The sequence below is a fragment of the Okeania sp. SIO2B3 genome (assembly GCF_010672525.1).
Classification (GTDB): Bacteria; Cyanobacteriota; Cyanobacteriia; order Cyanobacteriales; family Microcoleaceae; genus Okeania.
In genome coordinates this window covers 115,343-155,920 of record NZ_JAAHGH010000003.1, presented here as the reverse complement: position 1 = coordinate 155,920, position 40,578 = coordinate 115,343, and the positions used below count along the sequence as shown (strand labels likewise).

The window sequence follows — 40,578 nt, the reverse complement described above, 5'->3', positions numbered from 1 at the left end:
ACCCACCCCTAACCCCTCCCAGGAGGGGAGGGGAAGTAGGGGTGGGTTAACTTCTGAATTCTGAATTCTGACTTCTGACTTCGTTAACAGTACCTCTGCAATATGGAGGCAAGAAAATACGGAATTCTCTTTTTTTCTCCCCTGAAAATGGGAGGCTTTAGATCACGATTTTTCGGTGAAAGTTTTAGAGTTTTTATATATCCTGAGATTTTTTACAAATAATGTTGGATTGGTATATTATCAAAAATTAATTGCCCAAACAATTTTAAGAAATTATTGGCTATGAATATCTCCTAATCTTCTGCTTCGATAGTAGTTGACAGATTTTCAAACCATCTTCTTCGCCAAAAGAAGTAAATCAAACTAATAGCAGTAAAAAACATGGTTACTAAGCAAAGAGGATAACCATAATACCACTCTAATTCTGGCATATTCCAAGGAGATTCTGCTGGGTCAAAATTCATCCCATAAACTCCAGCGATAAAAGTTAATGGAATAAAAATTGATGAAATAACAGTTAGTAGCTTCATTACTTCATTCATTTTATTATTGACAGAAGACAAATAAATATCCATTAAATCAGAAGCTAAATCTCTGTAAGTTTCTACTATATCTCTGAGTTGAATTGTATGTTCATAACAGTCTCTAAAATAAACCAATACATCAGGATTTATTAAATTACTACCATCTCGAATCAGAATATTAAGTGCTTCTCTTGATGACCAAATAGCTCGACGTAGTGTTAATAATTCTCGCCTCAGTTTATAGATTTTTTGCATGGTATGACGGTCTGGTTTAAATACTACTTCATCTTCTAATATCTCTATCCATTCTCCATATTCTTCTAATACAGGAAAAAATCCATCAATAATTGTATCTACTAGAGAGTAAGCTAAATAATCTACTTTTTGTTTCCGAATAATTCCTCGATTATTTTTGATTCTTTCTCGTACAGGTTTGAGACAATCATATTCAGGATTTTCTTGGACTGTAATTAAATGTTTTTCTCCTAATATAATACTGACTTGCTCTTTGTCAAATGGTTCTGAATCTGATTTTATTCTTACCATCCAGGCAATAATTATGAGTTGATTTTTGTCATGTATAACTTTAGGTCTTTGTGGTACATTAACAATATCTCCAACACTCAGAGGATGTATTTGAAATACTTTTGCCATCTGTTGCCAAGATGTTTTATTGCCTAAACCAAGTAGATTAATCCAAGAAATTGAATCTGATTTGAGGTAGGAAATACAAACTTCTGGGTTTACTATTTTTATTCTGGTAGCTATATTTTCTGTATAATCTATTAGAGCAATTTCTGGTGGTGGAGCATCAGGTTCTAAATCAAGAGTTCCAGGTAAATATTCTGGATCGTCATAATAATAGTCAACATAAGATTCTTCTTCCTCTGAAGGTAATTCATGAGGATTAGGTTGTACATTGATTGAATGTGCCATAATTTAAAAATTATTTGAAAATTATAAGTACTAATTCTAACAATTTTAAATTTGATAAATAAAGTGATATAAGGTGATTTTCTTTGAACTTTACTTTTTTGATAAAAGCGGTTGAAATATATTTTTAAATTGACCTTATCTCTGGGCTAGTTTGTGCAGTATAACACATGGAAAGTCAGAAATAGGAAGTCACAATTCAGAAGTTTTTTCCCGCAATAATTTTAGGTTAATACTCTCTATTTCTAGACTGAAAAATAGGATGACGTAACCCCTGCTATAAATCTCATTTTAGCGGTTGGAAATTAGTGTGGAGTAACAACCTCCCACTAATTTTAACTTCTGACTTTCGGTCCGAATGCTCCACAAAAAAACTTGTGATTTCTGACTTCTTGAATCCTTCTTGTGTTTAATTTTGACAATGGGAAAACTTAAAAAATTTATATAGCGTTTCTCAAATTAGTGAGATACAGTTATCTTTTTGTCTTTTTATTTCCTGTTCCCTATTCCCTCTTCCCTGTTCCCTATTCCCTATTCCCTCAAACCTAAAATTTTGTACCTCACGCTTTTTGGGAATTGCTATATTTATCTCAATAATAATTATGAAAACAAAAAATATACTGTTTTTAAGTAATGGTCATGGAGAAGATACACATAATTGTCAAATTATTAAAGCTTTTACAAAAATTTCTTCAGATACAACTATATCAGCTATGCCTATTGTTGGTGCTGGTAATAACTATAAAAATTTAGGAATACCAATTATTAGCCCCACAGCAAATATGCCATCAGGGGGTTTTTTTTATTTGAACCCTTTATTATTATTTAAAGACTTGGGACAGGGATTAATTAGTTTAACTTGGCGACAGTTACAAATAGTTCGGCAATTTGCGAAAAACTGCGATTTAGTTATGGCTACTGGAGATATTGTAGTTGCAGCGATCGCTTATTGGACAAAGTTGCCTTATGTGGTGTTTCTTTCAGCTGATTCTAGTTATTATGAAGGTCGAATTAATTTGGGTTTAATATTGCCAAAGTTACTGAATAATTCTAGATGTTTAAAAGTTTTTGTTAGAGATACTTTGACTGCAACAGATTTAAACCGACAAGGAATAAAAAAGGCAGAATTTGTTGGTACGCCTGTGATGGATAATTTAATTTCTACAGGAAAAGATTTACAGCTTAAACCTGAATTATTTACTATTGGTATTTTACCTGGTTCTCGTTTACCCGAAGCTGGCAGAAATTTATCTTTGCTACTTAAATTAGTCAGAGAAATTTTTAAAGTTATGGGAGAAAATATTTGTCAGTTTCGAGTAGCTGCTGTTCCTATTTTAATATCTGAATTAGAAGCCTTGGCACAAAATTCCCCAGGAACAGCTACTTCAGAAAATTGGCAATATCAAGGAGGTAAATTAACATTTTTAACTAAGGAATGTGGGATAGAAGTAATTTGTTATGAGGATGCTTTTGCCGATATTTTACAACAATCAAATTTGGTAATTGGGATGGCAGGAACTGCAATTGAACAAGCGGTAGGATTAGGAAAACCTGTCATTACTATTCCTGGTGAAGGTCCTTCATTTACTTATCGGTTTGCGGAAGCTCAAACCAGACTTTTAGGTTGTTCAGTACAGGTTATTGGTAAACAGCAGGCTAATAATTTTATTCTGCAAGAAGCAGCTCAAAAAGTAAAAGAAACTTTGGCAGATAAGGAGTATTTAGAAGCTTGTATTCATAATGGTATTGAAAGGATGGGCAGACCTGGTGGCAGTGAGAAAATAGCTGATTATTTAATGCAATATTTAACTAGGGAATAGGAAACAAAAAATCCCCTTGAAGAAGGAAGAAGGAAGAAGGAAGAAGGAAGAAGAAAAAAGGAAGAAGAAAAAAGGAAGAAGGAAAAAATGGATGGGGACTCAAACTCTAAGCAATTGTAAACACTGTGTAGACAGCGAGGTATTATACCAATTTGAAAAAAGAATATTACGAATAATAAGTGCGATAGAACTCCCTTCCGCTGACGCGGCCGAAAGATTTTGCAAGAAATGTCCCTTTGACAAAAAAGAGAATTTATGACCTAAAAAATCGTATTGAAGCCATTCATTCTGACTCGCTGACTCCCGACTCCTAAGAAATACCCTAACTATTTGTAGCAAACATTTATCACGCTTGGTATTAAACCCAAAATAAAAAGATAATTAAAATTAGGATATTTCGGGAAAATTTTATAGTAAAATAGAATTATTTTATTTTACTCTGAATTACTTTGACTGAATTTTTACTACTTAGGGTTTGCGTATGGAAAGTCTTTTTGTTGGGGTAGGAAACAGGAGAGAGGAGTTAGGGGAATGAAGGAGCAGGTAGGAGTAAGAATTGTCTCTCAATTTTTCTGCCATAATCATCCCAAAATACTAGCATGCATGAGCTTTTTCCACCCAAAAGCTGGTATTTTTTTCAACTCTAAAAAGCTAAAACCAATATCAGTCAATACTTTTAGAATTAATCAGCAAGCCCTACTTAGTAAAAAGGATACAAATAGTCACACAATAGACATCTCTAATAATAAAATATCAAATCAATTATTGCACAGAAATTATCAATCCTTTCCTCCTACTCCTTACTCCCTACTCCCTCTTTTCTGGAGATGTCTAATAATAACAGATTAAAGTTGAATTTCCATTTCAATTGAGACTACCGACTATTTTGTTCGAGCAGGCAATTTTTCAATTCAGTTAATCCTCTAATTCATCATCATCATCTATGAATTTTATACCATCATTTCTCTTCATATAGATTGGTTATATAACTTCCATTCATAGAAAAACTGAATCGTCAAACGTATAATTTTTTCTAGCTTTGTACCCTGAGCAGGTATAATCTCATCTAAAAGACCATAACCCTCATCACTATCAAAAATTGTAGGAATTAAAATTTCCTGAGATTCATACATATTTATGTCTTGTTTTGAGATAGCTTCTACCGTTGTTTCACCATCACCACTACTAATAATATTGGCAATAATTTCTTCTGTATTACGCTCCCAAACAATCCCCCAAAAACCATCATTACAATCAGCGTCACCTTCATTAAAAACCATTCTTAGGGGCAACAATAATCCATCCATTCCTACAATATCAAAATCAAACCAGTAGTATCTTCCTGTATCATAGTCTGGATTGTCTTCTTCTATTTCGGCATCAGAAAAATGGTGTTCGGGGATATTAGGACAGTCAAAGTACATCGCTGTACTGCAACGACCTAAAATATTAACTATACGAATAGGCATAAACATTTCGTCTTCATTAAATATCCCTTTTTTGTTGAAGGTTGCTTTCAACAACTTTTGCATTTCTTCGCTAAAATTTCCCTTGATAGGAGATAGCTTGTTTATACATTTAGGCCAAATAATTATTCCTGGTATTTAAGAGTAATCTTTACCTATTATATATCTTGTTTGAAATTTTAGTCAACTTTGTAAATTAAGTTCGGTTTATGCTTTAAATTAGTAGTTAAAAGACAAATTAGACTCTATTTTTAAGCTATTCAATACAAGCGGTCGCTCGAAAATCAGCTAATAATATTACTCTACAAGAAGCAGCTCAAAAAATAAAACAAACTTTGGCAGAGGCGGAGTATTTAGAAGCTTGTATTCGCAATGGTATTCAAAGGATGGGTAGACCGGGTGGTAGTGAGAAAATAGCTGATTATTTAATTCAATATTTGAGCAAGGGGTAGCAGGACTACCCATATACAGGACTACCCTTTTTGATTTTAACCTGCGGAATATAGCTTACAGCGGTTTTCATTTGGGTAGACCACAGTAGGGGGGAATGGCCATTTGCTAACGCAAAGCTGCGCTTTATATGTTGCGGAGCAAAACGCCCCTACAGGGTTTTGGTTGTGGCGATGTGGTTTATCAATCTGAAAAGCGCTGTAAAATAGCCTGTGATTTATTCTTCAGACGTAAAAGGCATCTTGATACAGAATCAATCTCTAGAAAACTCCCAATTCCCTTCCCCTCTATCGCGTGGACAGCAAGCCTTATGGTTCATCTACCAGAAGGATCTAGAAAGCGTAGCTTACAACATATTTATAACCACTCGTCTGGCTGGAGAATTAAATCTAGAGGCTTGGCGAAAGGCTTGGCAGAAGCTGGTTGAACGACATTCGATCCTGCGAACTACCTATAGGACTCTAGACGGCAAACCCGTTGCAGTAGTTAGTCCAGACTGCAACGTCAAGATTGAGGTAACAGATGCTTCTAGGTGGGGGTCCGACGAATTAAAAGCCAAAATTATGGCAGCAGTAGAACGTCCCTTCAATTTAGAAACGGGTCCGATAATGCGCTTGGATCTGTTTGCCCGATCGCCCCAAGACTTTGTCCAATTGATAACCATGCACCACATTGCAGGAGATGGGTGGTCATTTGACTTGCTGCTCAAAGAACTCCGGGTATTATACGCGGCTTCCGTCCAGAACCTTCCAGAAGCAAAAATAGCTAACTTGCTAGCAGATTCTCCCTGGCAATACGCCGACTATGTGTCCTGGCAGTCGGAGATGCTCTTGTCTGCACGAGGAGAACAACTCTTTCGCTACTGGCAGAAAAAACTAGCCGACTGCTTGCCGATTTTGAATATACCAACAGACAAAGCGCGACCAAGGGATTTGAGCGGTCGGAATGAATTTCATATTGTCGAACTCAACCAACGACTCCGAGAGAAACTGCTACAACTCGCTGCCGATCTCGGAGTCAGTCTTTACCGGACTATGCTGGCTGCCTTCTTTGTCCTGCTACATCGCTTATCGGGTCAAGAAGACATCCTGCTAGGAAGCGCAATGGCGGCAAGGTGGAGCGTTGAGGAGCTTAAAAGCATTGTCGGTTACTTTAACAAAGAGGTCGTGTTGCGGGCAACTCTTGCGGATAACCCCACCTTTGCAGAATTTCTCGCCCGCATCGATCGCACGGTAACGGAGGCACAGACTCATCAAGATTATCCCTTCGACTTATTAGTAAAACGACTCAACCCTCGTCGAGATGCTAACCGACACCCTTTAATTCAAGTCGATTTCACTTGGCGCAAGCATCGCTGGTACAAACCTGAGAGACCCGAACTCACAGCAGGTGAGAAAGCACTGTCTATCGAGCCATACTTAGCCGTACACCAACAGGGTTCGGTATTTGATGTAAGTTTGGCAATTGAGGAACTTGACCAATCTCTCCATTTCATCTGGGAATATAGTGCCGACCTGTTTGATGCCAACACTATTCGCCGCTGGGCGAGACATTTAGAATGCTTGCTAGAGTCGATTGTCGCCAATCCAGAACAGAGGGTTGCGTTGTTACCCATGCTGACGGCAGAAGAACAACATCAATTGTTGGTGTCCTGGAACAATACTCAAACAGATTATCCCCAAGATAAGTGCATTCATCAGTTGTTTGCAGAGCAGGTAAAACGGAGATCAGACAATATCGCGGTAGTCTTTGGGAATGAACAAATTACTTATCGGGAGCTGAACGCTAAGGCAAATCAATTGGCCTATTATTTGCAATCTCTAGGAGTAAGTCCAGATGTAATAGTGGGGATTTGCATAGAGCGCTCGGTCGAAATGCTGGTGGGATTGTTGGGCATTCTCAAAGCAGGTGGGGCGTATTTACCCTTAGATCCGAACTATCCACGCGATCGCCTGGCTTATTTGCTAGAAGATTCGGGAGTAAGTTTGCTGTTGGCTTCCGAAAAGTCAGTGGCTCGACTCCCAGAAAGCAAGGGACGAGTTGTTTTCTTGGATAAAGATTGGCCAGTCATTTCTCAGAATAGCGCGGAAAATATTGCCCTTCGTACAAAACCAGCTTCTTTGGCTTACGTCATCTACACTTCAGGTTCTACCGGAAAGCCAAAAGGGGTGGAAATCGAGCATAAAAGTTTGGTAAATGCCTATCGTTCCTGGGAGCAAGCTTACCAGCTACGTCCCCAGAGCAGCCATCTGCAAATGGCGAGTTTCTCCTTTGATGTCTTTACGGGAGATTGGGTTCGCGCCCTTTGCTCGGGAGCCAAATTAGTTCTATGTCCGAGGGACTTTTTGTTAGAGCCAGAAAAGCTGTATCAATTGATGCTCCAAGAGCAAGTCAATTACGCAGAATTTGTGCCAGCGGTAATGAGAAACTTAATCGAGTATTTGGAGAACACCGAGCAAAACCTAGATTTCATGAAGGTATTGGCGATCGGTTCGGATAGCTGGTCCGTGCAAGAATACCAAAGATTTCGCCAATTCTGCGGTTCGGGAACTCGGTTAGTGAATTCTTATGGAGTCAGCGAAGCAACCATTGACAGTTGCTATTTTGAAAATGCTAATATCCAGCGACCTCTTGAATCTCTAGTTCCTATCGGTAAACCCTTTGCCAACGCTCTTCTCTATATTCTCGACGCTCATCTCCAACCGGTTCCCATCGGCGTACCAGGAGAACTGCATATCGGTGGCATCGGTTTAGCCCGAGGCTATCTCAACCGTCCGGAGTTAAGTGCAAAAAAGTTTATTGCTAATCCTTTTAGCCAAGAAGAGGGAGCGCGTCTGTACAAAACCGGAGATCAGGCACGCTATCTCCCGGACGGCAACATCGAACTTCTCAGTCGCATCGACAACCAGGTAAAAATTCGCGGCTTTCGGATCGAACCAGGAGAAATCGAGGCGCTACTGGCGAAACGCCAAGAAGTGCAGCAAGCTGTAGTTATAGTTCTCGGAGACCAACCGAGTAACAAGCGCCTGGTGGCTTATGTAGTTCCCAATCAATCTTTTTCTCCATCTTCCCAGAAAAATTGTAGCGACTTTGTCAATAACCCCTTGTATGGGAAGCAAATGCAGAAACTAACACCAAAACTGCGTGCTTTTCTCAAGGAAAAACTGCCGGACTATATGATGCCTTCGGCTTTTGTGATGCTAGACTCCCTACCCCTAACTCCCAACGGCAAAATTGACCGGCGGGCGCTCCCCGCACCGGACGGAACTAGCACCGGTAGCGATGCCACTTTTATTGCACCCCGGGATACTCTAGAATTGCAACTGACACAAATCTGGTCTGATGTTTTGGAAGTTTCTCCCGTAGGAATCCGAGATAATTTCTTTGACATCGGCGGTCATTCTTTGTTAGCGATCGCCTTAATTGCTCGAGTGCAACAGCAGTTGGACAAAAATCTCTCTTTGGCAGCACTTTTGCAAAGTCCGACTATTGAGCAGCTCGCCTTTTCTCTGCGCTCCGGCGAAGATTCTGGGTCAACCTCACCCCTAGTTGCGATTCAGCCCAATGGAGATTTACCGCCTCTATTCTTAATCCCTCCCAGCAGCGGCACTGTCTTATTTTATCTAGATTTAGCCCGCAATTTGGGGAGCGAACAACCGATTTATGGTTTGCAAGCGCCTGGTCTCAATGGAGAGCGATCGCCTTTTACTACTCTCAAGGAACTCGCCACTCACCACCTAAAAGCAATTAAAACGATTCAACCTCGCGGTCCTTATTACTTGGTTGGTTTTTGCGTGGGTGGTCACTTAGCCTTAGAAATGGCGCAACAGTTACACCAACAAGGGGATACCCTGGCATTGCTAGCACTAATAGAATCTTCTGCTCCAGAACACCACAGACTTTTGATTGATAGCACGCCAGGAAGGATGCTAGGTCCTGATATTTTTTATTCCAGATTATTTGCTGAAGAAATGAGCGCTCCTCGCGGGAAAGAAGTACCCGTATCCTGCGAGCAAATACAACAACTGATGCCAGAGGAGCGATTGGGGTATGTCCTCGAACAAGCTAAGATATTCGATCTCTTGCCGGAGGAAGTCAGAGTTGAGGATTTGGAAAATTTGTTTGAAGTTTTTCAAGCCACGGCTATTGCGTCTTATAACTATGAAGCGCGACCTTATCCAGGTAATATTGTGCTGTTTAATGCTAGCCAGCAGCTAATAGATGTAGGGGGCGATCCCACTTTAGGTTGGCGGGATTTTGTTGCGGGAGAAATTGAAATCCACGAGATTCCCGGAGAACATTTCTCAATTATCCGGGAACCTCAAGTGCGGGTTTTAGCGGAAAGGTTGATGCTTTGTCGCGATCGCGCTCTGGCGAATTAATATTGGACCGATGGGCGATAGTCGAGTTGCGTTGTAATAATAAACGCTTTTATTATTGAGGTCATAAGTTATATCATGTCCGGTAGCATCGGTATTGTATAGCTAAGGTAAGGAAGAAGGAAGAGGGAAGAAGGAAGAGGGAAGAGGGAAGAAGTAGGAATGCTTAAGAGCAAGAAAAAAACTTAAATTTCCAGATATTCACCCTTGGGTTTACATAAACGCGCCCCAACGGACATGATATTATTTTTAATTTTGATAAAAGCAAAAACCTTGCAAGTCAAGGATTTTAGCGATACCTTTAAAAGGAGATAGCTTATTTATACAGGTTGGCCACATAATTATATCATGTCCGGTAGCATCGGTCTTGTATAGTAAATAGGCAACAGCTCCGGAAGGGAACAGGCAACAGGCAAGAAAAAAACTTAAATTTCTTGTAGATATCCACGCTAACTTTTACACAAACGCGCCCCAACGGACATGATATTATTCCTCATATCTAAGGGTAATCTTTACCAATCAGGCATATTGATTTTTTTAGTCAATTTATCAAGATTAAGTTAGGTTTATACTTTAAATTGGCAGTTAAAAGCCAAACTATACTCTATTTTTAAGCTCTTAAATACAGGCGTTATATCGAGAATCAGCTAATAATTTTACTCTGCAAGGAGCAGCTCAAAAAATCAAAAAAAACTTCAAACGTAAGATTTTTCCCTCTTCCTTCTTCCCTCTTCCTTCTTCCCTCTTCCTTCTTCCCTCTTCCTTCTTTTAGAAGCGACAAATTGATTCAGGTTGGAGCGGGCAAATTCTAGCAACTGGGTTATTTCGCAAATTCAGTACATCTAATTTAATTAAAGTAGAGAGAGAATTAATATCCGTAATTCTGTTACGACTTAAATCTAGTAAACTAAGATTTGTCAAAGTTGATAAAGAATCTATTTTTTGAATTTGATTGAAAACCAGGATCAGAATTTTCAGATTCCTTAAACTAGAAAGATTGGAAACTTCAGCAATGTAATTATCGCTAAGATTCAGATAAGTTAGATTAGTGAGGTTAGAAAGAGAAGAAATGTCACTAATTTGATTGCGATATAAATACAAATTCGTCAAGTTAGTTAAGTTAGATAAGGGCGCAATTTTTCTAAGCTGATTATCGTTAAGATATAAATGAGTTAAATTGGTTAAATTTGCTAGAGGTTTGAGATTTATAACGCGATTAACTCCGAGATTTAGGTGAGTTAATGTTGTTAAATTGGATAGAGAAGATACATTTTCAATTTTATTAAAAATCAGGCTAAGATTAGTTAATTTAGTTAAATTAGATAGAGGAGATATATTTTTTATTCTATTATCATTGAGTTCTAGTTTGGTTAAATTAGTTAATTTAGATAATTCAGAAATATCTTCAATTTTATTACTATCGAGAAATAAATGAGTTAGTTTAGGAAGATTAGATAGAGGGGATAATTCTTGAATTTGATTAGCATTTAGGGATAGTTTGGTGAGATTTTTGAGGCTGGATACAGGAGCAAGACTTACAATATAATTATTATTGAGGGAGAGAGCAGAAAGACTAGAAAGTTTTTTGTCTGCTTCAATACAGTCATTCGTTCTAGCTTTTTGCAAGAGAATTTTAACTGTATATTGAGAAGTGGGAGAAATATTTGTTTGATTTAAACACCATTCTCTAAAGGTAGAAAAATTTTCTGGCGAGGTAGAATTGGCATTTAGGTAAGGTTGCATCAGCAGTATCCCTACCCAAATGTAAATTCCTAAAAAGATTACTTTGAGTCTTTTCATTACGACTTCTACTCCAAAATTTTATTGATATTAAAGTAATTATAATCAATGTTATGTTTTGAAAAAACTGTATTAATTCACAGATGAATAAGTTTTACTGTCTTATATCATGTCAGCTTAATTAGTGATAAAAAACTTTCTTCTTTTTTCCTCCTGACTCCTTCGTTGTTATTTATAAGTATTCAACCGGACATAATATTATTTTTCTTTAGTAAAATCAGATAAATTTTTCACAGATAGCGATCGCTGCGGTACACTAATAGACATAGGCGTGATCATCAAAAATCAAATCAATTATCACACATAAATTATCAATCCTTTCCCCTCCACGGTCGGGGGAGGGGCGAGGGGTGGGTTCCCTACTGCCTACTGCCTACTCCCTCTTTTACGGAGAGGTCTATTAGATTAATTATTTAGGGCTTGCTGATTAAATCTAAAAGTCTTTACAGATAAAGGTTGAGCGCATTTTTAAGTATCAAAAAGTGCGAGGTTTTAGGTGGTAATGGTTCAAAAATTCAGGATTTTGGTCAAGAGTTGGGCAGAACAATCTTGGGACAAAACGCCCGCTCCTACCTCCTCGCTCCCGAGCCATTCCTCCCCTCCACCGGAGCAGGGCTGTTTCAAAGTATTGTAGATTAAAGATGAGCGGGAGAACGATAGATTAAGGAATAGTGGAACGGTGAAATTTGCCAAAATTTGCCTATTTTTCACTCAATAAGCGTCTTTAAGCCCTGAGAGAATATTTGGTTCAACGCCGCTTAAAAGCCTCCATCCCCGTGTCTGGTTTGTCACCGCGTCCCCGTGTCTATTGAGAATGAAACAGCCCTGCTCCACGGTCGGGGGAGGGGCTAGGGGTGGGTTGTCTCCTGTCTTCCCCTCCCCTCCACGGTCGGGGGAGGGGCTAGGGGTGGGTTGGTCGGGGCCCGCGGGTGGGTTGTCTCCTACCCCTACTAAAAGACTAGTGAAGCGCAAACCCTATTTAGGTTTAATTTAGGGACTCAGAATTCCTGAGATTTGTCTAATTGGGAAATTGTACTAGACTGCTTAACAAAATTTAACTCAAAAGTAAACTTTGTTACAGAATTAAACATCGTGAAATTGAGATGCTGTAACTGTAATTTTCTCAGTAATCATCAATGAACAACTTTGCTTCTTTAGTATTGCCAGCCATCTTAGGAATAATAACTGGAGTAGGTCATGGAATCATTTCCCATAAAGCAGACCTTCCAGTATCTTTAACTGAGCAAGTTGCATTGCCCCTACAAATTGGTCAGTTCCCAGAACCTTAAAGATAAATTTTTATTAAAAGTATCTGTTAATACAAAAATATCTGAGATAATGAAAAAGTAAGGAATTGAGGAGACTTAAGTTCTATGAACTCTCAAAACTCTCAGCACTTAGATAATATATCTGCTTTAGATCGAGTTGTTGTGACACTCTTGGTAGCATTTTCTATGTTCATTGTTAGTTATAGTGCAACCCGTGTTTATCTAACTCAATCATCTGAACAAAACCCTCAAGTTGAATCTAATGTTATTCCTCATCCAGCTTCTTTATGGAGTGAACTGGGTCGATAATTTATTCTATCAAAGCGGAGATAATCTTTGATTTTCAACACCCATAAACAAGTTATTTTTCTGAATATACTTTTATATAAGCTGTAACTTTTCAATATCAAAATGTTACAGCTTATATTAATTTTAGATTTGATTTAACTGAAAACTCACTCATACCATTTCTGAATAGTAATGCTATATTTGCTTGCCTATCTTCCCATTTCCCCATCACCAAAATACATAGCAAACTTTGTGAGATTTGGTATCAGAGATGATTTTTAACTTTTAACTTTTAACTTGCGAGTAGCGCTTGATTTTAATGACATCCGAAATCCATCAGGATTCTGGCCAACAAGGCGTCTGAAGAACTTAATAAAATTAGTCGTCTCTTCAAATCCTAAAGAATATCCCACCTCTTTCACGGTTGCTTCGCTAAAAAGCAATCTGCGTTGTGCTTCAACTGCAACCCGCTCATTCGTAATTGTCTTAGGAGATTTTCCAACGGTTGCCATACAGATGCGATAAAGTGTTCTCTCTGTACAATTTATCTGAGCAGCATACCATTTCACATTTCGACAGAACTCAAACGATCGCTCCAGCAAGTCAACAAATTCTAGAAACCTCGGATCTATAAGCTTACCCTGGTGATGTTTTCCAGATTCCACAGCAGCCTGAAATGCGAAAGCTATCACAGACCATAGTAGATATTGAGCAGCGGGCTGCGAAGGCTGAATAAATTTCATTGTTTGATGAATTTCTAATAGTTCGATGTGTTGTTTAAGAATTTGGGCTTGGCACGGCTCAATAGATGTGACTGATGGCCAAATGTATTGCATGGTAGACCAGGATAAGAAACTCGAAATACTGGTTGGCATTCCTAATAAATTGCTAGGCAAGGCAGCAGGCAAAAACACTACCATTAAACCATTTAATCCCTCAGAATGGCCAAAATGGTGTATCTGATTGGCACAAACGTGAATTAATGTCCCGGTCTTGACAGGGTAATCAATAAAGTCAACACCATGAATTCCCTGCCCTTGTGTAAACAAAATCAAAGCATGAAAGTTGATGCGGTGAGCTTGCCGAGGATCGTGGTCAGCAGGAATCTCTCGCCGATTAAAATCCGCTAATCTTAGAACTTCAAATCGACTGTTAATTGTAGGCGACCATTCGACGTTTGGAAGAGACCATGGCTGGGTGTCCATTTTTAACCCTAAATATTACTGATATTGACCATTTTTTATATCGGCTGACCAGTATATAGTATTTAGTGCATACTAATTTAACAGTTGTTGTCTAATGATATGTCTGATCGCATAGAGATCGGCAGTCTTACAAAGGTCATTAACAAAGTCATAACTTAGGCAATACAAGGTCAGGACTTACGCAAAGGCACTATTTATAGAGTTGATTAACTATTGGACAATAGTATTGAGCGCTATATATAGCGTATCTGCGTAAGTCCTAAAGGTATTTCTATTATTGCGACCGATAGAGAAGCAATCTCAAACCTAGATTTTGCTCCTCTAATACCAAGCGTGAAAAAAGAATGTTACAAATAGTTCCAAACTTTAGATGTCGAATAATTTGCTGAAATTACTGAAGCATCAAAGTTTTGAACTATAAAATCTGACTTTTGCCTTTTGACTTTTGAATTTTGACTTTTGAATTCCGTGAAACGGTATAACGTGTAAGTCCTAAAAGTAACTTGTAGTTGACTATTTGTACAATTTATTAGTAGGTGTTCTGTTCTGATTCAACCAAGGAGATTTAGACTATGGTCTTAGGAAGTTCTGTAACCGTCACCAATACCTTTGAGGATGCCACTATCACAAGTGGTGTGCAAGCTGTTTTTGGCTTGAGCGATCCAATAACAGTGGTCGATCCCGGGGTAGAATTATCCAACTTCATAGGTTTTTATGACATTGACATTAGTGATGATGGGTTAACCATGACCCTAGTGGATAATTCTGGGGCAACCGATCTAGTTATTCCAGACGATCGCTTTGATCGATATTATTTTGAGTTTGACACTAGCACCATTGCCTCAGCTAGTCTTGACGGTCTGAGCGAATTGAATGAATTTGCTACTGTTCAAGTTTTAGACCCAGGATTTGTACTAGACGCCTCCGATATCTTTGGAACAGGTATTTCTACGCCCATCGAATTTGAAACTGGAGGCTTATTGGTAGAATTAGGCCCAGGTACTGACCTAACAAATATAGGTGTTTCTGCCACCATCGACTTTGAGGAAGATAGTTCAGAAGAATCTATACTAGGTGATTCAGCAACGGTTCTCAATACCTTACAAGATACTGTTATTACAGGTGGGGTTGAGGCTACTTTCGGCGAAATTGGAGGCCCTGAAATCATTACCAATGATGTCGAATTTCCTAACTTTATTGGCTTTTACGACATTGATATTAGTGATACCTTCCTCACAATGACTTTAGTTGACAATTCTCAAGCGGACAGTCTGCTTTTTCCTGCCGATCGCTTTGATCGATATTATTTTGAGTTTGACACTAGCACCATTGCCTCAGCTAGTCTTGACGGCCTGAGCGAATTGAATGAATTTGCAACTGTTGAAGTTTTGGAGCCAGGATTTGTACTAGACGCCGCCACGGATATCTTGCCATCAGGTATTTCTACGCCCATCGAATTTGAAAACGGGGGTTTATTGGTGCAATATGGCCCAGGCACTGACCTAACGAATCTAGGTGTTTCTGCCAACATCGACTTTGTGAAAGCTAGTTCTGTAATTATAAATGAGACTGGTACTCCTGAAAGCGATCGCCTAAGTGGTGCAGAAGGAGATGATACCATTGTTGGTCTGGCTGGTAATGATACTATTGATGGCAGCGGTGGGGATGACCAAATCATTGGTAGTAGAGGTAGTGACTCTCTTTATGGAAAAGATGGCAATGATACTATCGAAGGGCGTCAAGACAACGATCGCCTCTTTGGTGGCAATGGTGATGACTTACTTTTAGGTGGTCAAGGTCGCGATCGCCTGAACAGTGGTGCAGGTAACGACACTCTAATTGGTGGTGCAAGTATTGACCGCTTTATTTTCAGTACAAATGATGAATTTGACTTAGAGGAGCTTGGAGTAGATGAAATTAGTGACTTTGTTCCGGGGCAAGATATAATTTTACTTGGTAAAAGCACTTTCACTGCTATTGCTAGTAATTTAGGGGAAGGCTTCAGTCTTGATGGTGAATTTACTACAGTTACCAGTGATGCCGATGCAGAAACTTCAGCAGGGATTATTGTTTATAACAGTAGTAACGGCAAGCTATTCTACAATGCTAATGGTACAGAGGCAGAATTTGGTAGCGGTGGTGAATTTGCTAATCTGGCAAACCTTGCATCTATTAGCGAGAATGATTTCTTCCTGAGAGTATAAGCGTATAGGGATTGACATCCTGCTTCATAAAACCGATATAAAACGTCATCATTAGTGACATCTTAATGTTTACTTCCTGCTTCCACCGGAACTGTCGGCAGCACTCCGTCCACAGGCATCAACGGTCGAGCCGACCGCATTTCTTAAATTAATTGAGGCATTCAAGTCTCGGTCAATTTCAATTTACTCGTCCGTAACGTGCCACAACCTCACCTCCAACATTCTCCTGACTTGTCAACCAAGCCCACATTTGGTCGCCTAGAGAAAAATGCCACCATTCCTGTTGATGTTGCTGAAACCCCACCGATAACATTACTTCTGCCAATAACTGTCGGTGTTGATGATATTTCTGAGCTTCCTCATTTTTACTCTCCAAAAAATGATTCGGATAAGAACGGGGTGATAACTCATCAATAGGAGAACCCATATCAACAGTTTTCCCATTAGCATCCACCAAGGTTACATCCACAGCAGCACCCGTACTATGAGGTGGTGGGGTAGCAGGGTCTAGACTAGGAGCAGCCCAAAACTGATAAACTAACTCTAAAATTTTTTGACGTTTTGCTTCTGTCAACTCCGGACTATCTAATGTAAAACCTTCAGCTTTTACTGTTTCTACAAAAGTGTAATCTACCATAAATTTTTGTACAGCAATGGGGCGATAAGCATCAAATATTTGAATGTGCCAACTGGGATATTTTGTTTGTAGTTTTGTTTGAGCTGCTATCAAACTATCTAATACTTTTTGACGTAAAAAATAAGGTGAATTTGCTGGAGATAAATGATAAGGTGCGCCTAATTTTTTATAGGGATGGGGTGATTCAGTGGCAAATTTTTCTAAGGGAATTGGGATGAGTGGTTCGTGACATTCTAGGATTTTAATTTTCTGGTATGGTTTCATTATAAATTGGCACTCAGTTATCAGTAGTCAGCTTACAATTATTAGGTGGTAGCTATCGATTATTGCTAAATTTAAAGCAAGATTTTACATTTACTAGCTTTGGTTGAAAATTGTTAGGGTAATTAACAGCTTGACATAATCATAGATTATCTAGTATTCTCTATGATAATCTATATTTAATTTTATGCTACTAGGATTCAAAACCGAGTTACACCCAAATAATAAACAAAAAACCTTGCTGGCTAAACACGCGCTTTGTAGCTCGTCATGCTTACAATTGGGGATTATGGCTAACTAGGAACATCCTGAACCACAATTCAAATAATCCTTCAGGTAAACTTAAATTTCCTACCGCAATCGACCTGCATAAACTTTTGGTAGCAATGGTTAAACCTAATAACTATTGGTATTATGAAGTATCTAAATGTGCGCCTCAATATGCCTTGAGGTATTTATCAGATGCTTGGAAGCGTTGCTTTAGTAAAGTGTCTGGTCAACCTAAATTTAAGAAGAAAGGTAGAGACGATAGTTTTCCTGCGGAATGCTACGCAAACACTTTAGATGGTTCAATATCAATAGGTTTTAATCATATAAAACTCCCCCGAATTGGATGGATTAAAACTTATGAAATACTGCCAGATAATGTAACTCCTAAATCTGTAACTATTAGCAGGAAAGCTGATAGATGGTTTATTAGTTTCAAAGTAGAAACCATACCCCAAATTACTGAAAAATCAGTAGATGTAATTGGTGTAGATTTAGGAGTAAAAACTTTAGCAACATTGTCAACAGGTGAAGTATTTGAGGCAGCTAAGTCTTATAGAAAGTTAGAAGCCAAACTCTCTCGGTTGCAATACTTAAACCGACATAAAGTCGTCTATTCCTCTAATTGGAAAAAGGCTCAACTTAGGATAGCTCAAGTACACAGCCAAATAGCTAATATCAGAAAAGATACGTTGCATAAACTAACTACTTACTTAGCTAAAAACCACAGTCAGATAGTAATAGAAGATTTGAATGTATCTGGAATGATGGCCGAGCCAAAGCTAGCTAAAGCTGTTGCCGATATGGGTTTTTACGAGTTCAGAAGACAGTTAGAGTATAAATGTAAGTTATACGGCTCGGAGCTAATCGTTGTTGATAGATGGTTTCCTAGCTCTAAGACTTGTTCTAACTGTGGAACTGTTAAAAAATCTCTGTTTTTATCAGAGCGCGTTTTCAATTGCGAACACTGCAATTTTAGCTGTGCTCGAGACTTGAATGCAGCGTTAAATTTAGCTATGGCGGGCAGTTTGCTCCGCAACGCTAACGCGTTTCGCGCCGGCGTTGCGTTACGCCAGTTTTGCGAAGCAAAAGCAAACGTCCGTGACAGCCTGTGGACTGGATAACGCCGACGTTACCAGAATGAAGCAGGAATAGAACAGATAATCATAGATTTCTATAGATTATCGTAGGTTTCTAAGAACGGCAGTTATTCGCAGGATAAATCTAACACGAGCTCTGATTTTGTTGGGTTGCATTACCGTTAACCCAACCTAAAGTATGATAACTTTCTATTACCGAAAAGCGACGTTGAAGGCCTCCGTGTTTTAACCGGGGGATGAAAACAAGCGAGTCGTTTAGACTAGACAACTTTAATATATTGCCCGGTTGAATAATTATAAGTTAGAAGCTCTCGTAGTTGGGCTTGAGCAAGAAGTATAGATATTTCATGGGCTAAAGCAAAACTACAAACAAAAATTTTTTTATCAGGCTCTGATCCGAACATGATATAATTTTATCTTTTGCGTGCGTAATTCCTATTGAAGCGCAACTTCATAGAGAATTGGTATGACTCCTTTCCTAAAAACCTGTACCGCGTACAAAGATACCAAATGGCTTCTATAAAAAAATAAGAACCTCACCAGATATCTGGTGAGGTTCTTAAATAAATTTAGCTATAAGTAACCTACAGTAACTAGATATTAGTCAAGGTTAGTCATAGATAGCACTGGCTCTGTTTCACGGTCGAGACCTTTCTCAAAACCACCTTCAGCAGCACGAGCGCGTCCCGCGTGCCATAAGTGACCAATTAAGAAGAAAAAGCCAAGAATGAAGTGAGCTGCAGCTAACCAAGCACGAGGGTTAACATAGTTAAACCCGTTAATATCAGTGATAATGCCACCTACGGAGTTGATGGAACCGTTAGGAGCATGAGTCATGTACTCAGCAGCACGACGTACTTGCCAAGGCTGAATATCGTTCTTTAGTTTATTCAAGTCAAGACCGTTAGGACCACGAAGAGGCTCTAACCAAGGACCACGGAAGTCCCAAAAACGCATTGTTTCACCACCGAAGATGATTTCACCAGTAGGAGAACGCATCAGGTACTTACCAAGACCAGTTGGACCTTGAGCAGAACCAATATTAGCACCTAACTTTTGGTCGCGGACTAAGAATACAAAAGACTGAGCTTGAGAAGCTTCAGCGTTAGTTGGGCCGTAGAATTCGCTAGGATAAGCAGTGTTGTTAAACCATACGAAACACGCAGCAATCAAACCCATTAAGGATAGAGCGCCTAAACTGTAGGAAAGATAAGCCTCTCCAGACCAGATGAAAGCACGACGTGCCCAACCAAAAGGCTTAGTTAGAATATGCCAAACACCACCGAAGATACAAATCAGACCAATCCAGATATGACCGCCGATGATATCTTCCATGTTGTTAACACCGATGATCCAGCCTTCACCACCAAAAGGTGCTTTGACTAGATAACCGAAAATAATAGCAGGATCGAGAGTAGGGTTTGTGATTACCCTGACATCTCCACCACCTGGTGCCCAAGAATCATAGACACCACCGAAGAACATGGCCTTAAATACCAACAACAGGGCACCACAACCTAATAGAATTAAGTGGTAACCGATGATGTTAGTCATCTGGTTCTTATCTTTCCAGTCATATCCAAAGAAAGAAGAATATTCTTCAAGTGTTTCTGGACCACGAACGGCATGATAAATACCGCCTAAACCAAGAACAGCAGATGAAATTATGTGTAAAACACCTACTACAAAATATGGAAATATGTCAGTTACCTCGCCACCAGGACCGATACCCCAGCCCAAAGTAGCAACGTGGGGCATGAGGATCAAGCCTTGTTCGTACATTGGCTTTTCTGGGACAAAGTGAGCAACTTCAAATAAGGTCATTGCTCCGGCCCAGAATACGATTAGACCTGCGTGAGCAACGTGAGCGCCTAGCAGTTTACCGGATAGATTGATTAGACGGGCATTTCCAGACCACCAGGCGAAACCGGTGGACTCGATATCGCGACCTCCCATCATGGAAGAATTAGAGAGCGTTACCACGTGGTAGAACCTCCTCAGGGAATATAAAGTTTTGATGTGGTTGATCTTGAGGTGCCATCCATGCTCGGATACCCTCGTTCAACAAAATGTTTTTGGTATAAAATGTTTCAAACTCTGGGTCTTCTGCTGCCCGTAATTCTTCTGTGGACATCAACAGAAAATGCCGTTAAACTTGAGAACTTATGAGTGTAGTGAATGTGGTTTTGAAGCTGACAGAGATTTTAATGCTGCTATCAACCTGAAAAACTATGTGAATCAGTAGCTTGAGTTCCAAGCGAATTTAAGCCTGTGGAGAAGATAAGTTGCAGACTGCGGTCAGTGGTCTTCTGTGAAGCAGGAAGCTAACTCCAAAACTCATGCAACCATGTATGGGTAAGTTTGGGTAAGTTTAGTAGAACGGCTTAATAGTCTATGACTAAATTTGTCTTGTTGGACAAAAATATATCTCCCAAAGTTTCTATAGAATTAGAGCAAGGAAGAGATAATTTGCGAGACGTTTAAGCAGTGAAAACCAACAAGTAGAAAAATTATTTTCATAGACTTTCTGAGTTTAGATAATAGTAAGCTGCATCATGCAGTCATTACTTGATTTACCTACTAACAATTAAGTAAACTGTTTAAATTTCTACAGTTTAATTTTTACCGTTAGGTACTTAAAAAACTGTGTATATCAATAGATTAGGAGAAATAGAATAATGAAACAAATCGGCTTACTGCTAGCAATATTAGGTTTATGTCTAGGTTGTGTAGGATTAATGCCATACCATCAAGCTTATGCAGGTAACTTAAGTTTAACTGTATGGCCTTCAACATCAATTCTAGCAGTAGAATCTGGAAGGGTTAACAAGGCAGACAGAAAATTAGGAGAGATTGGAGAGAAGCTCGATCTTAACAATAGTCCTTTACGAAGCTTTCGGAAATACCGGGGAATGTTCCCAACTATAGCTTCGATGATAGTAGATAATGCTCCTTATCAAAAAGTAGAGGATGTACTAGAAATTCCTAATTTAACTGAAAGACAGAAAAATCTTTTAGAAGCTAACCTTGAAAATTTTACAGTAACTCCACCTGCTGATGTGTACATTGAAGGTGACTATAGATTGAATACTGGTTCATATGACTAAGATTAGCATAGACTAAAGTCTCAGATATTAGTCAATTTTCAATGCCGCTATTTAATACTTGAGTGCTTGATTAAATATTGGGAATTACCAATTGATTATTGAAGTTAAGTATTAGAAACTCTACGGGTTAAAACCGTATTTATTCTGCTTGTGTCGGTGTTGGGAAATATAAAGAAGTTTAAATTAGGTGGATTTATATCTAATTTAAGCTTCTGATTAGTTGAAGGCGATCGATAATGCTCTACAAATACGGCACGGCCATTATTGAGGTAGACTGGGAGATAGAACCATGCTATTTGAATAACTCAGAGTAGTTGAGCTATGGGCAAAATCAGGAGTATGTCAATTGTTTCAAGTTTCTAGAGTTTAGTTCTTACATTCAACATTCAACATTCAACAATTATCTCTTCTTAAATAAATAAAAGGTTTGACTACAAAACAAAAATATCGGCGTTGGTGATGCGTGGCTATGATTGTGCTTTAATGGCAATTGCCTAACTATTAACTGAAAAGCATTTTATATTTTGTCAAATTTAGGTTTCATAGCTTGATTCAGCAACACCAAATATCAATGATTTTTCTCCTTCAAAGTTAAAAGGATAGTCTTCAAAGCTGAAATTATTAATTATTCGGTGCACTAATATTAGTATCGATCAAATGCCTGATTATCTATTAACCTCAGCCATTACTTCTTAAATTTATTGTTTTCAGACTAACTGATATTATCGATGCGTTTTAGAGAGAAATTGAAAAAATTAGGACATGAATTATTAAACTTAATTAAGCCTAAAGTTTTAATCACGACCAGAAATAAATATAGTAGATTAATCCTAAGATAGCTATTTAGTATTTAAATGAAAATGAGGTAATGTTAGTGTGCCCCTCCACCTTTTTCACTGTCTCCAGATTTACCATTATCGTCTGGTGTATATTTTACAAGAATAGATGATTTTAAAAAATAGGTATCAACGTCTGTGTAAGTCTGATTAGAGTTAGAGTAATAGCTAGCTGCTGGCAATGCCATCACTCTTGTTGGTATTATGATACCTAAGCTGAAAGTTAAGGTTGAGAAAGCTATGTTTTTGGTAAGTAGTAGTATCGCATTCATAAAAGTTATCCCCTGATAGTAGAGCTAGATCAAAGATTATCTAGATTGATGAGCTTGCAAGAATAGTAGTGCTTTTTATTGATTGTGTTGTTGAATTTTACAGATTCATTGAAATTTGGCTACTAATTGGTAGCTATGAATAGCAAATCCAAATTATTAAAACTTTTATTATAAATCCATTATATTCAGTAAATACACAGATGTACATACGATATTTGGCTTAATCAAATTAATTAAATGGCCAATTATTCCAGTGTAAATTCGGAAAAACACTATCGAGAAAGCTACACTAGTAGCTAAGTTTATTAGGATAATTACATAGAGTCAGGAGTTTGGTATAGCAGGCGAAAAATTTGCTTAGGACATATAGCGATGATCAACCTTAGGCAAGGAAAAGTTTTTCCCAGTATTGCCTTTAGCCTATCCTCTGTCCTCTGCTATAGTTCTCTGGGATTTTGTGATATACATTTTCATATCCCTATCTGAGCAAGTATTCAATTTGTGGTAGTTCTAAATATGTAAGGATATTTTTTAGTACATCCCTTTCATCGTCAGGAGGTAAGCTGCAAAAATTATGACTTGTGATAACTACCCAATTTGTCATCAATTAATGATGAGCATAAATTCGATCGCGACCTTAACTATATTCTTCATCTGCAATTAAATGTATATTTAAGTATTACTTCATCAAAGTTCAAAAACAGGAAACTTTCACAAATGAATAAAGTATTAAATTTTTCAACTCAGTAATATATTACTGGGTTAAATTTATTTGAGATGCTAATCTAATCACATTTACAATCATTATTTAACGTTGTTTCTTCTGCTGTTTCTTGTCTTCGTACATAGCACTATCAGCGTGATGAATTAGTTGGTCAATGTCTCGACTATCAAGAGGATATAGACTAATACCAATACTGGTTCCCACTGGTACAATATGGTCTTCTAATTGAAAAGGTTGATTAATTGTGTTGCGAATTTTGTCAGCCACTTTAGAAGCTCCTAGTTGTCCTGGAATACCTGGTAAAATTACAGTAAACTCATCACCTCCAAGTCGGGACACTGTATCACTTCCTCTTAAGCACCCTTGCAATCTTTGTGCTACTAATTTTAATAGTAAGTCTCCTATATTATGACCCAGGGTATCATTAACGGCTTTAAATCCGTTGAGGTCTAGAAATAGTAGACCAACCATTTGTTCATTCACATTTGCCCATTCAATAGCTTGACTTAAACGCTCATGAAATTGCTTACGATTAGGTAATCCTGTGAGGGGATCGTGATTAGCCTGATGATGTAAAGAATCTCCTAAAAGCTTTAGTTTATCATTATCAAGCTTTAATCTTGTTGCTGTTTCCTTCAGGTTTTCCTCCATTTTTTTTCGTTCGGTAATATCTCTAATTACTCCTACTAAAAATAGATTTCCTGCAGCATCTTGATGAAGAGTTCTTTTCGTAGCAACTATATGAGTAATTCCACGAGCATCTGTAAAATATTCTTCATTTTCTTGCTGTTGATTTGTTTGAAATACTAACTCATCTTGTTGCCAAAATATATTAGCTTCATTTTGAGGAAATAATTCATAGTCTGTTTTGATGAGTAGAGATTCTATAGGATATCCGATAAATTTACCATAAGCTTCATTTATAACAATACGATGATGATCTTTATTTTTGACAAATATAGGGTCAGGAATTGCATCAATAACTGACTGTAAAAATTCTGTAGATTTCTGCCATTCTTCTTTTAAGTAAGCAAGATGAAACATAATCATAGCAGCAGAGCTACTAAGAGCAAATATTGAGGGGATTATCGGAAACCACCAACCACCATCAATAAAGGCAATATAAGAAAATCCAGTAATACTAATACCGATCAATAATATTGTGATAATTGATTTTTTGGGCAATAATAATTGCCAACTTAAGTTAGCACCTATATAAGAAAAAACAATAATATATAACCATTCTATAGGTTCAGGAAAAACTTTAATGTTTACTCTACCATCTAGTGCTGAACTCAAAATTTGACTCAAAAAATTAGCTTGTAATTCTACCCCAGATATTTCTTTAGGAGAGTTAAATAAACGATTACTGTAAGAATTTCTATGAAAATCTTTAACGCTGGTCGCAGTATAACCAATGAGAATTATCCGGTCTTTGAATAAGTGTGGAGTTATTTTTCCAGATAGTAAATCACTCATGGAAACTGTATAAAAACTATCTGATATTTTTCTGGGGTTTGCTAAAAATTTATAGCCACCTGCATCAACTCTAATATAAGCTCCATCATTTCTTTTAAAACGATGAAATACCGCTAGACCTAATTGCAAATCGTTGGCTTTATTAGCTGGTTTTGGCTCAATTCCTTCTTTTTTTAAGTAATTTAAAGCCAGTTTAAGTGGAAAACTTTCCCTAACTTTACCATTTTCTAAGTGCATATAGAGCAAGCCACGACGAATTTTTCCATCAGGATCTGTTGTTATATTATTAAATCCTACCTGTTGTTTTTTAGCTAAAATTGCAGGTGCTTTGATTCCTAAACTATTTTTTATTCCTATTCTCTCAATACCAATTATATTAGGAATATTTTCTAGAGCTTTGAGGAAATTTTTATATCCTGGTTCTCTAGGGGAATCACGATATATATCTAAACCAATAGTACGAGGTTGAAGTGAGTGTAATTTTTGTAGTATTTCAGCCATTAATTGATCGTTTATAGGATAGCCATACTTTTGTATATCTGATTGATCAATTCCTACAATTACGATACGGGGATCTAATGATTCTGCTGGACGTAAGCGAAAAAAATAATCGTAAAGTGTCCATTCCCAAGATTGCAAAAGACCTAATGAACGTAAAAGTATTACGATACCTGCTGAGGTTGAAGCTGTTAGTAATAATCGACGGTTTTCTATTAGCCAGTGTTTAATATTCTTCAGAATGGTATTTTGATGTGTACCGAAAAGTTTGAACATCTTTAGGTAATATAAATAAAAAAATAACTATATGTATGCTCTGGGTAAAAAGTCCTAATAATTAGGTTAGGAAACAGTGAACAAGGAATAGGGTAAAGTTTTTACATCATTTTAATTTCATTACTTTACTGTTTTGTTTTCAATCGGTATATTGATTTTGATACTATAGAAAGCTTATTTATTAAGCTTTTTGAGGCTTTAATAATTCTCAAAACCATGATTAGTCACGGTTTGAAATTTATTTAGCAAGCCTGATCTAAAAAATAAAATGGCTGTTTATCCGGATAGTTAAGGGTTATGATATATTCACTTTATATTATAGCCTATCAGTATTGACAACAAATCTTCTCTGGTTGATTTCGGTAAAGTAAGAATGTATATTTACTATTATCTTAATATTATTGTTTTCACTGCTTACTTTAGTTGATGCTTAAAATCTAGTTTTTAAAGCTGTACTTCCCTGATAAGTAGATGAATTTGTTGGCTGCTCTAAAGTCTGTAATCTGAATAAAATTTGCTATTGATTTTATTGCTAAAATAGGCTTTAATTTTCAAAATCTTCTTTGTGAAAATTTGATTTTTTCTTGACAATGAAGATAGGAAAATACTCCATACTTTTTAGTATATATTCCTCTTAAATGACGAGTTGATTTGATTTCTGCCACTTCAGAGAGATTACTGTAAAAATAGTTTGAGGAGTTGTATATGAATTGATATTCTACTCAACTTTTATGAGGCTGTATGTAACTAGAGTTTCTCAAAGTATTGCTCTGTTTGATACCAAATTAATACGAAGTTGCTATAGAATAAAAGTTGAATCACAGTTGACTACAGCTCAAGAATGAAAAATTAATAAATTCATAATTCTGTGCAGCCTTACATAACATTTGTATTAATATAGCAATTCCCAAAAAGAGTGAGGTACAAAATTCTAAGCTTTAGGCAACAGGCAACAGGCAACAGGCAACAGCGAAGTAAAGACAAGAGTATACCTCACTAGCCTGAAAAACGCTATATATATAAATTCCTAATGTTATAATTAAAGCTACCATGTCAATAGTAATTCGATTTATAGAAAAATATTTCTAAATCTTAACCAATTAGATAATATTAAGATGAATAGATTACCTAAAAATAAGGCGTTGCATAGTGACGAATGATTTTATATTTTTGATGAACATGATTTGGCATTAATCAATTGCTAGAATGATTAAGATTAGGTTTTTTTAGTCAAAGTCTAAACTAATTTTTGACAATATCATTCCATAATGTGCAACCCCAAAAATCATGTAGAAGCGATACATTAAAAATATATAACTTCACTAATTTCAATAGTAGCGTTCCAAATTAGATAATTTCTACAAACCACGATTTGAATTGCTAATCCAAACATTAATATCCACGTCTTAACTACATTAAGTCGGAACATTCTATTAGTGTCTAGATTCACGACAAAAGGTAAATCATTGGTAAGCATTCAGCTATTAGCTTTTGAAATAAATAATCAAACAATGACCAAGGTTAGCTGAAAGAACTATTTCATTTCCTGCGGAATGCTGCGCAAACATATTTCACTCCTTGAATACTAATTCCTTCTTCCAAAATAATGACTTAATAACTCATAGCTGATAACGTAGTTCCGACCATAGGAGGCTAGCTGATAGCTGACCGCTGATACCAATTTAATATGAAGTTGCATAGAATAAAAGATATGTTGATTTGAGAGGTAATTGGTTATGGCACGACAACTGATTGTAGCGATCGCAGAAAGTGCAGAAAATTTGGAAAAACTACTAAAAAACAGTCGTAGTGCCAGCCAAAAGGAACGGTTACAAATGTTGTGGTGGCTCAAAACTGGACAAGTCACTCAGCATCAAACTCTTGCCCAACGTCTGGGACGGGATGGCTCAACTGTAACTCGGTGGCTGCAAAAGTATCGTCAAGGAGGATTGTCCGAATTGCTGGCCGTCAAAAAAGCACCAGGAAAATCCCCCCATTTAAATTATGAAGCTCTAGTTGGATTACAAGAACGACTGGAAAAGGGGCCTGGGTTCAAGAGTTATGGAGAAATTGTCGAGTGGCTCAAGATTACTTATCAACTACACCTGAAATATGCCACAGTCTATCATTGGGTACACTATGGACTTCAAGCCAAATTGAAAGTGCCTCGCCCACAGAGCGCTGTGGTAAAAGTAAATGCCCATGAACATTTTAAAAAAACATCGCCCCAGCCCTATTAACCTATCAACGCTTGTTTTCCCACGGGCAACGGTTACGTTATTTGTGTCAAGATGAGACTCGCTTGGGACTAAAAACTGAAACGGGGAAAGTGATTATGGCCAAAGGAGTGAAACCCACAGCACCTGTAATCTGGAAGCGTGAAAATTTCTGGCACAGGGGGCGTGGTCGAACCATTGAGTGGCTGGCATTTTTGTCAAGAATACGATCGCCTCAATACCGAAAGATTTCAGGAGTTTATTAATGCGGTCGGATGTCAACTGGGAGAAGACATGGCTGTGATTCAACTTGACCAAGCTGGAGCTCATGTGACCTCCGCTCTGCGATGGCCGGATAATTTAATTCCAGTTTGTCAACCTGCCCATAGTCCCGAACTCAACCCCATTGAACGAGTTTGGCAATTTATCAAACAACAATTGAAAGGAGAAGTGTTTTTGACACTTGGGGAATTGCGATCGCGACTTCATCAGGTTCTCCAACTTTTTACCCTCGAACAAATTAGTTCCCTATCTTCTTACAACTTCATTCTTGAAGCTTTATTCTATGCAGCTTCATATTAAATTGGTATGAATGCTTACAATCATTGTCATCATTAGACCTCTCCGGAAAAGAGGGAGTAGGCAGTAGGCAGTAGGCAGTAGGGGGAAAGAATTGATGATTTTTGCGCGATAATTGATTGGATTTTTGATAATTGGAGATGTCTATTAAATATAAATATAGGTCAAAAAACTCAATCGGTTGAGCACACCAAATATTTCAGTATAGAGACTAATTAACACTTCTGAATCATTATCCTTAAGGCCAATTATTGTGCTACATATTTAATAAGTCATCAAGTATATGATAGGGCTAATATTGTCTCTCCTTATGTTCTGACCCACACAAAGGCAAAAGGTTAAAAATATTAACTTTTAACTGGTAATTTGTAAGAGATGACTTATAACTTGACTATAGTGCCATAGACTCTTTAGTACACTTATGGTGGCGATCGCCACCATAATTTGGCTTAACCGCCACTTAATCCATAGGTTAGAGTTTCAGTGAATCATAATTTACATTTATATTTTTGATTCCTAATTTTTTAGAGGAGAAGGCAAATTATTAGTTTCTTTCTGCCAATTTTCATTATCTTGTCTCTGATTCGATAAGCTTCGCTGAGTAGCTTCTACAAACTGACTCACGCGAATAGGATCTATCGGTTGGTCTATTTGGCCATGTCGCTTCAGCGAGCTAGATACAATAACACCATCTACAGCTGGCATCAAGGTAGAAATATTATTCCAGTTAGCGCCACTGCCGATAAATATAGGTGTATCTGATGCTGCTGCACTAGCTAATTTTAAATCTTCCAAGGTAGGAGGACTTCCAGTAGTCCAACCGGAGAGAATTATTCCATCAGCTAGACCACGTTCAATTGTTTCTTGGACAACTGTAGTTAAATTGGGTTCACCCAATGGTTGGGCGTGTTTGACTAGAACATCTGCAAAGATTTTGACATCACTACCCAATTCTCGACGATAGCGTAAAAGTTGATGTGCTTTTCCTTCAATTAACCCTTGATCCGTAGACATAACTCCGGTTAGGACATTAACACGAATAAATTGGGCCTGCACACAGGAGGCGATCGCCATCGCACTTTGGCCATCATTACGCAAAACGTTGATTCCAATTGGTAGGGAAACCAAGTTCATAATCTTTTGTATTAGCAATGTCATGGCACTAACTACAGCGGGGTCAACTTGGTCTTTGACAAAAGGAGCATCAAAAAAGTTTTCTACGATAATGCCATCTACACCACCTGATGCAAGGGCTGTGGCTTCTCTTTCTGCTCTACTAATAATAGCTTGGAGGTCGCCTCCCCAACGGGGTGAGGTTGGCAGAGGCTGTAAATGTACTACCCCAATGATTGGATGTCTGGTTTTAAATATTTGCTTTAAGTCCACGGGTTTACCTGAAACCACGGTTATTTTGCAATAACATAACAGAATTTACACTAGAAATTATGGCCTAGAAGGTACTTATTATCTAGACTCTGCTAGTATTATGTCAATTTTTGGTCATCATAATTTTAAAACTTTATATAGTTTGTTCTTCAAATTATTGAATATTCCATACTTTACTTGACGCTATTTTATATTTATTTTATTGAAAATACAGCAGTTTCCTACTCTCTGAAAGTACATATATTGATGGTTTTAGGGAGTAGGGAAGCCGGGAACAAGGAAAAAATTTTACCGAGAAATTGTGGGTATGCGCCTCCCCTTTTAAGGGGAAAAAAGAAAAAATTTTTCCTTTGAGTCAATCCTATCCGTTTTCAAGGAGAGGTAATTATTAATTATTAATTATTAATTATTAATTGTTTAAGCCATCAATTGTACCACATAAATAAGCGAATATGCTGTATCTATAATAGTTATAAAAGTTTTCTTGCCTATGTCTTTTCTTCTATAGGAATATTAAGTAGGTGGGTTTAATTATTCGTAAAATGGTGATGGAAATTCAAAATTATGAAAACAAGCTTGAAAACTGTCTTCTGGCTTTATTTTCAGATTCTTCGTTTTAATGTTTATTTATGTTCCCTTACTTAATCAAACAGAACTTAGGCATTTTTCAGCTATAAAAACTATGGATAGTGTGGCACTATAGTTTTTTATTGCTACATATAGTGTTTTTGTCTAAGTCCTATCAAAATTTGATTTTAGTGTATAAATTTTTAGTATGATAATATTTATACTGAAAAATCTGTTAAATACTATCAAAAACTGGTAAGAGGACTCCCTCTATAATATGTGATTTAGTCATGAGAGTGTCAATAAATTAAATGCTTAGATTTGAGCGTTATTATGATCTAAGCATTTCCTACGGAATGCTGCGCAAACAGCAGTCAGCTAGCCTCCTATCGGAGGAACTGCGTTATCAGCTATCAGTTATTACTTTTGGTAAACTTTCAAAGTTGTATTAATTCAGTCCGGATTAAATCTTACTACAAAAGTCGTTCAAATCTATTTGAATTTAAACCCTGCCCTAAAAAGCAGGGTGTTATTGCTGTTTGCGTAGCATCCCCCAGGTGCTAATAGCTGAATCTTTACATTATGATAATGTATGGCGATCTATAACTTCTTAAAATTAAGATAGGATAAATATAGATATCTATAAGCAGTAAATTTTTTGGTGTTTGACAATAAATTTTGCTTGTAAAAGAGTAGGAAGTAGAGAAATGTCCGCACCCTATTTACTTAGTACTATATAAGAAATTTTATTTGAATTATAATGTTTATGAACTTTGTCAATCATAGGAAATTTTCATCAGTAGTAATTCCAACTATTTTCAGCCAATTTTAGCTATTATTTATCTATAGAAAATATTGAGAATTAGGGTTTGCGTATGGAAAGTCTTTTGGTAGGGGTAGGAGACAACCCACCCCTAGCCCCTCCCCCGACCGTGGAGGGGAGGGGAAGACAGGAAAAACAGGGAATGAGCGAGGAGATAGGAGCGGGCGTTTTGTCCCTCAATTTTTCTGTCCGAAGGTTTGCCTTTTATGCGTGCCTTTTTGAGGGTTTTAGACTAAAACCAGCACACTTTTGGGGAATCAAAGAAGGCTCCAACCTTTACTTGTTAATGGTTTGATAATTAATCAGCAAGCCCTAATTAGTAAATAATAATATAATCGGTCAAAAAAGCAATATTTATTACCCTCAAGACTAGAGACTAAATCATTGAAAATAAAATTGATTCATTTATTTAATTTAGATTAGTGAAAATTCTACTTATAATTTCAGCACTTATACTTGGATTATTGGGGATATTGGAAATAGGACTCCGAGTTATAGTGGGTTTTGGTAATCCTCTGACTTATATTGCAGATAATCAAATTGGTTATCTCTTAGCACCAAATCAAAATGTTAGTCGCTTTGGAAATCGCATCAAAATCAATCAGTATTCTATGCGGTCAAAACCAATAGAAGAGTCAAAAGAAAATACTACATTGAGAATATTTCTTGTAGGAGACTCTGTGGCTAATGGTAATTGGTGGACTGACCAAAATGATACAGTTTCTGCAATTATAGAAAACTATTTAAGTGAAAAATTTGGTAAAGATAAAATAGTTGAAGTTCTTAATGCCTCAGCTAATTCTTGGGGTCCGAGAAATGAATTTGCTTATTTAGAAAAGTTCGGTTTGTTTAATTCTCAAATAGTAATATTACTAATTAATACTGATGATTTATTTGCTAAAGCACCTAGTTCATCCGTGGTCGGACTAGACCGCAATTATCCAGATAAAAAACCTCCTTCAGCTATTGCAGAATTGATAAATCGTTATTTTTTCAAGGCTCCAAAAGTTCCTGAAATTAAAGAAGAAGGCGACCGGATTGGTTTTAATTTAGTAGCAATTAAAAAAATTCATGAATTGGCTAATTTAAACAATGCTAAATTTATTCTAGCAATGACTCCTTTACTACGGGAAGTAAGTGAACCTGGACCCCGCGATTATGAAATTAAAACTCGTAAACGTTTAGAAGAATTTACTCAGGCAGAGAATATTTTATATCTAGATTTACTACCTATTTTTAAATCTGTCTCAGAACCAGATAGTTTATATCGAGACCATATTCATTTAAGTCCTGAAGGTAATTTAGTTATTAGTGAAGTAATTAGTAAATCAATTCTAGAGCAGAATTAACTATAAAAATATGTACAGGATTTGTGAGAAAGTCAATACTTTCAAGAATTGATAATTGATAATTACCTCTCTCTAAAAAGAAGAGGATCGACTAAAAGGAAAATTTTTTCTTATTTCTCTTTTTAAAGGAGAGGCTTTAAACCTTAATTATTCAGTAAATAATCAAGTCAGAAACTATTACCACTTTTCCCTAACCAGGAACTACTAAATACTAAAAAAATAGTTTAGAGCAAAATTTTTGGAGTAATTATGTCTAACGAAATAGAATATAAAGAGATAAATACATCTACTATTTCCTCTGATGAATCTTTCTCATCACAACAAAATTCAAGGGAGTTAGAATTATCAGAAAGAGTAGCTCAACTAGAAAAAAAGTTAGATGAAGCATTAATGTTGATTTCTGATATTTACCGCTACGGAAAATTAAGAGATTTATTATCCGCAGGAAAATGGAAAGAAGCAGACCAAGAAACTGCAAAAGTAATGTTAGAAATATCTGGTCAAACTGACAAAGAAAAACTGACTCCTGATGATGTTATAAAATTTCCATGTAGCGTAATAAATTTAATCGACGAGCTTTGGATGAATTATAGTAAAGGTCATTTTGGCTTTAGTATACAAAAGAAAATTTATGAAAGTATGGGAGGAACTTATGATATTTCTCAAATAGATATGAAAGTGTTGAATATGACCTGTGAACGACTTGGATTATTATCAAACAATAAATCAATACCTTATGAAAAACTGAATTTTAGTCTAGAAGCACCTAAAGGTTGTTTTCCTGTTGCTTGGTGGGATTCTCCTTATGGAGCTAAACTAGCAGTATACTTTTTAGCTCGCCTTAATGCCTGTAACATTGATTGAATTTTTATGAATTTTTTTACTGTTAATAGTTGAAAATAGTCAAAATTATGCTAGAAAAAAAATATATAAATAATTTTATTTTAATTCCAATTATGGAGGTTAATTGGTAATGGAAGAAAAAACAATTAATTTAAAGCTAGTAATATTTTCTGGCTTGATGATGGCTTTAATCGGTTCAGTAATTGGATTAGCTGCTGCCGAGATGAGTAAAAGTCGTTATCAATGTTGTAATTTTACGAGAATAGATAAAGGTTATAGCAGTGCAAAAGCACCTCGTACTTATGCAACAATAGGTGCAATTATGGGATTTTTTATAGGGTCAATTCAAGAAACTGTACGATCTCTGAAACCAGAAGATGAGTAAGATTCAACAATTAATAATTAATAATTAACAATTACATTTTTCATCAGAGAATTAACCACAAGAACGACGAGTTTGAGTTCAATTCATGCAATTCTGTAGCGGAAAATAGTAGATGTTTATCAAGAGCTGATAAACTGGCTGCTGAATGCTGTTTGCGCAGCAGTCCACAGGAAATGCTTACGATGTCTATTATCAGCTCTTAGAAGTAATTATTGATTATAAATCGGGTAGAAATTCCAAATAAAATCAATTATTATCCATAAATTATCAATTATTTCTCCCTGTTATACCATTTATCCATGAATTTTTACTTAATATAAAGATGAAAATAGTCAGTTTAATAAGGTCTGAGCAACAATTATTAAGCGCATTTTTACAGAGAAATGGTATTACCTGTTCCCTCTTTTATAGAGATGTCTATTACTCACATTGCTGATAGCTGAGTGTTAATAGCTGAATAGTATTTTTTGGTCTAAAAAAGTGTCAGCTTTTCGGTGAAAAAAGATCAAAAATCTAGTATTTTGGAACGATTATGGCAGAAAAATCAAGGGATAATTTTTCCGACTATCTCCTCTATAATTCCCATTTATCCTGACTTCCCCTCCTGGGAGATGCCCGCGGGTGGGTTAACTCCTACCCCTACCAAAAGACTTCCATAAGCAAACCCTAATTATTAATTATTAATTATTGAATCCTACCCTTTTGTGATACTAATTTTGAGGTGTAATCTAGATGAATTTATCAAAAAATCCAGTCTTATCATTGTCAATAATTCTACTTTCTTTAACAGTACATGGATGTACTATCTCTAACAAAAAATTACCACCATCTCCTGAAGCAACTCAAGAGCAGCAACAAAAAGTATTAACTCCTGAAGAAATACACGAAAAAGTTTTAACAATTGACAGCCATATTGATTGGCCTTATCGTCAATTTTTAAATCCTGATTTTCAACCTAATATTAGACATCTACCAGGAAAACTAGGAAGTGGTCAATGGGACATTGTTAGGATGCAAGAAGGTGGATTAGATGCTGTCTTTATGTCAATATTTACTCCTCAAAGAGAACGCGATCGTCAAGGGCACGAACAGGCAAAAGCAAAAGCCATTAAAATGATTGAAATAACAAAAAAGATGGCAGAAGAAAATTCAGAAAAAGTTGAAATTGCCTTAAATCCAGAGGATGCTGAACGCCTGGATAAAATGGGTAAAATAGCGATATTTATGGGTATTGAAAATGGCTATCCTATTGGTAAAGATATTAGTAATGTTAAATTTTTCTACGACCAAGGTATTAGATATATAATAATAACTCATTCCAAAAATAATGAACTAGCCGATTCTTCTACCGATGAAAAACAAGAATGGAATGGGTTAAGTAATTTGGGATAAAAAGTTGTCAAAGAAATGAATCGTTTGGGTATTATGGTTGACATTTATCACGTCCATGATGATACATTTTGGGATGTAATTAAGTTAACAAAAGCACCAATAATTGCCTCTAATTCTAGTGCTAGATCGCTAGAAAACAATCCTCGAAATATGAGTGATGAAATGCTAAAAGCTGTTAAAGAGAATGGTGGAGTGGTACAAGTTTGTATTTTTGATACTTATATCAAAAAACTACCTCAAGCACCAGAAAGAGAAAAAGCTATGAAAGCAATTGCCAAAGAAAGAACTGCTTATTGGCAGGGAAAACTGAGTCAAGTAGAAAGAGAAAAATTTAGAGAAAAATGCGATCTAATTAATGATAAATATCCCAAAAATAAACCTAATGTTGCTGATGTAGTAGACCATATAGATTATATGGTAAAAGTTATGGGTATCAATCATGTTGGCATTGGTTCAGATTTAGATGGTGGTGGTGGAGTTAGAAGAATGAATGATGTTTCAGAAATGCCAAATATTACAAAAGAATTAGTAGCACGGGGATATCCTGAAGAGGATATTCAAAAAATTTGGGGTGGAAATTTAATGCGAGTTTTTAGTGAAGTGCAAAAAGTAGCTATAGAAATTAAGAACCAATAAATATCAGGAAAATAATTTTTTCATTAATTGATAACTACCTCTGGTTAAAACCTTTACGGAATTGAATATCAGGAAATATTATTTCTTCTCTTGGTCGATTGGATATGCCGAGGAGACATCGCTACCCCTTGACCGTTTTTTTTCCTTAAAAGAGGAGACTTTAAACCAGAATTATTTAATTATTAATTATTTGGTAAAATGATTGACTCAGATTTTTTTCAACTATGATTGAGATTTTATTTTCGGTTGTATCTGCCGTTTTTCCAGTGGGATGTATTGTTTTAATTGGTTTTATATTTGCCAAAAAATTTTCCATTGATGAACCGACACTTTCCAAACTAGCTTTATATGTGTTATTTCCGGCATTACTAACAGATATAATGTATCGAACTACTATTAGTATTGAAGAAGCAATTGAAATGTTTGTAGCCTTTGGGCTAACTTATATTTTACTCTGTTTAATAACTTGGGCAATAGGATGGAAATTAGGTTTTTCTGTGGCTATACAAAAAAGTTTAGTAGCTACAACAGCTTTACCAAACGCTGGAAATATGGGTCTTTCTGTAACTTTATTTGCATTAGGAGAAGCTGGGTTAGAAAGGGCGGTAATATATTTAATATCCTTTAATCTAATCGTGCTAGGTACAATGCCTGCAATTCTCAGAGGAGGAGGTGTTTGGTCTTCTATTATTTTTACTCTCAAATTACCCATAATTTGGGGAATGATTTTGGGTTTAATTTTAAATTCATTTGATATTCAACTACCTCTAAAACTTGATGATGGTTTACATCTTTTGAGAGAAGCTGCAATTCCAATTTCTTTGTTATTAATGGGAATACAAATAGCTAATAATCGTTTTCAACCTAGTAATTATGAAGTGGGTGCTAGTTTGATGCGTTTATTGGGAGGAGGGATCGTTGCTTATTTAATTGGTAAATTTATGAGTTTAGAAATGCTTGATTTACAAGTGTTAGTCTTAGAAAGTGCAATGCCAAGTGCTTTAGTTTCTTTTTTAATAGTTAATGAATTTGGTGGTGATGCACCACGAACTTCTAGAGTTGTTGTGGTATCAACATTGTTGTCTTTTTTAACTTTGCCTTTAGTATTGTGGGCGATTGGTGCAACATCTTAATTTTAAGAGAATTAGGGCTTGCTGATTAATTATAAAAGTATTAATATATAAAGGTTTGAGCATTTTTAGGGTCGAATTGCAGTGCCCCTGTTTCAGTTGATTTTGCTCAAAAAGCTAGTATTTTAGCCTCATAGTTGGGTAGAAAAATCATTCTTAGAATTCTTACTCCTACCTCCTTGCTCATTCCCATTTCTCCTGTCTCCAGTATAGCTGTCTCCTGTCTCCTACCTCAGCAAAAAGACTTTCCATACGCAAACCCTAATTATTAACTACAATTTTGTCAAAAGCTAGAAATTCTATTACCTAACTGTTAGGTGATTAGCTATTTTCAAGTTTTAATTTTATATAGCAGGGAATAGGGAGGAGGGAAAAGTTGGAAAAACATTTCCTAGTCTAAAGATTTATCATCAGTAATTGTCCTAACCCATTCTTTCTTAGCTATATCTTTGACATTGTTGAAACTATTTATATCGGAACTTACGCATGAGATGGGAAAAACTAGGATTTGAGATTGCTTCCCCATAGGTGGCAATGATGACTATAGGTTGTATTACATAAGTCCTTTTATTTTACAATTAGATTAATTAAAATTATATAGTTGTTCTATCAGAGTTTCCTTAATTTTTATATTAGCTGTGAATAAATAGAATTATGAATTCTAGAAATTTTCATTTAGGTAGACCAAAGATACTCTTGCTTAAAGGAGAGAGGTAGAAATTAGAGGGCAGACGTTATTTATTTAATTAAATTGAAAAGTACTATCAACTAGGAAAATTTTTAACCCTTAATATTCTGTCTCTCAAGAAGAACTTAAATTACTAAATACCTGACCCAGATTTTAGTCTAATTTTTTTGTTTGACAATTACTCTATTCCTAACTTTGACAAAATTTGGCATAATTTTTCAGTAAACTGATGAAAAATTAAGACAGGGGATAAATTCACCTGTCTTAACAATTTTTGCTTCCCAATGTTGACGTTTTTCATGTCACGGAGAAAACAGAATCTACGCGACTTGAGTCCATGGAGTGTCAGTTATTATCCATTCTAAAGCCTGGTCTTTTTCTGACCAGGAAAAACATTTTGCCTCTATATGGGTCATATTACTAAAAATTTTATTACCAGCAATAGTCAATTTATTTACCCAAGCTGCGTCACATACAACTGCTTTTTTATCAAAATATTTCAGATGTCCTAGACCAAATTTTAAATCTTCCCATAAAGCCTCCACAGATATTCCTTGAAAACTTTTAACTTCAACATAAACTCGTAATTTAGGTTGAGATTTTAATCTTTCCTCCACTAAATTTTTCATTTCTTCAATGTCTCTTGTTTCAATTTTGCCATCAATACTAAGACCAATGATGTTCTTATTTGCTAGAGGTATAATTTCCATCATAGTATTTTTCTCCTTCTGAGATACTTCTAATTTTAATCTGATATTTTTTGGTAGAACTTCCCCAGATTTTTTATCCATTGATGCATTCAACAATGAATAATGAATAATTAATAATTAATAATTACCTCTTCTTGAAAATAAGAGGATTGACTAATCATGAAAAATTTTATTTATTATCCCCTTAAAAGGGGAGGCTTTAAACCACAATTTTTCGGTAATTATGATTCCTCTATTTCCTTGATTTTTCCCTATTAATTTAATTGAAGGGTACAAACCCATATATCTTTCCCAAAGAAATTGGCCTACTCAGATTAATTCGTCTATTTCTAAGTATTAAGTTTTATTAGCTTTAACTAGCTATCAACTATCAGCCGAAAAATTTTTGCAATTAGGTATCTGTTTGCGGAGCATTCCGTCAGGAAATGCTTTTTCACTTTAAACTTGAAAGTAAAAGGCATCGACCTAATACTTACTCCTACCCTATAACCTAAATTTAACGCAAGTAGATTAAAGCTGCCACTAAAGAATTTCATTTCTTTACATTTATTAAAACAAGCGAGTCATTTTTTATCTCCCTGCTGAAGTAGACAATATTTGCAACTCCAAAATATTTTTCAGTAAAAAATACAAACATATATTATTTTTCAATACTGCCTTATAAGTTCATTTTGTATGAAGCTAATTAGGGTTTGCGCTCAAAAGTCTTATGGGTAAGGGTAGGAGACAGTTATACTAGGTAAAAAAGAATGAGCGAGGAGGTAGGATATAAATTTTGTAAGAATGATTTTTCTGCCCAACTATAAGTCTAAAATACTAACTTTTTGAGCATGAAGAGCTGAAAACCAGGCATTTTTTTCGAGTCCAAAAAGGCACTTACCTTGATCTGTAAATACTTTTAGATTAGATCGGTAAGCCCTAATTACTGATAACAAAGTTCCGGAAAAATCAAGGTATAAACTCTCTCCATTCATGGATAAAAAAATCCGTTTAGTCAATCCTCTTCTTAGAAATAAATAGGTAATTATTAATTATTATTATTGAGCACCCAGAAGGCTAGCTGACGGCTAAATAGGGCTTGCTGAAAAATTATTTTAGTAGGGGTAGGAGACAGCTATACTGGAGAAATGGGAATTATAGAGAAGATAGTCGGAAAAATTTTAAGAGTGATTTTTCTGCCATAATTGTCCCAAAATACTAGCTTTATGCAGCTCAAAGAGCTGAAAAGCTGGAACTTTTTTAGACAAAAAAATACTAAAACCAATATCAGTCAATGCTTTGATATTTAATCAGCAAACCCTAAATAATTACAAGATATAGTCATTCTGAATAAGACTGGGACGAGTGTTTCTTTCCTGGAAAGGGTTTCAGCCAAAAAAGTGTTTCATCCTTATTTGAAATGACTATATTAACTAAATTGTTGCTGATAAAAACGAGCGTAAAGCGTACCTTTTTCTAATAATTCTGTGTGAGTTCCTGATTCTAATATTTCACCATTTTCCATAACCAAAATCCGATTAGCACGACGTACAGTAGCTAGTCTATGGGCAATAATAAATACCGTTCTTCCTTGCATCAATCTTTCCAACGCTTCTTGTACTAAAAATTCAGATTCAGAGTCAAGAGAAGAAGTCGCTTCATCTAATATTAATATCTTCGGATTTTCTAGTATTGCACGAGCGATAGCTATTCTTTGTCTTTGCCCTCCAGATAAATTAACACCCCTTTCTCCTACCCAAGTTTGATAACCTTTTGGCAGCTTAGAAATAAACTGATGAGCATTAGCAACTTTAGCCGCCTTTTTTACTGCATCAATATTATAATCTAGCTGACCAAAAGCAATATTTTGGGAGATAGTTCCTGAAAATAAAATTACTTCTTGAGGTACAATTCCAATTTGTCTTCTGAGACTTGTAAGAGTAACATCCTTGATATTTATATCATCAATTAATATTTCCCCTGACTGAACATCATAAAATCTAGGTAACAAATTTGCCAATGTAGTTTTACCTGCTCCAGAAGCTCCTACCAGAGCAATTATTTCTCCTGAATTTACTAATAAATTTAGATTCTTTAAAAC

28 protein-coding genes and 3 pseudogenes (1 of these 31 running past the window's edge) are annotated in these 40,578 nt (G+C 36.3%); 17 read left to right on the top strand and 14 right to left on the bottom strand.

Going from position 1 to position 40,578, the window contains the following annotated elements; all coding sequences use genetic code 11:
• Positions 1-293: 293 nt before the first annotated feature.
• On the bottom strand, positions 294-1,460 hold the full coding sequence (corA, locus tag F6K15_RS04320) for a magnesium/cobalt transporter CorA (RefSeq protein ID WP_293057496.1): 1,167 nt from the start codon (positions 1,458-1,460) through the stop codon (positions 294-296).
• Between the two features lie 599 nt (positions 1,461-2,059).
• On the opposite strand from corA, the gene F6K15_RS04315 reads away from it, so the two are divergent.
• Together F6K15_RS04315 and F6K15_RS04310 are read left to right on the top strand one after the other, a co-directional pair.
• Positions 2,060-3,277 (top strand): lipid-A-disaccharide synthase-related protein, encoded by a 1,218-nt coding sequence (locus F6K15_RS04315; protein WP_293057493.1) that lies wholly within the window; start codon positions 2,060-2,062, stop codon positions 3,275-3,277.
• 16 nt (positions 3,278-3,293) lie between these two features.
• Complete coding sequence (locus tag F6K15_RS04310; RefSeq protein WP_293057490.1) at positions 3,294-3,536, top strand: hypothetical protein; 243 nt, start codon at positions 3,294-3,296, stop codon at positions 3,534-3,536.
• 709 nt (positions 3,537-4,245) lie between these two features.
• Here the strand turns inward: F6K15_RS04310 and F6K15_RS04305 are convergent.
• Entirely contained in the window at positions 4,246-4,809 is a 564-nt protein-coding gene (locus F6K15_RS04305; RefSeq protein ID WP_293057487.1) for a hypothetical protein, read from the bottom strand.
• Between the two features lie 626 nt (positions 4,810-5,435).
• Here F6K15_RS04305 and F6K15_RS04300 point away from each other — a divergent pair.
• A complete protein-coding gene (locus F6K15_RS04300; RefSeq protein ID WP_293057484.1) occupies positions 5,436-9,575 on the top strand; it encodes a non-ribosomal peptide synthetase in 4,140 nt (1,379 codons plus the stop codon).
• A 765-nt stretch (positions 9,576-10,340) separates the two neighbouring features.
• Here F6K15_RS04300 and F6K15_RS04295 read toward each other — a convergent pair.
• Positions 10,341-11,372: a leucine-rich repeat domain-containing protein gene (locus tag F6K15_RS04295; RefSeq protein WP_293057481.1), complete on the bottom strand. Its 1,032-nt coding sequence runs from the start codon at positions 11,370-11,372 to the stop codon at positions 10,341-10,343.
• Positions 11,373-12,508: 1,136 nt separating this feature from the next.
• Here F6K15_RS04295 and F6K15_RS04290 point away from each other — a divergent pair.
• Together F6K15_RS04290 and F6K15_RS04285 are read left to right on the top strand one after the other, a co-directional pair.
• A complete protein-coding gene (locus F6K15_RS04290) occupies positions 12,509-12,661 on the top strand; it encodes a hypothetical protein (protein ID WP_293057479.1) in 153 nt (50 codons plus the stop codon).
• Positions 12,662-12,745: 84 nt separating this feature from the next.
• Positions 12,746-12,949, top strand: a complete 204-nt coding sequence (locus F6K15_RS04285; RefSeq protein ID WP_293057476.1) for a hypothetical protein — start codon at positions 12,746-12,748, stop codon at positions 12,947-12,949.
• Positions 12,950-13,206: 257 nt separating this feature from the next.
• On the opposite strand, the gene F6K15_RS04280 is transcribed toward F6K15_RS04285, so the two are convergent.
• On the bottom strand, positions 13,207-14,133 hold the full coding sequence (locus tag F6K15_RS04280; protein ID WP_293057473.1) for an AraC family transcriptional regulator: 927 nt from the start codon (positions 14,131-14,133) through the stop codon (positions 13,207-13,209).
• A 572-nt stretch (positions 14,134-14,705) separates the two neighbouring features.
• Between F6K15_RS04280 and F6K15_RS04275 the strand changes: the two genes are divergently transcribed.
• Entirely contained in the window at positions 14,706-16,337 is a 1,632-nt protein-coding gene (locus F6K15_RS04275; protein WP_293057470.1) for a calcium-binding protein, read from the top strand.
• Positions 16,338-16,515: 178 nt separating this feature from the next.
• On the opposite strand, the gene F6K15_RS04270 is transcribed toward F6K15_RS04275, so the two are convergent.
• Entirely contained in the window at positions 16,516-17,238 is a 723-nt protein-coding gene (locus tag F6K15_RS04270; protein WP_293057467.1) for a M15 family metallopeptidase, read from the bottom strand.
• Between the two features lie 184 nt (positions 17,239-17,422).
• Here F6K15_RS04270 and F6K15_RS04265 point away from each other — a divergent pair, with 184 nt between their 5' ends.
• Entirely contained in the window at positions 17,423-17,536 is a 114-nt protein-coding gene (locus tag F6K15_RS04265) for a helix-turn-helix domain-containing protein (protein WP_293057464.1), read from the top strand.
• A gap of 4 nt (positions 17,537-17,540) precedes the next feature.
• The gene (locus tag F6K15_RS04260; RefSeq protein ID WP_363267250.1) at positions 17,541-18,626 is read left to right on the top strand and encodes a transposase; all 1,086 of its coding nucleotides are present in this window, start codon (positions 17,541-17,543) and stop codon (positions 18,624-18,626) included.
• 236 nt (positions 18,627-18,862) lie between these two features.
• Here F6K15_RS04260 and F6K15_RS04255 read toward each other — a convergent pair whose 3' ends face one another.
• The 3 genes and pseudogenes from F6K15_RS04255 to F6K15_RS04245 all read right to left on the bottom strand — a co-directional run.
• Positions 18,863-19,006 (bottom strand): hypothetical protein, encoded by a 144-nt coding sequence (locus tag F6K15_RS04255; protein ID WP_293057461.1) that lies wholly within the window; start codon positions 19,004-19,006, stop codon positions 18,863-18,865.
• A 196-nt stretch (positions 19,007-19,202) separates the two neighbouring features.
• Positions 19,203-20,585, bottom strand: a complete 1,383-nt coding sequence (gene psbC, locus F6K15_RS04250) for a photosystem II reaction center protein CP43 (protein ID WP_293057458.1) — start codon at positions 20,583-20,585, stop codon at positions 19,203-19,205.
• Positions 20,569-20,730, bottom strand: a pseudogene (locus tag F6K15_RS04245) (photosystem II protein D2); the annotation flags it as partial. The pseudogene F6K15_RS04245 and the gene psbC, both read right to left, overlap by 17 nt.
• Between F6K15_RS04245 and F6K15_RS04240 the strand changes: the two are divergent.
• Both F6K15_RS04240 and psbU read left to right on the top strand, forming a co-directional pair.
• A pseudogene (locus F6K15_RS04240) lies at positions 20,728-20,847 on the top strand (zinc ribbon domain-containing protein); the annotation flags it as partial. The pseudogenes F6K15_RS04245 and F6K15_RS04240 overlap by 3 nt on opposite strands.
• A 433-nt stretch (positions 20,848-21,280) precedes the next feature.
• A complete protein-coding gene (gene psbU, locus F6K15_RS04235; RefSeq protein WP_293057452.1) occupies positions 21,281-21,709 on the top strand; it encodes a photosystem II complex extrinsic protein PsbU in 429 nt (142 codons plus the stop codon).
• Between the two features lie 871 nt (positions 21,710-22,580).
• Here psbU and F6K15_RS04230 read toward each other — a convergent pair.
• The 3 genes from F6K15_RS04230 to F6K15_RS04220 all read right to left on the bottom strand — a co-directional run bounded on the left by F6K15_RS04230 (position 22,581) and on the right by F6K15_RS04220 (position 27,271).
• Positions 22,581-22,733, bottom strand: a complete 153-nt coding sequence (locus F6K15_RS04230) for a hypothetical protein (protein WP_293057449.1) — start codon at positions 22,731-22,733, stop codon at positions 22,581-22,583.
• Positions 22,734-23,625: 892 nt separating this feature from the next.
• On the bottom strand, positions 23,626-25,794 hold the full coding sequence (locus tag F6K15_RS04225) for a CHASE2 domain-containing protein (RefSeq protein ID WP_293057446.1): 2,169 nt from the start codon (positions 25,792-25,794) through the stop codon (positions 23,626-23,628).
• A 1,303-nt stretch (positions 25,795-27,097) separates the two neighbouring features.
• Positions 27,098-27,271 carry a hypothetical protein gene (locus tag F6K15_RS04220; protein WP_293057443.1) on the bottom strand — a complete coding sequence of 58 codons (174 nt, stop codon included), beginning with the start codon at positions 27,269-27,271 and terminating at the stop codon, positions 27,098-27,100.
• 259 nt (positions 27,272-27,530) lie between these two features.
• Here F6K15_RS04220 and F6K15_RS04215 point away from each other — a divergent pair, with 259 nt between their 5' ends.
• The gene (locus tag F6K15_RS04215; RefSeq protein WP_293057440.1) at positions 27,531-28,034 is read left to right on the top strand and encodes a helix-turn-helix domain-containing protein; all 504 of its coding nucleotides are present in this window, start codon (positions 27,531-27,533) and stop codon (positions 28,032-28,034) included.
• A gap of 138 nt (positions 28,035-28,172) precedes the next feature.
• Entirely contained in the window at positions 28,173-28,592 is a 420-nt protein-coding gene (locus tag F6K15_RS04210) for a transposase (RefSeq protein WP_293057438.1), read from the top strand.
• A gap of 513 nt (positions 28,593-29,105) precedes the next feature.
• Here the strand turns inward: F6K15_RS04210 and btpA are convergent.
• Complete coding sequence (btpA, locus tag F6K15_RS04205) at positions 29,106-29,975, bottom strand: photosystem I biogenesis protein BtpA (protein WP_293057503.1); 870 nt, start codon at positions 29,973-29,975, stop codon at positions 29,106-29,108.
• 1,812 nt (positions 29,976-31,787) lie between these two features.
• On the opposite strand from btpA, the gene F6K15_RS04200 reads away from it, so the two are divergent.
• The 5 genes and pseudogenes from F6K15_RS04200 to F6K15_RS04180 all read left to right on the top strand — a co-directional run bounded on the left by F6K15_RS04200 (position 31,788) and on the right by F6K15_RS04180 (position 37,103).
• A complete protein-coding gene (locus F6K15_RS04200; RefSeq protein ID WP_293057435.1) occupies positions 31,788-32,714 on the top strand; it encodes an SGNH/GDSL hydrolase family protein in 927 nt (308 codons plus the stop codon).
• Between the two features lie 249 nt (positions 32,715-32,963).
• Positions 32,964-33,578 (top strand): GUN4 domain-containing protein, encoded by a 615-nt coding sequence (locus tag F6K15_RS04195; protein ID WP_293057432.1) that lies wholly within the window; start codon positions 32,964-32,966, stop codon positions 33,576-33,578.
• 109 nt (positions 33,579-33,687) lie between these two features.
• The gene (locus tag F6K15_RS04190; protein ID WP_293057429.1) at positions 33,688-33,942 is read left to right on the top strand and encodes a hypothetical protein; all 255 of its coding nucleotides are present in this window, start codon (positions 33,688-33,690) and stop codon (positions 33,940-33,942) included.
• A gap of 732 nt (positions 33,943-34,674) precedes the next feature.
• A pseudogene (locus F6K15_RS04185) lies at positions 34,675-35,970 on the top strand (dipeptidase).
• Between the two features lie 224 nt (positions 35,971-36,194).
• Positions 36,195-37,103 carry an AEC family transporter gene (locus F6K15_RS04180; protein WP_293057426.1) on the top strand — a complete coding sequence of 303 codons (909 nt, stop codon included), beginning with the start codon at positions 36,195-36,197 and terminating at the stop codon, positions 37,101-37,103.
• A gap of 1,005 nt (positions 37,104-38,108) precedes the next feature.
• Here F6K15_RS04180 and F6K15_RS04175 read toward each other — a convergent pair.
• Both F6K15_RS04175 and F6K15_RS04170 read right to left on the bottom strand, forming a co-directional pair.
• On the bottom strand, positions 38,109-38,579 hold the full coding sequence (locus F6K15_RS04175; protein WP_293057423.1) for an STAS/SEC14 domain-containing protein: 471 nt from the start codon (positions 38,577-38,579) through the stop codon (positions 38,109-38,111).
• A gap of 1,327 nt (positions 38,580-39,906) precedes the next feature.
• Positions 39,907-40,578: the final stretch of an ABC transporter ATP-binding protein gene (locus tag F6K15_RS04170; RefSeq protein WP_293057420.1), read on the bottom strand. 1,053 nt of this gene lie beyond the right edge of the window; the window shows 672 of its 1,725 coding nt (coding positions 1,054-1,725); its start codon lies off the right edge, out of view; it ends in the stop codon at positions 39,907-39,909.

Coding starts and splice junctions, on each gene's coding strand:
- corA (WP_293057496.1), bottom strand. CDS start 1,460: ATGGCACATTCAATCAATGTACAACCTAATCCTCATGAATTACCTTCA.
- F6K15_RS04315 (WP_293057493.1), top strand. CDS start 2,060: ATGAAAACAAAAAATATACTGTTTTTAAGTAATGGTCATGGAGAAGAT.
- F6K15_RS04305 (WP_293057487.1), bottom strand. CDS start 4,809: ATGCAAAAGTTGTTGAAAGCAACCTTCAACAAAAAAGGGATATTTAAT.
- F6K15_RS04295 (WP_293057481.1), bottom strand. CDS start 11,372: ATGAAAAGACTCAAAGTAATCTTTTTAGGAATTTACATTTGGGTAGGG.
- F6K15_RS04290 (WP_293057479.1), top strand. CDS start 12,509: ATGAACAACTTTGCTTCTTTAGTATTGCCAGCCATCTTAGGAATAATA.
- F6K15_RS04285 (WP_293057476.1), top strand. CDS start 12,746: ATGAACTCTCAAAACTCTCAGCACTTAGATAATATATCTGCTTTAGAT.
- F6K15_RS04280 (WP_293057473.1), bottom strand. CDS start 14,133: ATGGACACCCAGCCATGGTCTCTTCCAAACGTCGAATGGTCGCCTACA.
- F6K15_RS04275 (WP_293057470.1), top strand. CDS start 14,706: ATGGTCTTAGGAAGTTCTGTAACCGTCACCAATACCTTTGAGGATGCC.
- F6K15_RS04270 (WP_293057467.1), bottom strand. CDS start 17,238: ATGAAACCATACCAGAAAATTAAAATCCTAGAATGTCACGAACCACTC.
- F6K15_RS04265 (WP_293057464.1), top strand. CDS start 17,423: ATGCTACTAGGATTCAAAACCGAGTTACACCCAAATAATAAACAAAAA.
- F6K15_RS04255 (WP_293057461.1), bottom strand. CDS start 19,006: ATGTTCGGATCAGAGCCTGATAAAAAAATTTTTGTTTGTAGTTTTGCT.
- psbU (WP_293057452.1), top strand. CDS start 21,281: ATGAAACAAATCGGCTTACTGCTAGCAATATTAGGTTTATGTCTAGGT.
- F6K15_RS04230 (WP_293057449.1), bottom strand. CDS start 22,733: ATGGCATTGCCAGCAGCTAGCTATTACTCTAACTCTAATCAGACTTAC.
- F6K15_RS04225 (WP_293057446.1), bottom strand. CDS start 25,794: ATGTTCAAACTTTTCGGTACACATCAAAATACCATTCTGAAGAATATT.
- F6K15_RS04220 (WP_293057443.1), bottom strand. CDS start 27,271: ATGCTTACCAATGATTTACCTTTTGTCGTGAATCTAGACACTAATAGA.
- F6K15_RS04215 (WP_293057440.1), top strand. CDS start 27,531: ATGGCACGACAACTGATTGTAGCGATCGCAGAAAGTGCAGAAAATTTG.
- F6K15_RS04195 (WP_293057432.1), top strand. CDS start 32,964: ATGTCTAACGAAATAGAATATAAAGAGATAAATACATCTACTATTTCC.
- F6K15_RS04190 (WP_293057429.1), top strand. CDS start 33,688: ATGGAAGAAAAAACAATTAATTTAAAGCTAGTAATATTTTCTGGCTTG.
- F6K15_RS04180 (WP_293057426.1), top strand. CDS start 36,195: ATGATTGAGATTTTATTTTCGGTTGTATCTGCCGTTTTTCCAGTGGGA.
- F6K15_RS04175 (WP_293057423.1), bottom strand. CDS start 38,579: ATGGATAAAAAATCTGGGGAAGTTCTACCAAAAAATATCAGATTAAAA.